Source organism: Mesorhizobium argentiipisi (SeqCode) (assembly GCF_037179585.1).
Lineage (GTDB): Bacteria > Pseudomonadota > Alphaproteobacteria > Rhizobiales > Rhizobiaceae > Mesorhizobium > Mesorhizobium argentiipisi.
On record NZ_JAPYKO010000002.1, the window covers coordinates 54,682 to 112,352 of the forward strand.

Annotated in this window: 48 protein-coding genes, 2 tRNA genes and 1 pseudogene (2 of these 51 only partly in view); 26 read left to right on the forward strand and 25 right to left on the reverse strand. The window is 64.3% G+C overall.

Features of this window, described 5'->3' with window-relative positions; translation table 11 throughout:
- From ilvD to O7A05_RS03250, 8 genes are all read right to left on the reverse strand, one after another.
- Nucleotides 1–874: the 5' portion of a dihydroxy-acid dehydratase gene (gene ilvD / locus O7A05_RS03215; RefSeq protein WP_337091509.1), read on the reverse strand. 851 nt of this gene lie to the left of the window's left edge; the window shows 874 of its 1,725 coding nt (coding positions 1–874); its start codon is at nt 872–874; its stop codon lies off the left edge, out of view.
- 290 nt (nt 875–1,164) lie between these two features.
- Entirely contained in the window at nt 1,165–2,406 is a 1,242-nt protein-coding gene (locus O7A05_RS03220; protein WP_337091510.1) for an OmpP1/FadL family transporter, read from the reverse strand.
- Nucleotides 2,407–2,768: 362 nt separating this feature from the next.
- On the reverse strand, nt 2,769–5,552 hold the full coding sequence (locus O7A05_RS03225) for a valine--tRNA ligase (RefSeq protein WP_337091511.1): 2,784 nt from the start codon (nt 5,550–5,552) through the stop codon (nt 2,769–2,771).
- 304 nt (nt 5,553–5,856) lie between these two features.
- Nucleotides 5,857–6,684 (reverse strand): PopZ family protein, encoded by an 828-nt coding sequence (locus O7A05_RS03230; protein WP_337091512.1) that lies wholly within the window; start codon nt 6,682–6,684, stop codon nt 5,857–5,859.
- A 262-nt stretch (nt 6,685–6,946) separates the two neighbouring features.
- Nucleotides 6,947–8,326 (reverse strand): TolC family outer membrane protein, encoded by a 1,380-nt coding sequence (locus O7A05_RS03235; RefSeq protein WP_224511235.1) that lies wholly within the window; start codon nt 8,324–8,326, stop codon nt 6,947–6,949.
- Between the two features lie 183 nt (nt 8,327–8,509).
- The gene (locus tag O7A05_RS03240; RefSeq protein WP_337091513.1) at nt 8,510–9,181 is read right to left on the reverse strand and encodes a protein-L-isoaspartate O-methyltransferase family protein; all 672 of its coding nucleotides are present in this window, start codon (nt 9,179–9,181) and stop codon (nt 8,510–8,512) included.
- Nucleotides 9,182–9,273: 92 nt separating this feature from the next.
- Nucleotides 9,274–9,347, reverse strand: a tRNA-Cys gene (locus O7A05_RS03245).
- Nucleotides 9,348–9,511: 164 nt separating this feature from the next.
- Nucleotides 9,512–9,772, reverse strand: a complete 261-nt coding sequence (locus O7A05_RS03250) for a hypothetical protein (protein ID WP_224511231.1) — start codon at nt 9,770–9,772, stop codon at nt 9,512–9,514.
- A gap of 208 nt (nt 9,773–9,980) precedes the next feature.
- On the opposite strand from O7A05_RS03250, the gene O7A05_RS03255 reads away from it, so the two are divergent.
- Nucleotides 9,981–10,055 (forward strand) — tRNA-Asn (locus O7A05_RS03255).
- A 940-nt stretch (nt 10,056–10,995) separates the two neighbouring features.
- Here the strand turns inward: O7A05_RS03255 and O7A05_RS03260 are convergent.
- On the reverse strand, nt 10,996–11,283 hold the full coding sequence (locus tag O7A05_RS03260; protein ID WP_337091515.1) for a hypothetical protein: 288 nt from the start codon (nt 11,281–11,283) through the stop codon (nt 10,996–10,998).
- A 404-nt stretch (nt 11,284–11,687) separates the two neighbouring features.
- Here O7A05_RS03260 and O7A05_RS03265 point away from each other — a divergent pair, with 404 nt between their 5' ends.
- The 3 genes from O7A05_RS03265 to O7A05_RS03275 all read left to right on the forward strand — a co-directional run bounded on the left by O7A05_RS03265 (nt 11,688) and on the right by O7A05_RS03275 (nt 14,668).
- Nucleotides 11,688–12,458 carry a hypothetical protein gene (locus tag O7A05_RS03265; RefSeq protein WP_337091517.1) on the forward strand — a complete coding sequence of 257 codons (771 nt, stop codon included), beginning with the start codon at nt 11,688–11,690 and terminating at the stop codon, nt 12,456–12,458.
- Between the two features lie 195 nt (nt 12,459–12,653).
- Nucleotides 12,654–13,730 (forward strand): pyridoxal phosphate-dependent aminotransferase, encoded by a 1,077-nt coding sequence (locus O7A05_RS03270; RefSeq protein ID WP_337091519.1) that lies wholly within the window; start codon nt 12,654–12,656, stop codon nt 13,728–13,730.
- Between the two features lie 20 nt (nt 13,731–13,750).
- Nucleotides 13,751–14,668 carry an allantoinase PuuE gene (locus tag O7A05_RS03275; RefSeq protein ID WP_337091520.1) on the forward strand — a complete coding sequence of 306 codons (918 nt, stop codon included), beginning with the start codon at nt 13,751–13,753 and terminating at the stop codon, nt 14,666–14,668.
- A 27-nt stretch (nt 14,669–14,695) separates the two neighbouring features.
- Here the strand turns inward: O7A05_RS03275 and O7A05_RS03280 are convergent, their stop codons facing one another.
- From O7A05_RS03280 to O7A05_RS03295, 4 genes are all read right to left on the reverse strand, one after another.
- Nucleotides 14,696–15,598, reverse strand: a complete 903-nt coding sequence (locus tag O7A05_RS03280) for an SMP-30/gluconolactonase/LRE family protein (protein ID WP_337091521.1) — start codon at nt 15,596–15,598, stop codon at nt 14,696–14,698.
- Nucleotides 15,599–15,673: 75 nt separating this feature from the next.
- Complete coding sequence (locus O7A05_RS03285; protein WP_337091522.1) at nt 15,674–18,091, reverse strand: GcvT family protein; 2,418 nt, start codon at nt 18,089–18,091, stop codon at nt 15,674–15,676.
- 149 nt (nt 18,092–18,240) lie between these two features.
- Complete coding sequence (locus tag O7A05_RS03290; protein ID WP_337091523.1) at nt 18,241–19,896, reverse strand: ABC transporter substrate-binding protein; 1,656 nt, start codon at nt 19,894–19,896, stop codon at nt 18,241–18,243.
- Between the two features lie 177 nt (nt 19,897–20,073).
- On the reverse strand, nt 20,074–20,967 hold the full coding sequence (locus O7A05_RS03295) for a LysR substrate-binding domain-containing protein (RefSeq protein ID WP_127234324.1): 894 nt from the start codon (nt 20,965–20,967) through the stop codon (nt 20,074–20,076).
- A gap of 170 nt (nt 20,968–21,137) precedes the next feature.
- On the opposite strand from O7A05_RS03295, the gene O7A05_RS03300 reads away from it, so the two are divergent.
- The 9 genes from O7A05_RS03300 to O7A05_RS03340 all read left to right on the forward strand — a co-directional run bounded on the left by O7A05_RS03300 (nt 21,138) and on the right by O7A05_RS03340 (nt 32,506).
- Entirely contained in the window at nt 21,138–22,535 is a 1,398-nt protein-coding gene (locus tag O7A05_RS03300; protein WP_337091524.1) for an MmgE/PrpD family protein, read from the forward strand.
- A 7-nt stretch (nt 22,536–22,542) separates the two neighbouring features.
- Nucleotides 22,543–23,784: an FAD-dependent oxidoreductase gene (locus O7A05_RS03305; RefSeq protein WP_337091525.1), complete on the forward strand. Its 1,242-nt coding sequence runs from the start codon at nt 22,543–22,545 to the stop codon at nt 23,782–23,784.
- A gap of 20 nt (nt 23,785–23,804) precedes the next feature.
- On the forward strand, nt 23,805–24,071 hold the full coding sequence (locus O7A05_RS03310; protein ID WP_337091526.1) for a sarcosine oxidase subunit delta: 267 nt from the start codon (nt 23,805–23,807) through the stop codon (nt 24,069–24,071).
- Nucleotides 24,068–26,923: a 2Fe-2S iron-sulfur cluster-binding protein gene (locus O7A05_RS03315; RefSeq protein ID WP_337091527.1), complete on the forward strand. Its 2,856-nt coding sequence runs from the start codon at nt 24,068–24,070 to the stop codon at nt 26,921–26,923. Before O7A05_RS03310 ends, O7A05_RS03315 begins: the two co-directional genes overlap by 4 nt.
- On the forward strand, nt 26,924–27,505 hold the full coding sequence (locus O7A05_RS03320) for a hypothetical protein (RefSeq protein ID WP_337091528.1): 582 nt from the start codon (nt 26,924–26,926) through the stop codon (nt 27,503–27,505).
- The gene (locus O7A05_RS03325) at nt 27,502–28,410 is read left to right on the forward strand and encodes a dihydrodipicolinate synthase family protein (RefSeq protein WP_337091529.1); all 909 of its coding nucleotides are present in this window, start codon (nt 27,502–27,504) and stop codon (nt 28,408–28,410) included. The genes O7A05_RS03320 and O7A05_RS03325 overlap by 4 nt, the downstream gene beginning before the upstream one ends.
- A gap of 7 nt (nt 28,411–28,417) precedes the next feature.
- Entirely contained in the window at nt 28,418–29,386 is a 969-nt protein-coding gene (locus O7A05_RS03330; RefSeq protein WP_337091530.1) for a D-2-hydroxyacid dehydrogenase, read from the forward strand.
- A gap of 75 nt (nt 29,387–29,461) precedes the next feature.
- Nucleotides 29,462–31,003, forward strand: coding sequence for a trimethylamine methyltransferase family protein (locus O7A05_RS03335; RefSeq protein WP_337091531.1), 1,542 nt, complete (start codon nt 29,462–29,464; stop codon nt 31,001–31,003).
- Nucleotides 31,004–31,015: 12 nt separating this feature from the next.
- Nucleotides 31,016–32,506, forward strand: a complete 1,491-nt coding sequence (locus O7A05_RS03340) for an N-acyl-D-amino-acid deacylase family protein (protein WP_337091532.1) — start codon at nt 31,016–31,018, stop codon at nt 32,504–32,506.
- Here O7A05_RS03340 and O7A05_RS03345 read toward each other — a convergent pair.
- From O7A05_RS03345 to O7A05_RS03375, 7 genes are read right to left on the reverse strand one after another with little or no spacing between them, the layout of a single operon-like run.
- Nucleotides 32,491–33,156: a cysteine hydrolase family protein gene (locus O7A05_RS03345; protein ID WP_337091533.1), complete on the reverse strand. Its 666-nt coding sequence runs from the start codon at nt 33,154–33,156 to the stop codon at nt 32,491–32,493. The two genes, O7A05_RS03340 and O7A05_RS03345, sit on opposite strands and share 16 nt — an antisense overlap.
- Nucleotides 33,153–34,430, reverse strand: a complete 1,278-nt coding sequence (locus O7A05_RS03350; RefSeq protein WP_337091534.1) for a Zn-dependent hydrolase — start codon at nt 34,428–34,430, stop codon at nt 33,153–33,155. The genes O7A05_RS03345 and O7A05_RS03350 overlap by 4 nt, the downstream gene beginning before the upstream one ends.
- Nucleotides 34,427–35,587, reverse strand: coding sequence for an NAD(P)/FAD-dependent oxidoreductase (locus O7A05_RS03355; RefSeq protein WP_337091535.1), 1,161 nt, complete (start codon nt 35,585–35,587; stop codon nt 34,427–34,429). Before O7A05_RS03355 ends, O7A05_RS03350 begins: the two co-directional genes overlap by 4 nt.
- Nucleotides 35,584–36,897 (reverse strand): Coenzyme F420 hydrogenase/dehydrogenase, beta subunit C-terminal domain, encoded by a 1,314-nt coding sequence (locus tag O7A05_RS03360; RefSeq protein ID WP_337091536.1) that lies wholly within the window; start codon nt 36,895–36,897, stop codon nt 35,584–35,586. Before O7A05_RS03360 ends, O7A05_RS03355 begins: the two co-directional genes overlap by 4 nt.
- A gap of 6 nt (nt 36,898–36,903) precedes the next feature.
- A complete protein-coding gene (locus tag O7A05_RS03365) occupies nt 36,904–37,818 on the reverse strand; it encodes a nitrilase-related carbon-nitrogen hydrolase (RefSeq protein ID WP_337091537.1) in 915 nt (304 codons plus the stop codon).
- Complete coding sequence (hydA, locus tag O7A05_RS03370; RefSeq protein WP_337091539.1) at nt 37,803–39,233, reverse strand: dihydropyrimidinase; 1,431 nt, start codon at nt 39,231–39,233, stop codon at nt 37,803–37,805. Before hydA ends, O7A05_RS03365 begins: the two co-directional genes overlap by 16 nt.
- A gap of 22 nt (nt 39,234–39,255) precedes the next feature.
- Nucleotides 39,256–39,606, reverse strand: coding sequence for a RidA family protein (locus tag O7A05_RS03375; protein ID WP_337091540.1), 351 nt, complete (start codon nt 39,604–39,606; stop codon nt 39,256–39,258).
- 294 nt (nt 39,607–39,900) lie between these two features.
- On the opposite strand from O7A05_RS03375, the gene O7A05_RS03380 reads away from it, so the two are divergent.
- The 9 genes from O7A05_RS03380 to O7A05_RS03420 all read left to right on the forward strand — a co-directional run bounded on the left by O7A05_RS03380 (nt 39,901) and on the right by O7A05_RS03420 (nt 49,412).
- Complete coding sequence (locus tag O7A05_RS03380; RefSeq protein ID WP_337091541.1) at nt 39,901–41,088, forward strand: MFS transporter; 1,188 nt, start codon at nt 39,901–39,903, stop codon at nt 41,086–41,088.
- On the forward strand, nt 41,088–41,852 hold the full coding sequence (locus O7A05_RS03385; RefSeq protein WP_337091543.1) for an SDR family NAD(P)-dependent oxidoreductase: 765 nt from the start codon (nt 41,088–41,090) through the stop codon (nt 41,850–41,852). Before O7A05_RS03380 ends, O7A05_RS03385 begins: the two co-directional genes overlap by 1 nt.
- A gap of 30 nt (nt 41,853–41,882) precedes the next feature.
- The gene (locus tag O7A05_RS03390; protein WP_337091544.1) at nt 41,883–42,905 is read left to right on the forward strand and encodes an NAD-dependent epimerase/dehydratase family protein; all 1,023 of its coding nucleotides are present in this window, start codon (nt 41,883–41,885) and stop codon (nt 42,903–42,905) included.
- Between the two features lie 34 nt (nt 42,906–42,939).
- Nucleotides 42,940–43,866, forward strand: coding sequence for a polysaccharide deacetylase family protein (locus O7A05_RS03395; RefSeq protein ID WP_337091963.1), 927 nt, complete (start codon nt 42,940–42,942; stop codon nt 43,864–43,866).
- A gap of 3 nt (nt 43,867–43,869) precedes the next feature.
- Nucleotides 43,870–45,204, forward strand: coding sequence for a dihydroorotase (locus O7A05_RS03400; protein ID WP_337091546.1), 1,335 nt, complete (start codon nt 43,870–43,872; stop codon nt 45,202–45,204).
- Nucleotides 45,205–45,209: 5 nt separating this feature from the next.
- A complete protein-coding gene (locus O7A05_RS03405; RefSeq protein WP_337091964.1) occupies nt 45,210–45,983 on the forward strand; it encodes an SDR family NAD(P)-dependent oxidoreductase in 774 nt (257 codons plus the stop codon).
- A gap of 105 nt (nt 45,984–46,088) precedes the next feature.
- The gene (locus tag O7A05_RS03410; RefSeq protein ID WP_337091547.1) at nt 46,089–47,294 is read left to right on the forward strand and encodes an HlyD family secretion protein; all 1,206 of its coding nucleotides are present in this window, start codon (nt 46,089–46,091) and stop codon (nt 47,292–47,294) included.
- On the forward strand, nt 47,291–48,907 hold the full coding sequence (locus O7A05_RS03415) for a DHA2 family efflux MFS transporter permease subunit (RefSeq protein ID WP_337091548.1): 1,617 nt from the start codon (nt 47,291–47,293) through the stop codon (nt 48,905–48,907). Before O7A05_RS03410 ends, O7A05_RS03415 begins: the two co-directional genes overlap by 4 nt.
- 73 nt (nt 48,908–48,980) lie before the next feature.
- The gene (locus O7A05_RS03420; protein WP_337091549.1) at nt 48,981–49,412 is read left to right on the forward strand and encodes a cupin domain-containing protein; all 432 of its coding nucleotides are present in this window, start codon (nt 48,981–48,983) and stop codon (nt 49,410–49,412) included.
- A 46-nt stretch (nt 49,413–49,458) separates the two neighbouring features.
- Here the strand turns inward: O7A05_RS03420 and O7A05_RS03425 are convergent.
- Nucleotides 49,459–49,908, reverse strand: a pseudogene (locus O7A05_RS03425) (carboxymuconolactone decarboxylase family protein); the annotation flags it as partial.
- 188 nt (nt 49,909–50,096) lie between these two features.
- On the opposite strand from O7A05_RS03425, the gene O7A05_RS03430 reads away from it, so the two are divergent.
- The 3 genes from O7A05_RS03430 (at nt 50,097) to O7A05_RS03440 (ending at nt 51,921) form a co-directional block, all read left to right on the forward strand.
- On the forward strand, nt 50,097–50,852 hold the full coding sequence (locus O7A05_RS03430) for a copper homeostasis protein CutC (protein WP_337091550.1): 756 nt from the start codon (nt 50,097–50,099) through the stop codon (nt 50,850–50,852).
- Nucleotides 50,852–51,361, forward strand: coding sequence for a GNAT family N-acetyltransferase (locus O7A05_RS03435; protein ID WP_337091551.1), 510 nt, complete (start codon nt 50,852–50,854; stop codon nt 51,359–51,361). Before O7A05_RS03430 ends, O7A05_RS03435 begins: the two co-directional genes overlap by 1 nt.
- A gap of 71 nt (nt 51,362–51,432) precedes the next feature.
- Nucleotides 51,433–51,921 carry an SRPBCC family protein gene (locus O7A05_RS03440; RefSeq protein WP_337091552.1) on the forward strand — a complete coding sequence of 163 codons (489 nt, stop codon included), beginning with the start codon at nt 51,433–51,435 and terminating at the stop codon, nt 51,919–51,921.
- Here the strand turns inward: O7A05_RS03440 and O7A05_RS03445 are convergent, their stop codons facing one another.
- From O7A05_RS03445 to O7A05_RS03460, 4 genes are all read right to left on the reverse strand, one after another.
- Nucleotides 51,922–52,944, reverse strand: coding sequence for an acyltransferase family protein (locus O7A05_RS03445; protein WP_337091553.1), 1,023 nt, complete (start codon nt 52,942–52,944; stop codon nt 51,922–51,924). It abuts the gene before it with no gap.
- A gap of 206 nt (nt 52,945–53,150) precedes the next feature.
- On the reverse strand, nt 53,151–53,948 hold the full coding sequence (locus O7A05_RS03450; RefSeq protein ID WP_337091554.1) for an FAD binding domain-containing protein: 798 nt from the start codon (nt 53,946–53,948) through the stop codon (nt 53,151–53,153).
- A 12-nt stretch (nt 53,949–53,960) separates the two neighbouring features.
- Nucleotides 53,961–56,309 (reverse strand): xanthine dehydrogenase family protein molybdopterin-binding subunit, encoded by a 2,349-nt coding sequence (locus O7A05_RS03455; protein ID WP_337091555.1) that lies wholly within the window; start codon nt 56,307–56,309, stop codon nt 53,961–53,963.
- A gap of 129 nt (nt 56,310–56,438) precedes the next feature.
- The gene (locus O7A05_RS03460) at nt 56,439–56,939 is read right to left on the reverse strand and encodes a (2Fe-2S)-binding protein (RefSeq protein ID WP_337091556.1); all 501 of its coding nucleotides are present in this window, start codon (nt 56,937–56,939) and stop codon (nt 56,439–56,441) included.
- 207 nt (nt 56,940–57,146) lie between these two features.
- Between O7A05_RS03460 and O7A05_RS03465 the strand changes: the two genes are divergently transcribed.
- Nucleotides 57,147–57,671, forward strand: the start of a protein-coding gene (locus O7A05_RS03465; RefSeq protein ID WP_415926948.1) for an FIST N-terminal domain-containing protein. The gene runs 702 nt beyond the window's last position; 525 of the gene's 1,227 nt are visible here — the first part of the coding sequence; its start codon is at nt 57,147–57,149; its stop codon lies beyond the right edge, outside the window.

The window sequence follows — 57,671 nt, forward strand, 5'->3', positions numbered from 1 at the left end:
CGGCCTCATGCGCGATCGCCGGCAAATGCAGTGCCGCGTTGGTCGAGCCGCCGGTGGCCGATACGACCGTCGCGGCGTTCTCCAGCGCCTTGCGCGTGACGATGTCCCGCGGCCGGATATTCTTGGCGATCAACTCCATGACCTTTTCGCCCGAGGCGAAATTGAAGCGGTCGCGCATTTCGTAGGGCGCCGGCGCACCGCAGGAATAGGGCAGCGCCAGGCCGATCGCTTCGGCGACGGTGGCCATGGTATTGGCGGTAAACTGCGCGCCGCAGGAACCGGCCGAAGGACAGGCCGCCTGCTCGATCTCGAGCAGTTCGGCGTCACTGATCGACCCTACCGAATGCTGGCCGACCGCCTCGAACACATCCTGCACGGTGATCTCCCGGCCGCGATAGCTGCCGGGCAGGATCGAGCCGCCATAGATGAAGACCGACGGCACGTTGAGGCGCACCATCGCCATCATCATGCCGGGCAGCGACTTGTCGCAACCGGCAAGCCCGACAAGGGCGTCGTAGCAATGGCCGCGCATGGTGAGCTCGACCGAATCGGCGATGACCTCGCGCGACACCAGCGAGGACTTCATGCCCTGGTGGCCCATGGCGATGCCGTCGGTGACGGTGATGGTGCAGAACTCGCGCGGCGTGCCGTTGGCGGCCGCAACGCCCTTCTTGACCACCTGCGCCTGCCGCATCAGCGAAATATTGCAGGGGGCAGCCTCGTTCCAGCAGCTGGCGACGCCGACCAGAGGCTGCGCGATCTCGGCCGCCGACAGGCCCATGGCATAGAGATACGAACGATGCGGCGCCCGCGTCGGACCTTCGGTCACGTGGCGGCTGGGCAGCTTGGCCTTGGAGATTGCCTTGGCGTTCATCATCGTCCTTGCCGCACACCCCGCGGCCGGTCCCATCGCCGGGCCAACCTGGCACGCGTCCCGAGACCTATCTCGGGTGCTCCGGGTTTATGGCGGGAAATGGGCAGTTCCCTCTCTCTGACTTCTACAGCAGGGGTTGTTCATAAACTGTTGCTGAAAGGTCACAATCGTATCGCGGGCCGGTGGTGCAGCGAATTTGCAACAGCGGGCGGAAAGGCGAAGCCAAAGTGGCATTCACGCAACGACAAAGGCCGGGCATTGCCCGGCCTTTTCGTTTAATTTTCAGAACCTTAGAACTTGATCTTAAGTCCGCCCGAAACTGCGGTGACCAGATCGTTGCCGAAGTCGTAGCTGGCATCGGTACCGGCCACATAGCCACTCTTGTCAGTCAGGGTGCCGGAATGGCCACTCGTCAACACGCCGATCGCGCCGGCCACGCGAAATTCGATGTTCGGGCGCGGTGTGTAGGCGACCCCGCCACCGAGCGTCCATGTGTCGCTCTGCGAGCCGTAACCGTGCGAGGTGCCACGATCCCAGGTGAGCTGGCCAGCAGCACTCCACTGATCGTTGAACTTGTGGCCAATACCGCCGCTGACCGTCCAGCCGTCCTGATACATCAGATCCAAGGAGGTCCACCGGATCGGTATCGGAGAGGTCGTTGTACAAGCGGCAACGCCTTTCGAGGCCTGCGAGCAGATCGGAATGCTCTGCAGAATGCTCCAGTTGACCCACTTTACTGAGCCGAACGCAAGCCAGCCGGGAGCTATGCCCGACTGGACCTTCAATTCGACAGAATCCGGCATCGAAGCTTCACCATAGATCGGAATAACCGGACCGCCGACATGGGTTAAGTCAAGGGTACCCGCAATGTTGTCCAGCTTCACTTGGGAATTGTAGACGAGGCTGGCCCGCAATGCGATCTCAGGAATTTCATAGGCCAGCCCAGCGCGCCAGCCCCAACCACTGCTCGACAAATCTACGCGGCCAGTGCCGGAGAAATTCGGGAAGAGCGGTGACACAAGGTCTTCCTTGAAGCCATAGACTTCCTGATAAAACACGCCGCCAATGAAGCGAACCTGGCCCTTGCCAGCATCCATCTTATAGGAACAGGTAGTTGCGTAGTTGTCGCTGTTGATTTTAGTTTCCATGTTGGATTGCGCGCCAACCCACTGGCCAGGGGCCGTATGCGCGCCCCAAGGCTGCGAGTAGTCGAACATACAATCGATCCCAGGCACGACCTGGGCCTTAACGCCGATGCGCGGCACCCAGTAATTCTCGCTGTCTTTGGCACTAGTAGAGCCTACGACGGTGCCGTTGAATGGATCCGTATCCTTCGCGTTCTTGAGTTTGCGGTCCGGCATCACATACGTCGCTTCCGCTTCCGTGGCGAATGGAGCCGGATCAAACAGCAGATCGATGTCGTAGCCGCCGCGCTCGATGCCGCCGGCATGTGCGGGATGCATCGCCGCGCCGATCAGAGCAATCGAAAAGCACCCTGCCCCCAGCAGCGCTTTAAGACGCAAAATGTTCATGGAAATCCCTTCCCGAAATACAAGTGGCTCAAGCTAGAACCAATTCGGGTTAACGACGCAACAACGTTTTCAAGAGCTGTACATGTACACCTTGACAGCACGTATTTTGCCATGGTGACTGGCGCCGCAATTGGCGCCTAAATCGCGCGAACCGGGGCCCAAGCGATCGAAAAATTCCGAAGAAACTGCCCAAAACAGGGCAAAAACGGCCTTTTTTGGGGCTCGCAGGCCCCATTGTTACATTATGGCAACAATGGGGCGCAAAGTTTCCGTTTACGTCAAAATTAACGTAGCGGCACGCTCGTTTTCGAGGCAGCTAACGTATCGGAAAGCGCCTCCTCCGTGGGGACGAATCTTGCCGCTCAGCCGGCGTCGCGCACTCTGGTCAAAGCCACCGAAAGCTTCTCCTGCGCCTCGCGATATTCGGCGAGTTTCTCGCGCTCGGCCTCGACCACTTCTTCCGGCGCGTTGGCGACGAACTTTTCGTTCGAGAGCTTCTTGTGCAGGCGGGCTATCTCCTCGGTCACCTTGGCCAGTTCCTTCTGCAGCCGTGCAGCCTCGGCCTGCAGGTCGATCAGGCTGCCGAGCGGCAGGCTCACCGTCGCCTCGTTGAGCACGATCTGGGCCGAGCCCTTGGGCGGTGCATCGGCAAGCGCAATATCGCCGACGCGCGCCAGCCGCTTGATCGCCTGGGCGTGGCGCTCCAGCCGCTCCTGCGTCAGCGTGTTGGCACCGATCACCATGAGCGGCGCGATCGCCGCCGGCGGCACATTCATTTCCGAACGCACCGAGCGGATACCCGAGACAAGGTCGACAAGCCAGTTGACGTCTGCGGCGGCCTCCTGGTCCTCGAAGTCGGGCGACGGCCAGGCGGCATGGCAAAGCAGCGAGGAGCGCTCCTTGCCCTCGCCCGCGGTCTGCGCCCACAACTCCTCGGTCATGAATGGCATCATCGGATGCAGGAGCTTGTAGATCTCGTCCAGCACGAAGGCGACGCAGGCCCGGCTCTCGGCCTTGGCGGCCTCGTCCGAGCCCATGAACACCGGCTTCAACAGTTCCAGATACCAGTCGCAGAACAGGTTCCAGACGAAGCGGTAGGCCGCGCCCGCAGCCTCGTTGAACCGATAGCTGGTGATGCCTTCGGTGACCGCACGCGCCGCCCGCGTCAGCTCGGTCAGGATCCAGCGGTTGACCGGCAGCTTAGCGTCGTTCAGCCAGAAGGCGTCGTCGCGCGCGACCTCGTTCATCTCGGCGAAGCGCGTCGCGTTCCACAGCTTGGTGCCGAAATTGCGGTAGCCGGCGATGCGCGCCGGATCGAGCTTCACGTCGCGCCCCTGCGCCGCCATGACGGTCAGTGTGAAGCGTAGCGCGTCGGCGCCGTACTCGTCGATCAGGTCGAGCGGATCGATGACGTTGCCTTTCGACTTCGACATCTTCTGCCCGTTCTTGTCGCGCACCAGCGCATGCACATAGACGGTGTGGAACGGCTCCTCGTCCATGAAGTGAAGGCCCATCATCATCATGCGGGCTACCCAGAAGAAGATGATGTCGAATCCGGTCACCAGCACATCGGTCTGGTAATAGGTCTTGAGCTCGGGCGTTTGATCGGGCCAGCCGAGCGTCGAGAACGGCCACAGCGCGGACGAGAACCAGGTGTCGAGCACGTCCTCGTCGCGGGTCAGGATCTCGCCGGGCTGGAAGTTCTCGAGCTTGTCCTCGACCCAGGCCTTCCACGGCCCTTCCAGAGCGAGGTAATATTCGACCGCCGCCGCTAAGGCCTCTTCCTCGGTCTTCTCGACGAAGACATGCCCGTCCGGCCCGTACCAGGCCGGGATCTGGTGACCCCACCAGAGCTGGCGCGAGATGCACCAGGGCTGGATGTTCTCCATCCAGTCGAAATAGGTCTTTTCCCAGTTCTTCGGCACGAAGTTGGTGCGGCCCTCGCGCACCGAGGCGATCGCCGGCTTGGCGAGCACGGCGGCGTTGACGTACCACTGGTCGGTCAGGAACGGTTCGATCGGCACGCCGCCGCGGTCGCCATGCGGCACGGTGTGGCGATGCGGCTCGACCTTTTCCAGAAAGCCGCCCGCTTCCATCAGCTCGACGATCTTCTTGCGCGCCGCGAAGCGGTCGAGTCCATCGAGCTCGTCCCACACCGCCTGGCGCTCCGGCGTGACGTCGAGACCGGCGAGGAAATCCTCATTGTCCTTCAGCTTGATGGCCGCTTCGACGGTCAGGATGTTGATTGCCGGCAACTTGTGGCGCTTGCCGACCTCAAAGTCGTTGAAGTCGTGCGCCGGCGTGATCTTGACCGCGCCGGAGCCTTTCTCCGGATCGGAATACTCGTCGGCAACGATCGGAATTTTGCGACCAACGATCGGCAGCACGACGTTGCGGCCGACCAGATCGGTGAAGCGCTCGTCATCCGGGTGCACAGCCACGGCCGTATCGCCGAGCATCGTCTCTGGGCGCGTCGTGGCGACCGTGATAAAGGTCTTGGGGTTCTCAGGGTCGAACGCCTCGCCTTCAATCGGATAGCGGAAATGCCAGAGATTGCCGTTCACCTCGTGCTGCTCGACCTCTAAGTCGGAAATGGCGGTGAGCAGCTTCGGGTCCCAGTTCACAAGGCGCTTGTCCTTGTAGATGAGGCCTTCCTTGTAGAGCGTGACGAAGACCTCCAGCACGGCCTCGGACAGTCCCTCGTCCATAGTAAAGCGTTCGCGCGACCAGTCGGCCGAGGCGCCGAGCCGCTTCAATTGGTTGAAGATCGCGCCGCCGGATTCGGCTTTCCACTCCCAGACTTTCTCGATGAACTCCTCACGCGTCAGATCGCGGCGGTGGATCTGCTTTTCCATGAGCCGGCGCTCGACCACCATCTGCGTGGCGATGCCGGCGTGATCCATGCCAGGCTGCCAAAGCACGTTCTTGCCGCGCATGCGCTCGAAGCGCACCAGAATGTCCTGCAGCGTGTTGTTGAGGGCATGGCCCATATGCAGCGAGCCGGTGACGTTCGGCGGCGGGATGACGATGGTGAAGGCCTCCGCCCCTTCCTCCGCGCCGGCGCCGGCCCGGAAGGCGTCGGCCTCTTCCCAGATTTTGGCGATCTTCGGCTCGACGGCTTTGGCGTCGTATGTCTTTTCAAGCATGGAGGAAGTCCGAACTGTCGGGAACAAGCGTCCGGTGTAAATCGGAAGGTCTTGGCCGAGTCAACCGCGAGAGCTGCGATCGCTCTCACAGATAGGCCTGCCGCGGCCGGGGGCAATGCCGCCGGTTCTGCGATGGCGTGCGCGCCTGACAAGTCGCAGGCAAGTGCGCAGCGGCGCTGGGACAGCGACATGCATCAAAACAGAAGCTTAAGCGCGTCGGTTGAATCCGTTTCAAGCGACGCTTCAGGCTGCCTTAAACAAAGCGCCGCCTCAAGGCAGCGCTCGGACTGCGTGTTCCGGCACCTTACTGCGCCCCGCGCGCCACGCGCTCGATCTCCTCGCGCACCAGCCTTTCGACCAGTGTCGGCAAATTGTTGTCGAGCCAATCCTGCAGCATCGGCCGCAGCATCTCCTCGGCCATCTCGTCGAAACTCTTCTTGCCGCGGCTGGCAAAAGCGTCGGAAAGCTCGCCGAAGGCCGCGGCGACCTGCCGGCCTGTATGTTCCGAAAGGATCGCGGGCCGAGCCGGCTGCGCCTCCGGTTCGGATGCCCCGGAGCCGCTGGCTTGCGCGGAAGCTTCAGTCGCCGGTCGAACTTCTTCCTTCTCGATCTCGACCCGCGGCGCGGCTTCCGGCGCCCTTGCGGTCGGCTTCGCGGTGACCGTGCTGCCGCCCGCCGCTGCGATTTCCCGCCGCCAATCGGTGACAATGGTCTCGGCGGTCTGCGGTGCGTTCGCCGGCGCAGGCTTGCTCGCTGCCGGCGACGCGCTCGATTGAGCGGCGCTCCTGGCCCCGACCTCCAAGTTCGTCGGCGCGGGCGCCGCCCTGACCGGCTCGTGGCGAGCCTCGGCGCGCGTCAGCGCAGGATCGGTCGCGGCAAGCTGTGCTTGGACCTCCGCCAGCGTCACCGGCTTGCGGGCGTCGGCATGCAATTCGGAGCGAAAGGCGTCAACCTCGACATTCGGCGCAGCCGCGGGGGACACGGCAGCGGCGGCCGGTTCCAGATCCTGGCGCAGCTCGCCGGCCTCGGCCGGCTGCTTGCGCCCGGTGTCGCTGTCTTCAATGATCCTCCGGATGGAAGCCAGTATCTCTTCCATGGAAGGTTCGCGCTGCGCGCTGCTTGCCGTCGCCATCGTCACATCCGCCGCCCAAGTGACATGTTCAAGAACTGCCTGTTCAAGAACTTGACCCGTTCAGGAATTCCGTTCCTGCCCGGGTCGGAATTCGAATCAATGGAGACAGCGTAACCGACCGATCGTCATCCGAGAATCCCCAATCTGGGGACTCCTTGGATTTCAACAGATTAGGCGATGCGCAGCCCGACGACCCATTCGCAAAAGACAAACGCCGCGCATCCATTGGACGCGCGGCGTTTGCCAGAGCTTGAATCGGAAATCAGCGCCCGTCAGGCGTGCGCAGTCCGTACCATTTGTCCTTGACGGCGTTGTAATGCTCTTCCGGCCTGTATTTGGTGACCGCCAGGCCCAGCCGATCGACCGACAGCCGGCCCATCGCCGACAGGATGGCGTAGCTCGCCACGACCACGTCGCGCTCCGAGCTGGCCTGATTGATCTTGGCGGTGATGACGGCGTTCTGCGCGTTCAACACGTCCAGCGTCGTGCGCTGGCCGACATTGCGCTCTTCGATGACGCCGTTGAGCGCCAGCTGCGCGGCTTCGATGACCTGCCTGTTGGCATCCACGCTTTCGCGCGCCGCGATATATTGCGTCCAGGCCGAGACCACGGCTTGGCGCACCTGGTCGCGGCTGACGTCGACCTGGATGCGCGCTTGGCTGAGCGATTCCTTGTTTTGCCGCACCAGCGCCGAGGTCCGCCCGCCCGAATAGATCGGAATGGTCAGCGTGGCGCCGATATTGGCCGAGGTGGAGGTGCCGTTGGTGCCCCTGATGTCGGGAACGGCGTGGCTGTAATTGTCCGAAATGCCGGCCGAAGCCGTCACCTGCGGCAGCAGCGCGCCTTCCGATGATTTCACCGAAAACGCCGCCGCATCGACGAGGTGTTGGGTGGCGAGGATGGCCGGATGCTCGGCGGAAGCGACGGCCAAGGCTGAATCGAGGTTGCTCGGCAACAGCTTGCCGAGCGGCGAGGCCGCCTTCAGCTTGCCCGGCTCGTCCCCGACGATCTGGTGGTAAGTGGCGGCGCTCGCCAGTGCCGTCGCCCGGGCGGCGCTGAGCTGCGCCACGGCGGTGGCGCGCGAGGCATCGGCCTGGGCGACGTCGGTGCGGGTGCCCTCGCCGACCTCGAAGCGCGAGCGGGCGGCGCGCGCCTGCTCGCTCAGGAATTGCAGGTTCTGCTCGGTCAATGCCGCGACCTGGCGGTCGCGAATCACGTCCATATAGGCGCTCGCCGCGTTGAACAGGATGTTCTCTTCGGTGTTGCGCAGGCTTTCGACCGAAGCCTTCACCTGCGATTCGGCGGCGGCGACGTTGTTCTTGGTCTGAAACCCGTCGAACAGGGTCTGGTTGATCTGCACGCCGAAGCTGCCCGTGGTGATGTTCTGGGTGGCGCCTTGGGCGTGGGTGCTGGTGTAGTCGATGCTGCCCGAACCGGTGACGGTCGGGCGCCAGCCCGACTTGGCGATGGCAACGCCCTCATCGGTGACGCGCACGCCGGCGCGAGCGGCGTTGAGCTGCGAATTGTATTGGTAGGCTTTGGCGAGGGCGCCCGTAATGGTCTCGGCGGAGGCGGCCAGCGGCGAAAGCGCCGTGGCCGAAACAAGGATAGTTATTAAAATGCTCTTGCGTAGAGACGGCACGTTATTTCCCTCATTCGTTTTGCATGGGAACCACGCCACGTCAGCCTACCCTTACAGATCGACCAGCGCCGCGTTGTTTATCGTTCCCCCGCTGACAGCCTCCCGAAACGCCCGGTTAACGATCAGCAACGATTGTTAGGCGCAAGCGATCATGACAGCGCCTTCGCTGCAAGGCAAAAACGCTCAGAATTCAAACGCGTGGGCACGTTCGAAGCCCGGTAGTGGCTTAATTGCCGCATTAAAGGCCCGTCTCCCGGTTACAACCCCCCCTGCTTTAAAAAACAGCCGCGCCACGCCAGAGTTGCCCCGTCCTTCGACTGCAACCAGGCGTCCACCTTCCGCAAGCTGGTCGAGCAATGCCTGCGGCACTTCCTCGACGCTGCCGCCGATAAAGATAACATTGTAAGGCGCTTTAGCGGCATACCCCTGCGGTAGCGGCCCGTTGACCACCGTGACGTTCTGGCAGCCGAGGTTGGAAAGCGTGGATTTGGCGGCCTCCGCCAGCGCGGGATCGCTCTCCATCGCCACCACGGACCGCGCCAGCCTAGAGAGCAATGCGGCGGAATAGCCGGTGCCGCAACCGACATCGAGCACCGAATCACTCGCGTCGATCTCGGCCAGCTGCAAAAGCTTGGCGAGCGGCGACGGCTCCATCAGGTAGCGCGCGCTGCCATTGGCGCCATCGGAAATGCGGATATCCTCGTCGATATAGGCCAGATCCTGCTGTCCGGCGCCGACAAAGGCCTCGCGCGGGACGGTCAGCATCGCCTCGATGATCGACGCGCTGGTTACATCGGTGGTGCGGATCTGGCCGTCGACCATCTTCACGCGGCGTTCGGAGAAATCAGCGTTCATGTCCCAACAATTCGCTCCCCGCGCCAGACACGCGGCTAAAACTTCGACTGGAACCCCGCTCCGGCGCGATTGCGCTGGAGCCCGCAAGCATCTGGAGGCCTCGCCCGGAATCGAACCGGGGTGCAAGGATTTGCAGTCCTCTGCGTAACCACTCCGCCACGAGGCCTCGCAATGCTCCCGGCGTTCCGAGCGAACTCATTATGTTGGCGCTCAAAGGTCGTCAAGCGCTCGCGCGTCATTCCCGACGCTTTCACGCGGAGCGGCCAAAGTGGTGATTACCAATCGGTTGTCAGGGGTCAGGCATCGCTGTGGCGCAGTCGTCGCGGCCTCTCAGTCGGGCCGGCGCCGGCGTCCCCACCAGACGACGAAACGCCGCCGGTGGCGTCGGATCATGGCGAATTCATAGGACAGAACCAGGAGACCGAGCGGAACCATCCAGAAACCGAGAATCGGCAGAAAGCCCAGAAGCCCGCCCAGGGTAAGCAGCATGCCGATCGCGATTCGCCAGCCGCGCGAGCGCGGCATGGTGAACTCGCGGCCGAAGATCGAAATCTTCCGCGCCGGGGCGTTGTCATCATCCGCTGCGGTCATTCAAGCCAAATCCCATCTGCTGCCTAAGCCATGTCAAGGCGATAACCGGCCGCTTTGTTCCGTGCCGGTGTGAAGCCCTTCATATGTGGGCGCGCCGAACGATGGCACAAATAGCCGCATCAAAATCTGGAGAAAAATTGCGAAATGCTTCTTTGCAAAGCCGAAAGGTGTTTGCTATAGGCTGCGCCACTCACGTCAGAGCCTCCGTTCCCCGGTAGCTCAGTGGTAGAGCAACCGGCTGTTAACCGGTTGGTCGCTGGTTCGAATCCGGCCCGGGGAGCCAAACACTCACAGATTTTCAGGAACAGCCGTCGGGACTTATGGCAAGACGGGCCTTGGCTCGCACTGGCCGGCTAGGCATCCTCCATTTTGTATGGCGAGAATCTTGGGGCGGGTTGATAGGCTCGATCTCAGTTGGGCGTTGCGAGCTTTGCTGGTCAGGCCCAACCTGACTGGTTCTTACCCGCCAGCCTTGCCGGGCCGCTTGTCTCCGTGTGACGTCCGCTGTCGTCGCCGGCTAGGCCTCGCCATCTTCGATCCCAATGCTGTCCCCATCTCCGGACCTTCGAGCGCGGCGGTTCACCCGTCACTGCTCGTCGTCGCCTTCATTCAACGGTTCCAGCAGCGCCGTACAATCGATCAGATCGTGAAATTGAGCGCTTGTATCAAGCCGAAGACAGGAGCCGTAAGATCGCAGGCTTCGCAGCCCTTGCATTTTTTGTAGCCTGGCCCGACGTTCCGCTTCCCCCGGCAATGGTCGAGCTGAGCTTTTGTACTTTTCTAGCGGAGACTGCATGAGCAGCCCCTCCCTGAGGTTCTGTCGTAGCGACGATCCTGTAGCTCGCGCAGCGACGAGCCATCATCTATTTGCAGGCGAATGCTTCCGGCGGGAACTGAGGGAAGTACGGTGACAGTGCGCACTTGACGCGGGGCCTGTCTATGTTGGTGGTCCTTCCTCATAGAACCAGGAAGACAGTTTCGGAACTGTTCTCCGTTAAAGGGCAAGAACTAAAGCAGTGAATTGCAACGCCTCTGTCGCAACAGTCCTGGCAACTGAAGAACTAAGGCAGGCGCCCCGCCAAAAAGCCCGCCGCCCAATGGGAAACGTAGCGGGCTTAAAACGGGCGGCTGCATCCCTTCGGAATCGGCCGCCTCAACCCGTCACCCGAGTGAGGATAGCCCCATAGCGGGATAACGGTGTGATGGGCTCATAGAGGGAGGCTTCAGCCCCCCATCTTCTTGGCCATCGCGCAGAAGTCTGCGTGCGACTTGCTAATGGTCGTGTCGCCGCAGTCTTTCAAAACCGCTGCACGCTCATCCGGCTTCATGGCCATCCAGGCAGTCTTGAAATCCGCCTCGGATCTCAATGTTTTCATGCCGGCGTCGGTGAAGAACGGCGACATCTTGGCCGGATCATCGAGCGCGGACGTCCCGGTACTACTACCGGCTATCGCGGCACTACCCATCATTGCGAGCGCAACTGCGCTCATGCAGAGTACCTTCATTTTCATTTGAATATCCTCCGGTTAGGTCCTCAATGAAATGTGACCGTAACGGAAGAACGCGTAGTCATTCGAGACGTTCCCACGCGTTGAAGGCAAACAAGGCAGGGAACGACGTTAGGCCCAACGGAATGGGCATTCAGTCCAAATTGCTGGTTTTCACGGCGCCAAATAACCTCCCAAAGGAAAGGGAGGGGCAAATGGCGGGGAAACGAGCGATTGCTGTCAAAGATTGGTCTTGCGCCATGAGTGACGAGATCGGCCGCGTGGTCTTGGCCATAAACTCGACCGAAGGTGAAACGACCTACGTTCTTATGACAATCTTCCAGGCGGCAAAAATGGCTCAGGAGCTGCGGTCGCCGAAGCTGGTCCCTCGATACGATATATAGCCAAGTCAGCAGGGTTCCTAACGTATGATTGTTGAATTCGTAGGTCCAGCTGGGTCAGGCAAAACGACATTTGCGCATGCGCTCTATGAACAGTTGCGGGCTCATGGGCACCCTGCGAGGATTGTTCTCACCGACCGGCGCGCTGATCATCGATCCATGCTGGACCCCGGCGGCATTGTCACTGCGTTGGGTCGAGTCGCCCGCGCGGCCGCACGCTCGATCGGCATGGCCTGTCGCCCATCCGCAAATGCCGTCGACTTCAGAATTCGCGCAAACCTGGTTCAGACACTGCCCCCCAGAAACGTGATCTGGCGCATCAGGCTAAGTCAATACGTTCTCCGCCTTGCCCGCGCATGGCGCCAATCTGTCACCAGCGAGGAAATTCTTATTTTCGACGAAGCCTTCGTTCAGGCGGTTTCGATGCTCGCCTGCTTCAGCGGAACAGCAGATGAAACGCACCTTGCTCACGCGCTGGATTTCATACCCGAGTCGGACGTGGTGGTTAGAATCGACGCCTGCGAGCAACTTCTCATCGAGCGGCTTGACCGGAGACAGAAGAGCCATACCTTTGCCGAGCGTTTGTTCGAAACCGGTTTGGACATAAGGCTTCAGTCGGCCGCAGTAGTCGCGCACGTATGCGACTTGCTGACGGCGCGCGGGCGGTTGATCATTGACGTCGACGCCAACAATCAACGTTCACTAACGCTGGCGATCGACGAAATCGAAGAGGAAATCCTGGCGAGGTACAAACGCAGCTTGCACCCAGTCGCCTATCCGCCAACCCCGTTGCATTGATTGGCGGCCTGCAACGGACTTCCAGAAGACGGCTGCTGCCGCCAAACATCACCGCTTCCGGCGGGCTGCCTCCATCCCACATGGGCCAAATTCCCATAGCCATTGTGCCGGCGAATTTTGCTTTGCGGTCCGGCCGCGCTGCCTTAGCCTGATTGCGGAAACCTTGCCGACGAGCCGATAGCCGGACTTTATGCAGTGCCCCTGAAAGCCGCCGCTCACGTCGAGGCCATGTCCGCGTTCGCGCTGGCGAATTTCGGCGGCTATGACCGGCCGACGCTGGCCCAGAACGAGAGCGCCTTCCCGCCCAGCCCCAAGGCAATCGAGGCCGGCCGCGACGCCGTGGCGCGCAGCCAGCTTTATCCGGACCCGGACTGGACCTTACTGCGCGATGCGATCGCCAGGGTCTATGGGGTCGAGCGCGACCTTATCCTGTGCGGCGCGGGCTCGATGGAACTGATCGCCTGCACCATCGCGGCCTTCGCCGGCCCCGGCGCGGACGTGCTAGGCACGGACTATGCCTATAATTTCGCGGCCTCGGCGGCCGCGCGCGTCGGGGCGACCTATGTCAAAGCACAGGAGCGCGGCTTCGAGGTCTCGATCGACGCCGTCCTGGCGGCGGTGACGCCAGCAACGCGCATCGTGTTCGTCTGCAATCCTGGCAACCCGACCGGCACGTGCATCCATAATGCGGAGCTGCTGCGCCTGCGCGCGGCCCTTCCCGGCGACGTTCTCCTGATGATCGACCAGGCCTATGGCGAATTCGACGATCAGGATCCGCAAGCCGTCTTCGCGCTTGCCGGGCGCGGCGACACCGTTGTCCTGCGCAGTCTGTCCAAGGCATACGGACTGGCCGGCGCGCGCATCGGTTGGGGCTTATTCGCGCCCCGGATCGCCGCCGAGGTGCGCAAGATGCAGAACTCCAACCAGGTCTCGACGGTGAGCCTCGCCATGGCTGTCGCGGCCATCGAGGACCAGGTCTATACGCGCGCAACGGTGGTGCACACGTCGGACATTCGCGACCGCTTCGCGCAAGGCTTGCGAGCCGCCGGATACGAGGTCCCGGAGAGCCGGACGAATTTCGTCCTGATCCGCTTTGCCGACGCGGCGGCAACGGCCGCCGCCGACAGTGCCCTGCGCGGCGCTGACATCGTCGTGCGCGGCCTTTCCGGTTACGGTCTTACCGACTGCCTGCGCATCACGATCGGGCCGCAGGAGGTCATGGACAGCGCACTGCGCATCCTGGCCGCCATGCGCGGCAGGCAATGCTGGTGACGGCTTCACGAGGAGATTTCATGACGTCAGACACGCCGTATCTGCCCGCCCGCGATTTTGTCGGCTATGGCGAGCGGCCTCCGCGGGCCGAGTGGCCCGGCGGCGCGAAGCTGGCGCTCAACATCGTCGTCAATTACGAGGAAGGTGCGGAATACTCCATCGGTGAAGGCGACGGCGTTTCCGAAACGATCCTGTCGGATCTTGCCGCGTCGCCGGCCAGGCCTGGCTTGCGCAACCGCAACATGGAATCGCTTTATGAATACGGTTCGCGCGTCGGCGTTTGGCGGCTCATCTCGCTGTTCCGGGACAAGGGCGTCATTCCGACCTTCTACATTGTCGGGCGCGCGCTCGAGATCAACCCGGCCGCGGGCAAGGCGATTGCCGCGCTCGGCAGCGACATCGTCTGCCATGGCTGGCGCTGGATCGACTACGCGCCGCTTAGCGAAGAGGAAGAGCGCCAGCATATCGCCATGACGGTGGACACGGTGCGCAAGTTCACCGGCATCGAGCCGCTCGGCTGGTACACCGGCCGGCCGAGCCTCAACACACGCAGGCTCGTGGTCGAGCATGGCGGCTTCCTGTTCGATTGCGACGATTACAATGACGACCTGCCCTATTTCGTCGATGTCGGCGCCAAGCGGCACCTGATCGTGCCGCACAGCTTCGACAACAATGACAGCCGTTTTTCGCGCGGTTCAGGACTGGAGACCGGCAGCCAGTTCTTCGAATATGTCAGCGACGGCGTCGACTGGCTTTTGAAGGAAGGCCAGAAGACCCCGCGCATGATGACGGTGTCGCTGCATTGTCGGCTGGCGGCGCGGCCGGGGCGAATGATCGGGCTGGAACGCTTCCTCGACAAGGCCACGTCCAATCCCAACATCTGGCTCTGCCGGCGCTCCGATCTCGCCCGCCACTGGTTGGAAAGGTTCGGCGGCTAAGCCACCGTACCGTAACCGGCGAAGTCTCTACTTGTTCGGCACCTCATAGACCTTGCCGTGCCAGGGCGCGGCGTCAATCTGGTCGAGCGCCATCACGTAGAGCATCTTCTCATCCGGCCCGAAGGCGAAGTTCGGCATCGACGGCGACGGCACCGAAAGCGTGCGCAGAAGCTTGCCGTCCTTGTCGACGACGATGATCTTGCCTGGCGCATCGAGCGAGCGCGGGCTCTGGCCGATATACATCTCGCCTTCCTTGTCCATCTTGATGCCGTCGGGCCAGATATGCGGCTGGTTCGGGAAGAGATCGTCGAGCCGCAGGAAGACGCGGCGATTGCTCAGGCTGTGATCGGGCTGGACGTCGAACTCGATGATCCTGTTGTCCTCGGTTTCGACCAGATAGAGGATCTTTCCATCATTCGACATGACGAGACCATTGGGATTGTGCAGGTCGCCGGCGACCTTTTCAACGCTGCCGTCCTTGCCGATGTAATAGGCCGAAGCATCGATCAGCGGGCCGCCCTTGCCGGAGCCGGTGAAATAGACGCCGCCGTCCTTGTCGGGCGCAAAATCGTTCGGCCCGCTGAACGGCTTGCCGTCCGTGTCCTTGTCATAGGCCGGCAGCGTCTTGCCGTCGGCCGAGATGCGGCCGATCGTGTTGTTGTCGTAGCAGGTGACGAGGAACTCGCCGGTGGTGGTCGGTAGCACGGCCGACGGGCCGCAGCCGTCCATCTTCCAGAAAATGTCGTTCTTCTTTCCGTCCCAGACGGTGACCGTGCCGCGGCCATATTCGACGTAGAACAGCTTGTCCTGATACCAGATAGGACCTTCGGCGAACCAGGCGTCGTCGTTGACGACCTTGATGTCGGCCGCCTGTGCGGCGGACGTCAGGACCAGGGCGAGCATCGCGCCCAGCAAATGCCGTTTGATCATGCGATTCTCTTTGTTTTTAGTTGTCTGAAGTCCTCTTCTAAACTGGTGTGCTCGCGGTGGCCGGCTGTTCGCGCCTTACGACCGCAGCCGCTTGCCTTCCGGGTCGAAGGGCGGATGCGCGAGCAGCACCGCGTCATGCGGCCGGCCTAGAATGGCGACGGTCACCTTGTCGCCGGCCTTGGCGGTTCCCGCCTTGACGTAGCCCATCGCCAGCGACTGAGCGACGAAATAGCCATAGGCGCCCGACGACACCTGGCCGATCGGCGTGCCGTCCGGCAGGAAGATCGGCTCGCCGCCGGTGGCGTCCGCGTCCTTGGCCGACACGGAAAGCATGATGAGTTCATCCCGCGCCGGCTTGTCGGCGACGGCGAGATAGGCGTCGCGGTTGAGGAATTGCTTGTCCGTTTTGATCAGGCGATCGAGCTTGACCTCCTGCGGCCAGTATTCGGGCGAGTATTCGCGGCTCCAGCTGCCATAGCCCTTTTCGACGCGCAACGACATCAGCGCCCGTGAGCCGACCGGCCCGGCGCCGACTTCCGCGCCCGCCTTGAGCAACGCGCGGTAGAGCTCGACCTGGTCGGCCGCCTTGCAGTGCAGCTCCCAGCCAAGATCGCCGGTGAAGGAGACCCTCAACGCCACGACGTCGACGCCGGCGACGGTGATCTGCCGCGAGCGCATGAACGGGAAGGCCTCGTTCGACAGATCATCGTTGGTGAGCCGCTGCAGGAGCTCGCGCGATTTCGGGCCGGCGACGTTGAAGCCGCCGAGATCCTCGGTGCGCGAGCGGAAGGTCGTGCCTGCCGGCAGCGGCACGGATTTGAAGAAGCGCTGGTGGAAACGCTCGGCCATGCCCGAGCCGATCACCATGAACCCGTCTTCTGCCAGCCTCGTCACGGTGAAGTCGCCGGCAATGCCGCCGCGCTTGCCGATCAGCGGCGTCAGGCAGGAGTTGCCGACCTTGATCGGCATGCGGTTGGCGAAGAGCGCGTTCAGCCAGGCCTCCGCGTCCGGACCCTTCACCTCGTATTTGGCGAAATTGGAGATGTCGATGATGCCGGCATGCTCGCGCAGCATACGCGCCTCGCGGCCGACCGGCGCCCACCAATTCTGGCGCGTGAAGCCGATCGTCTCCTCGCGCGGCTCGCCCTCGGCCGCGAACCACAGCGGGTGCTCCCAGCCGAAATTGAGGCCGAACACGGCGCCCATCTCCTTCTGCATCTCGTAAACCGGCCGTGTCCGCACCGGACGCCCGGCGGCGCGCTCCTCGTTCGGGAAATGGATCTTGAAACGGTGGCTGTACTGGTCCTGCACGCGCGCCCTGGTGAAGGCCTTTCCGGCCCATTGGCCGAAGCGCGCCATGTCCCAGCCGAACATGTCGAGCGAAGGCTCGCCCTCGATCATCCACTCGGCCGCGAGCTTGCCCATGCCGCCCGATTGCGAGAAGCCGGGGATGATGCCGTTGCAGCAGAAATAATTGCTGAGCTCCGGCACGGGCCCGAACAGCACCGCGCTGTCGGGCGACCAGATCATCGGACCGTTTATCACCTTCTTGACACCGGCGGCGGCCGCCGCCGGAACGCGCTGGATGGCGCGCATCATGTTTTCCTCGATGCGGTCGAGATCGTCGGGAAATAGCTCGTGGCCGAAATCCATCGGCGTGCCGTCCTCGGCCCAGAATTTCATGTTGTGTTCGTAAGCGCCGATCAGCAGCCCCAAACCTTCCTGGCGCAGATAATATTCGCCGTCGCGATCGGCGACCGATGGCAGGCGTCGGCCCATCGAGGCGATTTCCGGAATGGTTTCGGTGACGAAATACTGGTGCTCGGTCGGGATCAACGGCAGTTGCAGCCCGGCCATGGCGGCGACCTCCCTGCCCCACAGGCCGGCTGCGTTGACCACCCATTGCGTGCGGATATCGCCCTTCGGCGTGCGCACGATCCAGCTGCCGTCCGCTTGCGCCTCGGTCGCCGTGGCCGGGGTGAAGCGATGGATCTCCGCGCCGCGCTGGCGCGCGCCCGCGGCATAGGCCGCCGTCACGCCCGACGGGTCGACATTGCCGCCCTCCGGCTCATACATGATGCAGCGAATGCCGTCGAAATCGACCAGCGGATGCAGGCGCTCCGCCTCGTCGCGGCCGACTTCGTAGAAATTCATCTTGTAGCGTCGCGCCTTGGCTTCCTGCAGCCGCAGCTGATGCTCGCGCGCCTCGGTCTGGGCGAGATAGAGCGAGCCCGGCTGGAAGATGCCGCAGCCCTGGCCGGTCTCAGCTTCAAGCTCCTTGTAAAGCGCCATCGTGTAGTGCTGCAGCCGGCTGATATTGGTGGAATCATGCAGGCCATGGATGTTGGCCGCCGCGTGCCAGGTCGAACCGGAGGTCAGCTCGCTGCGCTCCAGAAGGACGACATCCGTCCAGCCGAACTTAGCGAGATGATAGAGGATCGAGCAGCCGATCAGACCACCGCCAATGACAACGGCTTGTGCATGAGTACGCATAGTGAGCTTTCTTCCCTTTGTTCGGCGACTTTTGCTTCGCGCTCTTTGGCAGCGCTTTGGGATTTCAATTAGCTGACCGATCGATCGCAGTCGCCGGCGAATTCAGGGGCGCAAACCGCGCCCCTGAATTGATGCTTGAGCTGCCGGTTCTAGGCCTTGTCCAGCCAGACCTTGTCCAATTGCAGCTCGAATGTCTGGTGCATGCCGAGGTTCTTCACATAGGTGGCATGATGGCGGTAAAGCGAGCGCCAGAACGCCTGGACGAGAATGCCGGAGTCCTGCAGGATGAACTCGACGTCCTTCATCAGCTCCTTGCGCTTGGCCGGGTCGGCAATGGCCATCGCCTCGTTCAGCTTCTTGTCGAACTCCGGATTGGCGTAGCCGGACTCGTTCCACGCTTCGCCGCTGCGATAGGCGATCGCCAGCACCTGGACGCCGAGCGGCCGCATGCCCCAGTCGGTGGTCGACCACGGATATTTCGTCCAGTCGTTCCAGAACGAGGAGCCCGGGATGATGGTGCGCTTGACCTTGAATCCGGCGTCGCGCATCTGCGCGGCGACGACGTCGGCCGGGTCCTTCACATAGTCGGCGTCGTAGGAGATCAGCTCGAATTCGTGATCCGTCTGGCCGGCCTCGGCCATCAACGCCTTTGCCTTGGCCAGGTCGCGCGGGACTTTGGGCAGTTCGTAATATTCCGGATGGATCGGGCAGACATGATGGTTTTCGGCGATCTGCCCCAGGCCGCTATAGCCGAGTTTCAGCACCGTCTCGTTGTCGACCGCAAGCTGGATAGCGTTGCGCACGCGTTTGTCGTCGTAGGGCTTGTTGGTCACGTTGGTGCGCAGCACGATCGTGCCGGCGGTGACAACCTGCTCCTTGACCAGGCCCATGCTGTCATAGAGATCGACCGTGCCGCCGACCGTTTGGTAGTTGCAGTCGATCTCGCCGGCCTCGAAGGCGCTGCCGATGGCGGGGTTGGATGCGTCCGATCCGTAGTCGATCCAGTCGACGCCGTCGAGATAGGGCTCGCCGCCGAACCAGGTGAAATCCTTGCGCCGCCGCACCGAGGCGGACTCGCCGACCTTGTAGGAGATCAACTCATACGGGCCGGTGCCGGGCGTCTTCAGCATATTGGCGCCGTTCTTGTCGAAGTCGCGATGGACGATGACCGCCGGATAGTCGGAGAAGCCCGGGATGATGGTGACGTCGGACTGATTGCATTTCAGCTTCACCGTATGGTCGTCGAGCTTGGTGATGGCGCCTTTGGTAGCTTTTTTCGTGGCGGCGTCGATCAGCGAGCCCATGCGCCCGGCCATCGAGTTGCCCTCGGCCGCCTTATCGCACCAGCGCTCGATGTTGTAGACGATGTCGTCGGCGTTGAAGTCGTCGCCGTTCGACCATTTCACGCCCTTGCGCAGATGCAGCGTATATTCGGTGGCGTCGTCGCTCACCTCCCAGCTCTCGACCAGATGGCCCTCGAAGGTGAAGTCGGTGGTGTAGCGGATCATGTAGTCGTTGCATTGGCGCATGACATTTGCGATTTCCGACCAGTCCCAGGCGCGCGGATCCTTCATGTCCTTGATGATCATCTGCATCTTAAGGATGCCGCCCTTCTTGCCGGGCACGGCTGCCGCGGCCTTGGCCGGCTCCATCCCTGCCATCGAATAGGCGAGCGCCGTCGAAGCGCCCATCACGCTAGCCATGGCCAGGAATTCGCGGCGGTCCATCCTGCCGCCTTTGACTTCAGCTGCGTAGCTTTCGATGACCGCCGGGACGCGGTCACCGTTGCTCTTGAACATCGTCATCGTTGTTCTCCGGTTCAGGGCTTTCCGCCCGTTACATTCCCCTTGCGGCTGCGCATGTTAGGGGCGATGCAAAAATCCCGGAAGGGCTCGACCCTTCACAAACCGCAGAAAACCGGCCTTTGAGACCTAAAAAAACAATGCCATTGGCTCGCCAAATTTTTGAAGGGGCGGGTAGCCCTATGGTCGCGCGGCGTCTTCCCTGGCCCTGGACAAGATCCATTCCCTGACCGTTCGTGCGATGTTTCCCTTCGAAAGCTGGCTCTCGGTCAGATAGTAATTCCAGGGGCTTGGCGGCCGCACCGGAAACGGCTCGACGAGCAGCCCGCGTCGCATATAGGCATGCGCGAGCGAGCGCTGCGTAGCGACGAGGCCCGCGCCCATCGCGGCGAGCTCGAGCGCGATGTTGGAGGCGTTGGTCGACAGGCCCTTGTCGTGGTCCTCCAGGTCGACGCCAAGTGCCTCGGTCACCACCTGCCAGTATTCCTGGCGGCCATGCACGAAGATCCAGTCCACCTTGAGCATGTCCTGAGGCGTCTTCAGCGCATGCTCGCCCTCGAGCATGCCGGGGGCGCAGAGCAGCACCAGTTCGTCATTCCAGAGCGGCGTAGCCGAAGGCGGCCTATCGTCGAAACGCCGCGTCGAGATGGTGATGTCGGCGATCTGCTCGCTCAAGTCTTCCCAGATCGTGCCGTGCAGCACGATCTCGATTTCGGGATGCTTCTTGCGGAACGCCGCCATGCACCCCGCCAGCCAGTTCTCCGCAAGGCTCATCGGACATGAAACGACCACCGTCCGGTTGCGGGAGGACGCCACGATCGCTTCGGTCGCCTGGTCGATCTGGTCGAGCGCCTGGCGCAAGGTTGGCAGGAATGCCTCCCCCATCTCCGTCAGCTTCAGGCTGCGCGGATAGCGGATGAACAGCTGCCGGCCGATATAATGTTCGAGCGCGCGTACATGCGTGCTGACCGCAGCCTGCGTATAGCCCAGCTCCTTGGCTGCCGTGGTGAAGCTCAAATGGCGGGCCGAGCTCTCGAACGAGCGGATATAGTTCAAGGGCGGCGGCGGCTTCATCCCGGTCTCCTGTTCCACAGTTGCCGTAGCTATCGCATGGGCAATCGGCCCTTTAATCGCAGACAAGCGACATGGCATCAATATTTTTGGTCAAAGCCGCCAAACTAATCACGTGCCTGGGCGATGGACCCAATTTATTGATGTTGTGAAGACACAGGGGAGATAAGTGCGTGGCTGTGCCGTCATACCGGCGTGAGGGGCCTGTCGTCAGTTCCGATACGTTCACGCGCCTGGCCGATTTCGTGCTGCGGCGTCCAGCTCCCGTCTTCCCTCAGCCGGTGCTCGAACAGGCCCGTTACCTCCTGCTTGACACGCTGGGCATCGCCGTCGCGGCAGGACCGATGGAGGCAGGCCGCATCGCCCGTGACGCCGCCGTCCTGCTCTATGGCTCGAGCGATCCGCAATATTCGGCCCGCATGTTGTTCGACGGACGGCGCGCCAGCAATGCCGGCGCGGCCTATGCCGTCGCCACGCAGATCGACAATCTAGATGGCCACGACGGCTACAGCCCCACCAAAGGCCATATCGGCGTCGCGATCATGCCGGCGCTTGCAGCACTCGCCGAGGCGAGGCCCGACCTTACCGGGCCGGAGGCGCTGGCGTCCCTGGTCGTCGGCTACGAAGTCGCCGGCCGGGCCGGCATCGCCTTGCATGCGACGGTGAGCGACTACCACACCTCCGGCGCCTGGAATGCATTGGGCGTGGCGGCCGTGGCGGCACGCTTGCGGCGGCTCGACGAAACGCAATTGCGCGAGGCGCTGGGCATTGCCGAGTATCACGGCCCGCGCAGCCAGATGATGCGCGAGATCGCCACGCCGACGATGCTGCATGACGGCTCCGGCCTCGGCGCTCTCGTAGGCCTCTCCGCGGCTGTGCTTGCCGAACGTGGCTTCACCGGCGCGCCGGCGATCACGGTGGAAGCGCCGGAGGTCGCGGCGCATTGGAAGGATCTCGGCGTCTTCTGGCAGTCGCTCCATCAATATGTAAAGCCCTACCCGATCTGCCGTTGGGCACATGCGGCCATTGACGCCGTGCGTGGACTTTGCCTGGCGCACAACCTTGCCCCGTCCGACATCAGCCATGTCCAGGTGAACAGCTTCCACTATGCCGCAACGCTCTTCGACGGCATGCCGGACACGACCTCGAAGGCGCAATACAGCCTGCGCTTCGCCGTGGCGACCTTCATCATTCATGAGCGGATCGGGCTCGAGCATATTTCCGGCGCCGGGCTCGCCGACGCCGCTGTCGCGGACATGCTGACGCGCATCGCGGTGAGCGAAACCGAGCGCCATAGCGCCCGCTTCCCGGCCGGCCGCTGGGCCGATGTCGTCATCACCACGACGGACGGGCGGGTGCTGGCATCCGGCGACGTGCATGCGCGCGGCGGCCCCGAAGCGCCAATGACCAAGCAGGACGTCGAGGCCAAATACATGGAGTTCGCAGCACCCGTGCTTGGATCCAAGCGCGCCGCGGGGATCCGCGACGCGGTGCTTGGCCTCAACGACCGCGATAGCCGCTTCTCCGACCTCTCGGCGCTGCTTTACGATCCTCCCAAGATTTCGAGCTGAGCGCGCAATGCCCCTCAGGCTCCTGAAATACGGTCTCAGCAGGGACTATCCGGTCAGCGGCGACATCCCCGCCACGCCCGAGCTGAAGCCGACCTACGACGTCGTCATCATCGGCGGCGGCGGGCATGGACTGTCCTGCGCGCACCATCTTGCCAAGTATCACGGCATAAGCAGCGTGGCGGTGCTGGAGAAAGGCTATCTCGCCGGCGGCAACACGGCGCGCAACACCACCACCATCCGCTCCAATTACATCACGCCGGAAGGCATCGCCTTCTACAAGGAGGGCGTCGAGCTGTTCGAGCGGCTGTCGCAAGAGCTCGATTTCAACGTCATGTTCTCGCAGCGCGGCCAGCTCACGCTGGCGCATAGCGAGGCGACGATGCGCAGCTTCCATATGCGCGCCGAAATGGGCAAGCATATGGGCACACGCACCGAGGTCGTCGACCAGAAGGGCGTCGAGGAGCTCTGCCCGCTTCTGAATATGGACTATGGCGGCCCGCTCGAAATCCTAGGCGGGCTCTGGCATGCCGACGGCGGAACGGCGCGCCACGACGCCGTCGCCTGGGGCTACGCCGCCCAGGCCTCGCGGCGTGGCGTCGAGATCCACCAGCGCACCGAAGTGCAAGGCTTCGAGGTCGTCGGCGACCGGGTCCAGGCCGTCAAAACGAACAGGGGCCGCGTCGCCTGCGGTCAGGTGCTGATCGCCACCGGCGGCATGAATTACGACGTGGCCCTGATGGCAGGAGTTGAGCTTCCTATCCGCTGCTATCCGCTGCAGGCAATGGTGACCCAGCCTTTGAAACCCTGGCTGCACACGCTGGTCTCGTCCGTTTCGCTGCACACCTATCTCGTGCAATCCTCGCGCGGCGAGGTCGTCATCGGCGGCGGCTCCGATCCCTACCAGCTCTATTCGACGCGCTCGACGCTCGACATGAAGGAGCACCTCGCCGAGGGCGCCGTCCACCTCTTCCCCTTTCTGCAGGGTGTGCGCCTGCTCCGGCAGTGGGCCGGCATCACCGACATGACGCCGGACTACAGCCCGATCATGGGCGCCAGCCCGCTCGCCAATCTCTGGCTCGATTGCGGCTGGGGCACCTGGGGCTTCAAGGCGACGCCTGTCGCCGGCAAGCGCATGGCACAGACGATCGCCGATGGCCGCGTGCCCGATATCCTGAAGCCATTTGCATTGGAGCGGTTCGAAACTTTTCGGCTGCTCAATGAAATGGGCGCGACCGCCGCCAGCCATTAGCCATGAAACCACACTGACCGATGAAACTGCTTACCTGCCCCATGAACGGCCTGCGCAACATCGACGAGTTCCAGTCCTTCGGCCCGGTCCGTGCGAGGCCCGATCCGGACGCAGCCGCCGACAGGGAATGGTCGCGTCACCTGTTTCGTGCCGAGAATCGCAAAGGCGTCGTGACCGAGTGGTGGCGGCACGTTCCGAGCAACTATTTCTTCCTGGCCGAGCGCGATCTCGTCAGCAACGAGATCATCCGCACCTTCGACGCTTCCGAATTGCGGGACCGCGCATGAACCGGCTGCCCGCCCCTTTCGGAAGCCGAATCGATCGAAGTCGGCCTATCCGCTTCACCTTCGAGGGCAAGCCCTTCGAAGGCCTTGAAGGCGACAGCATCGCCAGCGCGCTCGCCGCTTGCGGCCAATGGGCGTTGTCGCGCTCATTCAAATATCATCGACCGCGCGGCATCCTGTCGATGACCGGGGCCGACGCCAACGCGCTGGTGCAATTGCCATCCGAACCGAACGCCGCCGCGGAGTGCACGCCGATCAGCGAAGGGCTGCGGGTCAGCGCGCAGAACGTCAACGGCTCGCTCGAGCGCGACCGCGATGCCGTCATGGACAGGTTCGGCCGCTTCCTGCCGGTCGGCTTCTACTACCGCACCTTCATGGGTCCGCGCAGCAACAGCTGGCTGAAATTCTGGGAGCCGATGATCCGCCGCAAGGCGGGCCTGGGTGTGGTCGACACCAAGGCACCGCACCGGCATTTCGACAAGACGCATCTGCATTGCGATGTGCTCGTCGTCGGCGCCGGGCCGGCGGGATTAAGCGCCGCGATCGCCGCTGCCGAAGCTGGCGCCGATGTGGTGCTGTGCGACGAGAACCCTGAGATCGGCGGCTCGCTGAGCTATGGCCGCCACGATCCGGCGATCCTCCCCGGTCTGTCGTCGCGGCTCGAGGCGCTGCCCAATCTCAAGCTGCTGACCGGCACCATCTCCAATGGCTGGTACGAAGACAACTGGCTGCCGCTGATCCAGGGTAACCGCCTCCACCGCACACGCGCCCGCGACCTGATCCTGGCGACCGGAGCCATCGAGCAGCCAGCCGTCTTCCGCAACAACGACCTGCCGGGGATCATGCTCGGCGGCGCCGCCCAGCGGCTGATCCGCCACTATGGCGTGCGGCCCGGCCAGAGTGCGGTGGTGCTGGCCGCCAATGACGACGGCTACCGGACGGCGCTCGATCTGCTGGACGCCGGCGTGTCGGTCGTCGAGCTTGTCGATCCGAGACCTGCCAATGAGGCCGGTCCGTTGGAGGCCGAACTCCGCGGCAGAGGTGTCGCCATCCGCAAAGGTGCAACCGTCGAGGCGGCGGAAGGCACGGCCGGAAATCGTCACCTTACCCGCGTCCGTGTCGACGGGGGCTGGATCGCCTGCGACCTGCTGACGGTTTCGATCGGCCAGGCGCCGGCATGGCAACTGCCGTGCCAGGCCGGCGGCAAGGTCGGCTATGATGCCGCGGCGGGAGCCATGACGATTACGCTTCCGCAAGGTCCCGTCCATCTCGCCGGCGCCGTTGCCGGATCGGATGATCTTGAGGATGCGATCGCCAGCGGCCGGCGCGCGGCGGCAGCCGCTCTTTCCCGGCTCGGCCATACAGTGGCGGCAGAATCTCCGCTCCCCCGTAAGAGCGTTCGGCCGCGCTATGTGCAGCCTATCATCGCCGACCCCAAGGGACGTGACTTCGTCGACTTCGACGAGGACCTGCAAGTCAAGGATCTGCAGAACGCGACCAAGGACGGCTATCGCGAGATCGAGCTGGTCAAGCGCTTCACCACGGTCGGCATGGGCCCGAGTCAGGGTCGCCATTCGGCCTTGGCGACCGCCCGCATCGTCGCCGAGGCAACCGGTAGGACGGTAGGCGAGATCGGCATCACCACGGCGCGTCCTCCGGTAGGGCCGGAAACCCTCGGCGTGCTCGCCGGCCACCACGAGGCGCTGGAGCGCCGCACGGCGCTGCATGCGCGGCACATCGCGCTGAACGCCGCGATGAAGCCGGTCGGCGCATGGTGGCGGCCTTATTACTATGGTGACGCAAGCAGCGCCGAGGAGTCTGTTCGCGAGGAAATCCTCGCCGTGCGCGAAGGCGTCGGCCTGCTCGACGTCTCGACGCTGGGCAAGCTGGAGATCCGCGGGCCGGACGCCGGCGAGTTCCTCGACCGGCTCTACACGATGGCGCATGCCAATCAGCCGGTGGGTCGTGTCCGCTATTGCCTGATGCTCAACGAGATGGGCTCGGTGATCGATGATGGCGTCGCCTACCGGATGGCGCAGGACCAGTTCTATGTGACGGCCACCACCGGCGCCGTCGCGCGCGTCTATGCCGACATGCTGTTCTGGAACGCCGAGTGGCGCCTGAAGGTCGACGTGCTCAACCTCACCGGCGCGTTCTCAGGCCTGAACGTCACCGGACCCAAGGCGCGTTTGGTGCTGGAGGCGCTGGAGAGCGACATCGATTTCAGCCCGGACGCCTTCCCCTATCTCAGCGGCCGCGAAGGCATGGTCGCCGGTGTTCCGGTGCGGGTGATGCGCATCGGCTTCACGGGCGAGCTCAGCTACGAATTGCATTGCGCTTCGAGCCTGGCGCCCAGCCTCTGGGACGCGGTGATGGCCGCCGGCAAGCCGCACGGCTTGCGTCCCTACGGGCTGGAAGCGTCCCGCATATTGCGCCTGGAGAAAGGCCATATCCTGATCGGCCAGGACACGGATGCGATCACCACGCCGGACGAATTGGGGTTCGGCTGGGCGGTCTCGAAGAAGAAGCCGTTCTTCGTCGGCAAGCGCTCCATCGAGATGCGCGCAAGGCTCGGCCAGACCCGCAAGCTGGTCGGCCTGGAGGTCCCCGCCGGTGCCGGGGACATTCCCGGTGAAAGCTGCCTGGTGCTGCGCGGCGGCGTCCCTGTCGGCCAGATCACGTCGGTCGGGTATTCCCCGTCACTCGGGCGCCACATCGCGCTCGCCTATGTCCATGTCGACGACCAGGCGGAAGGCAGCCGCGTGACGGTGAAGTGCCGGAATGGTGAACTGGTCGAGGTGCCGGTCGTCGTCCACGCCTTCTTTGACCCGACCAACGCGCGGCAGGAGATCTAGATGGCCGCCGGCACCGCGATGCGCATCTATCCCTTCATGCCCGGCGGCGCGGCCGGCAGCACGAAGCTGATTTCCGACGCGGTCGTGCTGAGCGACCTCACGGGCCGCCCGCGCTTTGGTCTGAAAGGCGGCGGCAGTGCCGCCTGGCTTGCCGCGCAGGGCGTTACGCTGCCGGCCGTCAACCGCATCGGCGACCACCGTGGCATGCGGGTTCTGCGCCTCGGCAACGAGGACATCCTCCTTCTCGCTGAGAGCGCCGGCGAGACGCTCGCCGAAGTCAAAGCCGCCTGGCAGGCGGCGGCGGCGCCAAAAGGTTTTTCGTCATGGCGCGAGGAAGGCTGGGCATGGATGCGCCTTTCCGGTCCTGGCCTTGCCGAAGCGATGAGCAGCCTTTGCGCGCTGGACCTGCGACTCCAAAAATTCGGCGCCGACGATATCGCGCAGACCCGCGTCGGCAATATCGAAGCCGTGACGTTCCGTTCGCCGACGGGTTTCGACATACTCTTCGACATCACCGCGTCGGCCTATTTCGCCCGCGCCGTCGCTGCGGTGGCCGGCCACCAGCATAGAGGACATTCATGACCCGCCCGCAAGGAACCATCGCCCCGATCCTGACGCCATTCGAAGATGACGGCCGCATCGCGCGCGATCTCTGGATCTCCCACGCCAAATGGGTGCTGGACCAGGGCGCGCATTTCCTATCGCCCTTCGGCACGACGGGCGAAGCGCTGTCGTTGTCCTTGCGCGAGCGCATGCAGGCGCTGGAATGGCTGGTCGAGGCCGGCATTGCGCCCGACCGGCTGATGCCCGGCACCGGCGTCACCGCGCTCCCTGAAACGGTCGAGTTGTCGGCCCATGCCGTCGGTCTCGGCTGTGCTGCGGTGATGGTGCTGCCGTCCTTCTTCTACACTGGCGCCGGCGACAACGGCCAGGCGCGCTATTACAGCGAGCTGATCGAGAAGGTGGCAAAACCTTCGATGCGCGTGATCCTCTATCACATCCCGCAGAACTCCGGCGTGCAGGTCAGCCCTGCCCTGACGGCGAGGCTGAGCAAGGCCTTTCCGGACATGGTCGTCGCCTATAAGGACAGCGCCGGCGACTGGAACAACACGGCCGCCGTCATCGCCGCCGCGCCCGATATCTCCGTGTTCCCAAGCTCCGAGGCGCAGCTCACCAAGGGTCTGGCGAACGGCGCGGCCGGCTGCATTTCGGCCACCGTCAATTTGAACGCTGCCGCCATTCGCCGCCTCTATGACGCGGCCCGAAAGGGCGAGGGCGTCGCCGAAGCCGATGCCGCCATCCAGGCTTTCCGAAAGGTGATCCAGGATGCCGGGCTGATCCCGGCGATGAAGGCGGTGCTTGCGGTCAAGTCCGGCGACCGGCGCTGGCTGAACCTGCGCGCGCCGCATGAGAATGTGACGCTGGAGAGCGGCCAGGCGCTGCTTACCGCTCTCGGCAGCGCCGCCGATCATATCGGCCGCGATTGAGGTCGCAATGTCGGCGCGCCCAACCGTCATCCTGCACACCGACAAGCCTGCCGGCGCGCTTGCGGTGCTCGCCGAGACGCATCCGGACCTCGATGTCCATGCCTGCGACACCTATGCCGGCCTGCCTGCTTTGATCGAGCGGACAGGCGCGGAAGTGGTCTATTCGATCCGCTTCGACGGCACGCCGCGCTACCCCCGCCAGGCCCTCGTCGAGAGCTCGACGGTGAAATGGGTGTCGATCGGCGGCTCCGGCACCGATCATCTCGGGCGCTGGGATCCCGCGCATGTGACGGTCACGAACTCCGCCGGCGTCGCCGCCGGCATGCTGGCCGAATATGCCCTCGGCGCCATGCTCTCCTTCTCGCTCGACCTGCGCGGTTTCGAGCGCCGGCAGCAGGCCCGCCAATGGGGCGGCGGCCGCGTCGAGCCGATCGAGGGCAAGACCGTCCTCATTGTCGGCCTCGGCAAGACCGGCGAAGCCGTCGCGCGCCGCGCGCAGGCGATGGGCATGCACACCCTCGGCATCCGGGCGCGACCGAAACCGATGCCGTCGCTCGACGAAGTGCGCGGCCCCGACGCGCTGCTGGCACTGATTGGCCGCGCCGATTTCATCGTTTGCTGCGTGCCATTGCTGCCCACCACGCGCGGCCTGCTTGGCGAGGCCGCCTTCGCCGCCATGAAGCCGTCCGCCGTCCTCATCGACATTTCGCGCGGCGGCGTCGTCGAGGAAGCTGCACTGTTGAGCGCGCTCGACAACGGGCGGATCAAGGGCGCGGCGCTCGATGTCTTCGCCACCGAACCGCTGCCGGCCGAACATCCGCTCTGGGTCTACGACAACGTCGCCGTCACCCCGCATTGCGCGGCGGTCTATGACGGCTGGAACATCAAGTCGGTGCGCATGTTCGCCGACAATTTGGCGCGCTACCGCAAAGGCGAGCCGCTGGAGAACGTGGTCAATCCGGAACGCGGGTACTGAAAGCAATTCCAGGAAAAGTGCGCAGCGGTTTTCCGTCCGGAATTGCGAGAACAAGAATCGAAGGGGAGTAGTCTGATGTCACAGGACAGGCGCGGCGGCGGCCGCAGATCGAAGCTCGGCCGCAGCGGCGGCGGCATCGCGCAACTGCCGTGGCAGAGTGTGAAAAACCCCTATCCACCCATGCGGCTCCTCGACGACGAGCGCATGGAACAGCTGCACAAGACATCGATGCGCATCCTGTCCGAGCTCGGCATCCGCGTTATGAGCGAAAGGGTGATGGACCTGTTCGCCAAGGCCGGCGCCATCGTCGATCGCGAGGAGCGGATCATCCGTATCGACGAGAGCCTCGTCACGGAGGCCCTGCGCAAGGTGCCCTCGTCCTTCACGCTGACCAGCCGCAATCCGCAAAAGCAGGTTCATCTCGGCGGCAATTCGCTGGTCTTTGGACTGGTCGCCGGTCCGCCCAACGTGCATGACCGCATCAACGGCCGTCGCCAGGGCAATCTCCCCGACTACCAGAACTTCATCCGGCTGGCGCATCACTTCAACGCCATTCACATCATCGGCAACCAGGTGGTGGCGCCGATGGAACTGCCGGCCAATGCGCGTCACCTCGACACCTATCACGCCAATCTGACGCTCAGCGACCTCTCCTTCCATTGCACGGCGATCGGCCGCGCCAGGGCCATGGATGGCATCAACATGATGGCGATCGCGCGCGGCATCTCCGTCGAGGAGATGCGCGCCTCGCCCGGCGTGACGACGATCATCTCGATCAACTCGCCGCGCCTGTTCGACGACGCGATGGCCGAAGGCCTGATCGCCATGGCCGAGCACGGCCAGCCGGTGACGGTGACGCCCTTCACGCTGATGGGCGCGATGACGCCGGTGACGCTTGCCGCCGCGCTCTGCCAGCAGAATGCCGAGGCGCTGTTCGGCGTAACGCTGACGCAGCTCGTCAATCCCGGCACGCCGGTGATGTACGGCGCCTTCACCTCCAATGTCGACATGAAGTCGGGCGCGCCGGCTTTCGGCACGCCCGAAAACGCCAAGGCCAACATCATCGCCGGTCAATTGGCGCGGCGCTACAACCTGCCCTACCGCACCTCCAACGCGAACGCCTCCAATGTCGTCGACCTGCAGGCCGCTTACGAGACCGAAATGGCGACCTGGGGCGCGGTGCTCGGCGGCGCCAATCTGATCTACCATGCCGCCGGGTGGCTGGAGGGCGGGCTGACCGCGTCCTACGAGAAGCTCGTGCTGGACGTCGAGATCCTGCAGAACATGATTGAGTTCCTGCGGCCGCTGCCATTCCAGGAGGACGACCTCGGCTTCGACGCCATCAAGTCTGTGCCGGCCGGCGGCCATTTCTTCGGCGCCGAGCACACCATGTCGCGCTACACCACCGCCTTCTACCAGCCGATGCTGTCCAACTGGCAGAATCATGGCGCCTGGCAGGAAGCCGGCGGCAAGGACGCGCTGGAGCGCGCGAGCGAGCTCTGGCAGCAGGCGCTGCACGACTATGAGGAGCCGGTGATGGATCCCGCGATCCGCGAGGAGCTCGACGCCTATGTCGCGCGCCGCCGCGAGGAGATCGCCGCCAATCCGGAAGCTTAGGAAAGCAGCCCGGTGCGTTATGATCTCGTCATCCGCCAGGCGACGCTGATCGCCGGCGACGGCTGCAAACCATTCCAGGCAGACATCGCCGTCACCGGCGACAGGATCATGGCGATCGGCCGGTTGGACGATGCGCAGGCCATCGAAGAGATCGATGCCAAGGGCAAGATCGTCGCGCCTGGCTTTATCGATGTGCACACGCATGACGACGGCGCTCTGCTCGCCCCGCGCGGCATGGACCCGAAGATCAGCCAGGGCGTGGCGACGGTGATCGCCGGCAATTGCGGCGTCAGCCTGGCGCCGCTGCAGCTCGACAGGACCCCGCCGCCGCCCTTCACGCTGGTCGGCGGCCGCGAGAATTTCCGCTTCGACCGCTTTGCCGATTATGTTGCGGAGCTGAAGCGCCGCGGCATCGCCACCAACGCGGCCCTGCTCGTCGGCCACACCACCTTGCGCCAGCGCTGCATGCCGGTGACCGACCGACCGGCCAATGAAGCCGAAACGGCGCGGATGAAGGAGGCGGTCGCCGAGGCCATGGCGGAAGGCGCGTTCGGCCTCAGCACCGGGCTCGACTACCCGCCGGCCGTCAACTCATCGACCGACGAGGTCAAGGCTCTCGCCGCCACAGCGGCAGGCCTGGGCGGTCCGTATGTCACCCACACGCGCAACTATTTCGAGGCGATGGACGAGGCGATCGAGGAAGCGATCGACATTGCCGGTCATGCTGGCGGCAAGTTGTTCATCTCGCATCACCAGTGCACCGGCCGCGCCAATTTCGGCAAGAGCCTGCCCTCTCTCGCGCGCATCGACCGGGCGCGCGAGACGATGGACATCGGCATGGATGTCTATCCCTATGCCGCGAGTTCGACGGTGCTTCGGCTGGAGCGCTGCGACACCGGCTTGAAGATCCTGATCACCTGGTCCGATCCGCATCCTGAGATGGCGAGGCGCGAGATCGCCGACATCGCCCGCGAATGGAACTGCACCGAGCGCGAGGCCGGTGAGCGGCTGTTGCCGGCAGGTGCCGTCTATTTCCAGCTCGATGAGGAGGATGTGCGCAACATCATCGCCCATCCGCGCACCATGATCGGCTCGGACGGCCTGCCGCACGACATCCACCCGCATCCGCGCCTCTGGGGCACCTTTCCGCGCGTGCTCGGACATTATGCGCGCGATGTCGGCCTGTTCAGCCTGGAGGAGGCGGTGTTCCGCATGACCGGCCTGCCCGCGCGTGAGTTCGGCATCCAGCAGCGCGGCATTCTCGCGGAAGGCAATTTCGCCGATCTGGTGATCTTCGATCCCGAGACGATCATCGACACCGCCACCTTCGAGGAGCCGCGCCGGCCAGCCGCCGGCATCGAGCACGTCTTCGTCAACGGCGTGTCGGTGTGGCGCCAGGGCAGAGCCACAGGAGCGCTGCCGGGCGCGGTTCTCAAACCCTCAGCTTCAAAGACAATTGTCAAAGGGACGTGCGGCTGCGGCGCCGGTCACAGCCCCTCATAGATCCGGTCGACGCTTTCCAACGTGTAGGCGAACTCCACAGGCCGCGTGCAGCGCCAGCCATCGAAGGGCTGGCCGGCAAGCGCCTTCAGGGCTTCGGCCAGACGCAATATGCCGCCGCCATAGAGCCGGTTCGCCATATCGAGCATGCCGGTGCGGTGCATGGCTTCCGTCATACTGCCGCAGGCTTCCTTGACCAGCCAAACGCGAAAGCCCTGATAGATCGCGTCGAACACGGTCTCGGTCACGCAGCTGTCGGTCAGCACGCCGGCGACGATCAAGTTCTCGGTGCCGAGCGCGGCGAGCCGCTGCGAAAGATCGGTCCGGCGAAAGGCGCTCGGCCAATGCTTGTGGATGACGATGTCGCCGGGCAACGCCGCCACCTCGGCGCAGATCGCGGCGCCTTCACTCTCGGCGACTGCGGAGCGGAACACCTCCGTCAGGATCTCCTCCTGCCGCGCATAGCCGTCGCGTTCCTCCAGCTTCACCCAGGCCTGCGCGTGGATGACGGCTACGCCCGCCGTCCGAGCGGCCTCGATCAATGCTGCTGTGTTGGCAAGCACCGCGTCGTAGCCGACGACCGGCCATGCCGCGCCGGGGCGGTATTCATTCTGCAGGTCGATGACGAGCAAGGCGGCCTTGGCGAGGTTCATGGCTGGTCCAGGTGATTGTCGAAGTCGGTAACGAAGCGGAAGAGCAGACGTATCGCCTGATCGAGATCGGCGATCTCCATCGCTTCATGCGGATTGTGGCTGCCCTTTTCATTGCGCACGAAGAGCATGGCGGTCGGAATGCCCGCGCCGGCGAACATGGCTGCATCGTGTCCTGCTCCGCTCGGCACATGCGGTGCTCGCATCTGCAATTCGGTCGCGGCGCGATCCAGGCCCGCGATCAACGCGGGTGACATAGTCGCCGGCTCCCAGGTGAAGCGCGGCCCGAGCTCGAAGGTGACGCCGCGTTTGCTACCGGCTTCGGCGAGAATGTCATGGAGCCGTTTCTCGATACGGTCCAGGACGGCTGCTTCGGCGCTGCGTGCATCCAGCGTGAAACCGAGCTCGCCCAGAACCCGGCTGCCGCCATGCTGCGCGGGATCGGACTGCACGCGGCCGAAGGTGATCGTTGCTTCACGCCCTTCGCGTTCGAGCGCGTCCCACTCCTTCTCGAGACCCGCAATCAGATCGGCGAAGCCGAGCACACTGTCATGGCGGGCGAAGCGCGGCTCGGCGCCGGAATGGGCATAGGCGCCAAGGCATTTGGCGTCGACATAGCGGAATCCGCCGGCAATCCCGGTAACGATGCCGACCGGCGCTTCGGCTGCGATCAGGCGCGGTCCTTGCTCGATATGCACTTCGATAAAGGCCGCGATCCGGCCGGCATCGATGCCCGGCATGCCCCGCCGCACGGCATCAGGGTCGAACCCTTCCTCGCGCATGTGCTCGGCCAGTGTGCGGCCGCTGTCGGAGCGCCTGGCTTCGAGCGCCTGCGGCTCCAGCAGGCCAAGCACCGCCTGGCTGCCGGGGTAGGACAGCGGAAACCAGACGGCTTCCTCGGCGCGCGTCGCCAGCACGATGAGGTCGCGCGACAACCGGATGCCCTGCCCGACCAGTTCGGCCATGACCGCCAGGCCCGCCGCGATACCGGCCACCCCATCGAAATTGCCGCCATGCGCCACGCTGTCGAGATGCGAGCCGATGACGATCGCCGGCAAATCCGGGTCACAGCCTTTCAGCGTCAAATACAGGTTGCCGGCGGCATCGACGCGCGCGACGGCGCCGAGCCTTTCCGCCTCCTTGCGCACAAGATCATGGGCGAAGTGTTCGCCGGCTCCGTAAGCGACGCGCGTGATTCCCGGCGCGTCCGTCGTAGCTTCGGCGAGCGCGTCCAGGATGCGTCCCGCCAGTTTGCCACCGGCCGTCAGTGAGCTCATGAAGCGACCTGCTGGGCTTCGCCCGCGGCGCCGCGCAGTCGGTGCGGCGTGAGATCGCCCAGCGAAACGCCTTGTCTGGCGACATCGCCCGGCAGGCCGCCGCCGGCGATCAGGCTGGCGCAGACCCGCGACAAGGCCGGCGAAGTCTTGATGCCGTAGCCGCCCTGCCCGACCAGCCAGACGAAATCCGGAAACTCGTCATCCGGCCCGACCACTGGCGACGCGTCGGCGACAAATGTCCGCAAGCCCGCCCAGGAGCGCGACACGCGCTGCACCTCGATCGTCGTTGCCCGTTCGAGACGCTCGGCGCCGATCGCAACATCGATGTCTTCGGCAAAAGCGTCCATCGGCTCCGACGGCGTCGCATCGGCCGGCGAGACGAAGAGTTGCCCGGCATCCGGCTTGAAATAGAACTCCGCGCCGACATCGTTGACCAGCGGCCAGTCGGCGATGTCGAGACCAGCCGGCGCCGGAATGTTGAAGGCGGTGCGACGCTTCGGCTGCAGACCGACCGGCCGCACCCCTGCCATCATCGCGATCTCGTCACCCCAGGCGCCGGCCGCGTTGACGATCATCGGCGCAAGAAATGTCCCCCCTTCCGTCTCGACCCGCCATTGGCCGCCTTGCCGCCCGATGCCCCTGACTCCGGCCTTGGTGACGATGCGCGCGCCGCGCGCCCGGGCGCCGCGCAAAAAACCCTGGTGCAGGCCGTTGACATCGATATCCATCGAATGCGGCTCGATATAAGCGCCGGCGAGATAATCCCGGCGCAGCACCGGAACGCGCGCGATCGCCTCGTCCGGCGTCATCGCGGCGATCGAGGGAACGAGCGCCTGCGCAGCCGCCAGGTCCTCACGCAGCAGGTCGAGCTGGTCGGCGCGCGCCACGGTGATCATGCCGCGCTTGCTGAGCAGCGGATAATCGCAAAAACCCGTCGGCGGCTCGGTGAGAAAGGCCCGGCTTGCCAGCACGATGCGGCGGATGACGCCGTTGCCGTAGTTTTCGGTGAAGCTTGCCGCCGAACGTCCCGTGGTGTGATAGCCGCAATGGCTCTCGCGCTCGAGCAGCACGACATTCCTGGCGCGCGAAATCTCGAATGCTGCGCCGGCGCCGGCCATGCCGCCGCCGACGATGATGACTTCGGTCTGCTCGCTCATGGATCCCCCAAAATTGTTGCGCGCGCCACCGCGGCCGGCTCGCCCAGGCGGCCGCCGCGCGCACGATCGCGGGCGCCCCGCCCTTCGGCCAGATTCTCGGCTAGCGAATTCTGCGAGGCACAATCCCGCAAAGCGAGGTCGCTGACAAAAGGCACCGGCTTGCCGGCGAGGGCCATACCTGTCAGCCGCGCCCAGACGGCGCGCCGCTTGCGCACCTGATGCGACTGCAACTCGCTGATCTCGGCGATCCCGCTCTCCCGCTTGATCTGCAGTACGCCAGCCTCAACGGCCGCGTCGAATAGCTCCAGCCCGCGCTTCGTGCGCACGATGATGCCATTGAGTGGCTCGTCCTCGACGGCCGGTCCGCCGTTCAGCCAGGAATCCGATACCGCGATATCCGCCACCTGCCCGATCGCGTCGGGGCAGATCTTGCAGCGCGGCTGGATCATCCATTTGTCCTCGTCTTCCCAGAGCTGCCGGTAGCTGATCTCGAAGGCGCGCCCGTCTTTGGTTTCGATGCGATTGAGGCCTGGATTGCCGTGCCCCCGGTAGCGGAAGAGCGTTAGTTCCTCTTCGCTTAGCCCGAAGCGTTGCAGCACCTGCTCCGACTTGGTCAGGTCAGAGGCCCCGCCGCAGACGAAGGCGAGCGCATAGCGCATATATTCGTCGACGCGCGGATCGAGCCGCGCCAGGTTTCGCACCGCTGTGATGTCACAGGGCTTGGCCACCAGCGCGAACGGCTCGCCACGATCGAGGATGGCGTTGAAATCCACCAGCGTCGCCGCCGGCCCATAGCGCGAGCCTGCACCCTCGAGCACCGAAGCGGCATCGAAGCTCAACTTGCGTTCCGTGCGCATCGGCATGGAACGCGAGGCCGCGACATGCAGCACGAACTTGACCCGGCCGGAGTCCAGCAGGAACCGCCCGAGCGCCGTCAGTGTCCCGCCGCCTGAGCCGACAAACCGCACCGTGGGGTCAGCCGCGCGGCCGAGCACCAGCCGCTCGACAGGTCCCCAGACAGTGTCCGTCAACGCGGCTACATGCATCTGGACCGGCGGCGGACCGGCGATGCGCGTTCCCGGGCAGACGGCGTTGATCTTCGCCAGTGTCGGCTTATCCAATGCCCGCAACGCAATCGGTCGTTCGCGTCCTTCGGGCGTCATGACCATGTCGACGTCGCCGGCACCGGCGATCGAACGGCAGAGGCCGCAACCGATGCAAAGCCCGTTCTCGACGATCTCGCCGAGCGACAGCGGATCGGCCGCGAGCGGCGCCGTGTCCTGGCTGCATCTGGTCTCGATCAGGCCCATTCGATGTCAGACCGGATCCGAGATGCGCTTGTAATGGTCCGGCCGCCGATAGAGCGCGAAGTTGAAATTCACCTTCCGGCATGTCTCGATCAGGTCGAGGTCGGCGCGATGGACGATGACGTCGTCGTCGAGCGACATCGCCTGCGCGGCGATCTCGCCGGTCGGCGCGATGATGCAGGAGCCGCCGATCAGCGCCTGGCCGTCTTCGAGACCGGCCTTGGCTGCGGCCCCGACCCAGAGCGTGTTCTGATAAGCGCCGGCCTGCATCGGCAGATGGTTGTGGAACATTCTCAGATGCGCCAACGCCGGCGCCTCGTCGAGAAGCAGCGGCGTGTTGTAGCCGAGCAACGCCACCTCGGCGCCGTTGAGGCAGAGCATGCGGTAAGTTTCCGGCCAGCGGCGGTCGTTGCAGATGGCAAGCCCGACGCGCACGCCGCGATAGTCGAACACCGGAAAGCCGAGATTGCCCGGTTCGAAGTAGCGTCGTTCGAGATGCGTGGTCGTGCCCTCCTCCGGCTCGCTCGAGCCCGGCACATGCATCTTGCGGTAACGGCCGATGAAAGCGCCATCCGGTCCGACCAGATCCATCGTGTTGAAATGGCGTGTGCGGCCCTCTTCATGCGCAAGCTCGCAATAGCCGAGCGCGAAGCCGACCTTCAGCCGCGCGGCGGCATCATAGAGCCGCTGCGTTTCCGGCCCGGGCATGGAGGCTTCGAAGAACGCATCGATCTCGGCCGGGTCGTCGATGCGCCAGCGCGGGAAGAAAGTGGTGAGCGCCATTTCCGGAAACACCGCGATCTCGGCGCCGGCGGAAGCGGCTTTCTCAAGCAGATGCACCAGCCGCCCCACCGTCTCGGCGCGGGTGGCGCTGCGCTGGATCGGTCCGGTCTGGCAAACGGCGATGGTCAGGCATCGAGCCATGGTGTCCAATCCTCGACTGGTTTTCCGGAAAGGTCCGGATCGGCGGCGGCGCGTGCCACGAAACGTCCAAAGCCCGGCTCCGCCTGCAGCTTGCCGTCGGCGACCACCGGCGTGCCCCGCACCAGCACTGTGGTCGGCTTGCCGGTGACAACCCTGCCCTCATAGGGCGTGAAATCGACGCGCGAATGCAGCGCCTTGTGTCCGAGCGTCCAGCGCGCCATCGGATCCCACAGCGCCAGGTCCGCATCGAGCCCGACGGCTATGCTGCCCTTGCGATCGGCGAAGCCATAGATCGAGGCCGCATTGCGCGAGGTGAGGTCGAGATAGCGCTCGAGTGTCAGCCGGCCGGTGAGCAGCCCTTCCGAAAACAGCAGCGGCAGGCGGGTCTCGATGCCGGGAATACCGCTCAGCGTCGTGGTGAAGGCTGGCGCTTCGGAACGGCCGATCTTGTCGGCGAAATAATACGGCGAATGGTCGGACGACCATAGATCGATGCCGCCATCGATGAGTTCACGCCACAGATGTTCGTGACTGCGCGGCGAGCGCGGAGGCGGCGAGAAGACGAAGCGCGCCGCGTCGATTGGCGGCCGGTCGAGATCGGCCGCTCCCAGGAAAAGATATTGCGGACAGGTCTCGGCGATGGCGGCCACCCCGCGCGTCTTCGCCCGTGCCACCTCCTCCGCTGACTGCCAGGACGAGACATGCACGATGGTCATCCGCGCGCCGGTCATCTCGGCAAAGGCCAGCGCGCGGTGCGTCGCCTCGCGCTCCATCGTCTCGCTGTGGGCGACGACATGATAGCGGATATCGGTGCGTCCGAGATCGATGAGCCGCTGGCGCGTGCGCCGGATCGCAGCGTCGTTCTCGGCATGGACCATGACGATCCAGCCCAGTCTTCTCGCCTTATCGAGCACTCTGAAGAACAAATCGTCGTCGACGGCAAAACCCTGATAGGTCATGAACAGCTTGACCGAGGCGATGCCGCGCCCGGCAAGCTGGTTGAGCTGGCCATCGACATCCGCGCCGGTGCCCATGGTCACCACGGCATGCAGCCCGTAGTCGATCACGGAACGCCCCGCCGCCCGCTCCAGCGCGCGGTCGATGGCGCCGACAGTCGTCATGTTCTGCCCGGGCATGCCGAACGGCACGATGCAGCTGGTGCCGCCGAAAGCGGCGGAGATCGTGCCGGAATAGAAATCATCGGCATTGCCTGCGCCGCCCCAGACGGGCTGATCGAGATGGCAGTGCGCGTCGATGCCGCCGGGCATCACCCAGCGGCCGAGGGCATCGATCGACTTCTGGCCCAACAGGCCCTTGCCGATAGCAGCGATCCGGCCATCATCGATGCCGATATCGCACTCGGCCCAGCCGTCGTCGAGCGCCACGCGCCCGTCTTTGATCACCAGCTCATGCATTGGCGTACCCCCGCCGGCCGGCTCAGCCGGCGGCCGCCGTCACCATGATCTCGACGCGATACTGGTCGCCGGCAAGCCGGGCTTCCACCGTGGCACGCACCGGCATGGCGCTCCTGTCGATCCAGGCATCCCAGGCCGTATTCATCATCTCGAAATCGGCGATGTCCCTCAGCCAGATCTGCGCGCTCAAGAGCTTCGACTTGTCGCTGCCGGCCTTGGCCAGAAGCGCGTCGATCTTGGCGAGGATTTGCTTGGTCTGGCTGGTGGTGTCGCCGGAAAGATCATCCGCGGTCAGGCCGGCCACATAGACGGTGCTGTTGTAGCGGAGCACCCGGCAGAAGCGCTGTCCGTTTTCCAGGCGTTCGATCGTCATGCTGTTCCCTTCCGCTGGTTCTCAACTTCTTGCTTTTGCCTATGGTAAGGAGGGTGCAAAACCGCTGTAAAGGCCGCCGCGCGCCGAGACGCCGCTTTCCTTAGCCGGCATGGCCAAAAAAATTGAAGCCATAGCCGCGTCAATCTTCGTTTGTGGCAATCACCGCAAAGTGTAGCTTCCGCTCGGGCTGCCGTCGGTCAACGGTGCCGCCAGGGAGCCGCCGTAGCCGCATTCATGAGGTCGATCGCTCAATCCGCGATGAGGCTTTGGCACAATGCAGAGCGCTCCCGCGCCATGCTGCCGATCATGATCGGCATATGCCTCGCTTGTATCGGCAGCGCCATGCTGACCACCGCCGTGTCGCTGCATCTCGGCAAGCCCGGCATTTCTCCTCAAGTCGTGCAGATCGTGTTGACGGCCTATCCCGTGGGCTTCCTCGTCGGATGCCTGGTCACGCGCCCGGCTGTCGCGCAATACGGACACGAGCGAACCTTCGTCGCGATCCTGGTGCTGGCGCTGCTGGCGGCCTCCGGCTTTGTCTTCACCGACTTCCTGCCGAGCTGGATCTACTTCCGCCTGCTCGGCGGCTTGGCGATGGCGTCGTTGTTCGTGGTCTGCGAAAGCTGGATCAACCTCTACGCCGAGCAGCACAATCGCGGCGCGCTGTTTTCGATCTACATGTTGACGACGGCCGTCGCCGTGCTGCTGGGACAAGTCCTGGTCGGCATGGTTGGCCCGCAATCGTCACATCTGTTCCTGGTCGCCGCCGCGACAGTGCTGCTGGCGCTGGTTTCCAAATTCATCGGCGGACGCTGGCCGGCGCTGCCGGCCGCCGATCCGGAACACGCGAGTTCAGCAAGGCCGGTCAAGCGCCTCGGCCCCTTGGCGCTGTTCCGGCTGGCGCCGGTCACGGTCGTGGCGATCTTCCAGGGCGGCATCACCAACATGAACATCTTCGTGCTGACGCCGATCTACGGGACGCAGATAGGCCTGTCGGCGGCAACGACGGTCGGGCTGGTCACGACCGTCAGCATCGCCGGCATGCTGGCGCAAACGCCCGTCGGCTGGCTGTCGGACAGGTTTGAGCGGCGCATCATATTGCTTGTCCAGGGCATCCTGTCGGTCGCGCTCTGCGCTGCGATCGCCTGGCTCGGCAATTTTTCGGTGCCATTGCTCTTCGTGCTGTTCTTCGTCTATGGCTGCACGGCGCTGACCGTCTATCCTGTGGCGATGGCCTTCGGCGCCTCGCAATTGCACAGCCGGCACATGGTCGGCGCTTCCGGCACCCTGCTCCTGCTCTATTCGATCGGCAATGTCGCGACGCCCGGCATTTCGGCCGGCTTGATGCAGCATATGGGCGCGCCGGCCATGTTCCTGCTTCTGGGCGGCGGCGCCGTGCTGGTGACGATAGCTGCCTGCTACAATCTCCTGCGCCGGCCGGTCGTCGCGCCGGCGATGCAGGCAGTCGAGGAGCGCGCCTGATGGCGAATGCAGCAACGAACCGCCTCGAAGGCAACGTCATCCTGATCGCCGGCGCTGCCAGCGGCATCGGCGCGGCAATCGCCCGCCGCTGCATCGCCGAAGGCGCAAGCGTCGTCTGCGCGGATTATGATCTCAAGCCGGCGAGCGAGCTTGCCGAAGCACTCGGCCCTGCCGCCGCCGCGTGCCGATGCGACGTGACGGCGGCTCCCTCCGCCGAAGCGGCCGTCGACTTCGCCCGGCAGGAATTCGGCCGGCTCGACGGGCTGGTGCACAATGCGGCCGCGCCGTCGACCAGCGCCACCGTCGTCGATCTCGACGAGAGCGCCTGGCGGCACGAGATCGATGTCGGCCTGACCGGCGCCTTCCTGATGAGCAAATTCGCCGTGCCGCTGATCGCCGCCGGCGGTGGCGGCTCGATCGTCTTCATCGGCTCGCAATTCGGGCGCGTCGCCACAACCAGGGCCGTCGCCTATTGCGCCGCCAAGGCCGGCCTGATCCACCTCGCCAACGCAATGGCCGTCGACCACGCAGCCGACAAGATCCGCGTCAACAGCCTCTCGCCAGGCGCCGTGGCGACGACGCGCTTGCTGCGCCGGTTTGCCGATTTCGAGGCGGCCAATGCCGGTCTCGGCCCTGCCCATCTGCTCGGCCGCATCGCTGAGCCCGACGAGATCGCCGCAGCGGCGGCTTTCCTGCTTTCCTCCGACGCGTCCTTCGTCACCGGATCCGACATGCTCGTGGATGGCGGCTATGCGACGCGCTGAGCCCGAAACCTCACTTCCGAAGGAGTTCCCATGACCCTGCTCGTCACAGGCGGCACCGGCTTTGTCATGAGCGTGGTCGCGCGCGCATGGCTGGACCGTGCCCCGCAGGCCCGTGCCGTGATCCTCGACCGGTCCGGCCTCGACGCGGCCGCCGAAAAGCATTTCGCTCCGGTGCGCGATCGGCTCACGGTGATCGCCGCCGATGTCCTCGAGCCGAAGGCATGGTCTGCGACGCTCGACAAGCAAGGCATCACGGCAATCGTCCACGGCGCGACGATCACGCCGATCTCGCGCGGCAGCGCCTCGGAGGCAAAGCGCCAGCCGGAAGCCGAGGACCCGGCCCGCATCGTTGACGTCAATCTCATGGGCACGGTGCGGATGCTGGACTGGGCGCGCGCGAGAGCGGGCCTCAAGCGCTTCATCTATGTCAGTTCCGGTTCCGTCTATCGCCACAACGGACCCGACTGGGGCAGCGAGCCGCTGCCGGAAGACGGCTATGTCGCGCCGCTGACGCTCTACGGCATCTCGAAATTCGCCTCCGAGATGGTCACCAACCGCTATGCCGACCTGTTCGGGCTGTCGGCGGTCTCGGTGCGGCTCGCTTCCGTCTACGGCCCGATGGACCGCGCCACCGAGAGCCGCAACTTTCGCCATGTTCCCAACCGCGTCGCGCATATGGCCTTGGCCGGCGAGACGATCAGGCCGAACAGCCTGGAGCCCGTCGGCGACTATGTCTCCTCGACCGACGTTGCCGCCGCGATCCTCGCGCTGATCGATGCGCCGCGCCTCAACTACCGCCACTACAATATCGGCTCCGGCTCCAGCCAGACCATCGGCGAGATCATCGGCTGGGCAAAAGAACGCGTGCCGGGGCTGAAGGCCGAGGTGACATCAGGAGAAGACGCCAACATCGTCCAGGATGTGGCGCTGAAAGGCGGCATGTGGGGCGCCTATGACATCGCCCGCATTATGCGCGACACCGCATGGCGGCCGCGTCCCGGCAAGGAAGCGTTCCACGCCTACATGGACTGGATTGCCGGCAACGAAAGCTGAGCCAAACCAAGCCGAAGGAGGACGAGATATACCGATCGATCCGCAGGAAGCGCAGCAGCCGCGTGACTTTGTCGGCTATGGCCCGCATCCGCCCTTCGTCGTCTGGCCGGGCGGCGTCAGGCTCACCGTCAACCTCGTGCTCAACTACGAGGAAGGGTCGGAGTACAACTGGCTGGAAGACGGCCGCAACGACAATTGGGGCGAGTATAATCTCACCTCGAGCCCGCCCGTGCGCGATCTCGGTACCGAGACGCATTTCGAATATGGCAGCCGCGCCGGCGTCTGGCGGCTGGCAAGGCTGTTCGACCGGTACGACATCCCCGTCACCATCTCGGCCTCCGCCGTGGCGCTGGAGCGCAACCTGCCCTTCGTCGAGTGGATGAAGAGCCGCCGCCACGACCTGCTCGGCCACGGCCTGCGCTGGATCGACTACACGACCATGGAGCGCGGCGAGGAAGAGCGCCAGCTGCACGAGGCGATCGCGCTTTACGAAAAGCTGCTGGGAAAGCGCCCGTTGGGCTGGAACTGCCGTTCGCTGCCGAGCGTCAACACGCGCGACCTTCTCGTCGAGGAGGGCGGTTTCCTCTACCACTCCGATCCCTGCAATGACGACCTGCCCTATTTCCTCGACCACCGGGGCACGGAGATCCTGGTCGTTCCCTACTCCAAGACGCTCAACGACAGCCGCTATCTCGTCGCGCCCGGCTACGGCAATCCGCGCGACTTTGCCGAGGACTGTCGCGCGGCCATCGACTATATGCTCTCCGAAGCCGACGAGACCGGCGGCCGCATGCTGACCATCGGCATTCACGCCCGCTGGACGGGCCAGCCCAACCGGGCGTCTGGCCTGCGCGAGGTGATCGAGCATGTCCAGCAAAGCGACGGCGCCGCCTTCATGCGCCGCGAGGACATCGCCCGCTTCTGGCACGCCAACCACGCCCGCTTCGAGCAGCGCGGCTGAGCGATGTTCGACACGCTGATCCGTGGTGGAACACTGGCGAACGCCGACGGGCTAAGCCGCGGCGATATCGGCATTGCTGCGGGCAAGATCGCCGCAATTATCGCGCCCGGCGAAGCCGCCGAAGCCAGCACGGTCGTCCACGCCTCTGGCAGTTTCGTGCTGCCCGGCCTTGTCGATGCGCATGCGCATCTGCGCGACCCCGGCCTGACCCATAAGGAGGATTTTTCCTCCGGCACCCACGCGGCAGCGCTCGGCGGCGTGACGACGGTGCTCGACATGCCAACCGACGAACCTTGGACCGCGACGGCTGAACAACTCGCGGACAAAATGGCCCTGGCCGGAAACCGCATCCATGTCGATGTCGGGCTCCAGGCCGTCCTCAGCCGCGACCTGTCGCTCATCCCCCACCTGCTTGACCTCGCGCCGGTGTCGTTCGAATTGTTCACCGCCGACGTGCCGGACACCTTCCTATTCGCAACGCTCGATGCCGTTGCGGAGGCGCTGAAAACGTTCGCCGGCGCCGATACGCTGATCGGCATCTCGCCCGGCGACCAGTCGATCCTGACCGGCAGCTCTGAGCGCGATCGCTCGGGCAGCATCGCCGCCTTCCTGGGCAGCCGGCCGCCGCTGGCGGAAGCCAACGGCATCGCGCGCGCCCTTGTCGCCGCCGCCTCGACCGAAGCAAAGATTCATGTCCGCCAGATCAATTCCGAACTGGGCGTCGAGACCTGGAGCCGGCTGCGCGGCATCGCCGACGCCAGTGTCGAGACCACGCCGCAGAATCTGTTCTTCACCGCCGATTATTACGAAACGCAAGGCGCCAACCTGAAAGCCTCGCCGCCCTTGCGCTCGCCGCACGATGTCGATGCGCTGCGCGCCGCGCTGGGCGCGGGCCTGATCGACATCGTCGGCACCGATCACGCCCCGCACGCGCCGGCCGAAAAGGCGGCGACTTATACTGCTTTCGCCGACATCCCGGGCGGCATGCCGGGATTGCAGACGCTGCTTCCCACCATGCTGAGGCTGGTCGACGAGGGGCTCATCGCCTTGCCCGACCTGGTGCGTATGTGCTCCCGCAATCCGGCCGAGCGCTTCGGGCTCGGCCGGCGCAAAGGCCGCATTGCCGCCGGGTACGACGCCGATCTGCTCATCCTCGACCCGCGTCGCTCCAGCATCATCGCCAATGCCGATCAGGTTTCCCGAGCGGGTTACACGCCTTTCGATGGCTGGACGGTGAAAGGGCGGCTGACAAACGTATTCCTGCGCGGTCGCGAAATCGTACTCGACGGGCGGCTGGTCGGCCCAGCGCAAGGGAAGATCGTCACCCGGGAGAGATGAACATCATGGCCCTGCTCGCCAACAAGACCGCCATCGTCACCGGAGCGAGTTCCGGCATCGGCCGCGCCATCGCGCTGAAATTCGCAGCCGAAGGCGCCAACATTGTCGTCGCCGACATGATGGGGCAGCCGATCGAGGGCGGCCAAACCACCGTCGACATGATCCGTTCGGCCGGCGGCACCGCCATTTACGTCAGGACCGACATCTCCGACTGGAATGCCGTCGACGCGCTTGTCGGCGAAACCGTCAATCGCTTCGGGCGGCTAGATGTGATGGTCAACAATGCCGCGATCTACACCAGCACCAACCTAATCGAGACCACGCCGGAACAGTGGAACCGCGTAATCGGCGTCAACCTGACCGGTTTCTTCTACTGCAACAAACGCGCCGTCACGCAGATGCTGACCCAGGCGCCGGGCAACGAGGTGCGCGGCCGCATCATCAACATCTCCTCGCAGCACGGCATGGTCGCCTGTCCCGGCGATTTTCCCTACTCCGTGAGCAAGGGCGGCATCGTGCAGATGACGCGCCAGATCGCCGTCGACCACGCCGACGACCTGATCGTCTGCAACGCCATCGCTCCGGGCAAGATCATCACCGGCAAGCCGGGCGTTGCCAACGACCCAGACGCGCTCGACTATTCGCGCCGCCGCACACCCTGGCCGCGGCTCGGGCATCCTAATGACGTGGCGGGCGCGGCGCTGTTTCTCGCCAGCGACATGGCGAGCTACGTCACCGGCATAAACCTGATGGTGGATGGCGGCTGGATGGCGGGCTGACGACTATCGGCCGGGCCGCCGCCCGGCATTCGGGACAGGAACCTTTGCGGAAACCACCCGTTGACCCTGCTGCCAGGGGGTCGACGATGTCTGGGATCCGTTGCCTTGGATGCGAAAACTGACAGAAAAGAGCGCGAAACCGCTCCCGCCGAAGAAGTGCGGGCCCAGCCCCGGTCCGATCAGCAGCAACGCCCGCCAGGCGACGACAGACCCGTCGAAGACAAGCGCGGCGACGACGAGCGGGCACAAGACACGCAGGCGAATGACAGTCCGCCGGACGACTACAGACCCGGCCTCATCAGACGCCATCCCTACATAACGGTGGTCGTCGCTGTCCTTGTTCTGTTGGTCATCGCGGCCGTGGTCATCTGGTGGATCAACGCGCGGCAGTATGAATGGACCGACGACGCCTATATCGATGCCCGCACGGTGACGGTCGCTGCGGAGATTTCCGGGCGCATCACCGAAGTCGCCGTCACCGACAACCAGCCGGTCGAGGCCGGCGCCGTGCTTCTGCGCATTGACGACAGCGACTATCAGGCCTCGCTCAAACAGGCGGAAGCCGGCGTGGTGGCGGCGCAGGCCGAGATCGCCAACGTCCAGGCCCAGACACAGGCACAGAACGCCAAGATCGATGCCGCCGAAAAGCAGGTGGCGCAGGCACAGGCGGCGCTCGAACTCGCCAAATCCGAGGACCAGCGCAACCGTGAGCTCCTGGCCAAGGGCACGGCGACGCAACAACAGGCGCAGCAGGCCGCTTCGACCTTGCGCCAGGACCAGGCGGCGCTGGACGCGGCCAATGCCAATGCCGAGGCGGCGAAAAGCCAGGTGGCGGTGCTGCAGGCTCAGGGCAAGAGCGCCGAAGCCAAGCTTCAGCAGGCCGGGGCCACCGAGAACCAGGCTAAGACCACCCTCACCCGCACGACCATCCGGGCGCCCCTCGCCGGCCATGCCACCAATATCACGGCGGCAAAAGGCACCTATGCGCAACCCGGCCAGGTGCTGATGATGTTTGTGCCCAACGACGTCTGGGTGAAGGCCAATTTCAAGGAGACGCAGCTCGACCTGATGCGGCCTGGCCAGCCCGTCGACATCGCCATCGACGCCTATCCGGAAAAGACATTCCATGGCCATGTCGACAGCGTCCAGGCCGGCAGCGGCACGGCGTTCAGCCTGCTTCCAGCCGAAAACGCCACCGGCAATTTCGTCAAGGTGGTGCAGCGCGTGCCGGTCAAGATCGTGTTCGACCAGCCGCCCGGCGTCTATCTCGGTCCCGGAATGTCGGTGGTGCCGACGGTCAAGGTACGATGAGCGATGCCGCAACAGCCCAGGGCAGCGAAAGCCGCTCCGCCGCCGGCGGGCGCAACCCCTGGCTGATCGCGATCGTCGTCTCGATCGCAACCTTCATGCTGGTGCTCGACACCTCGATCGCCAATGTCGCGCTGCGCAACATCGCGGGTAGCCTCGCCGCCGGCATGGACGAGAGCACATGGGTGATCACCACCTATCTCGTCGCCAACTCCATCATCATTCCGGTCAGCGGCTGGCTGGCCAGCGTCATCGGCCGCAAGCGCTATTATATGATCTGCGTGGCGACCTTCACGCTGGCATCGTTGCTGTGCGGGCTGGCGCCCAATCTGCCGACGCTGATCGCCTTCCGCATCCTGCAGGGGCTCGGCGGCGGCGGCATGGCCCCGAGCGAACAATCGATCCTTGCCGACACATTTCCGCCTGAGAAACGCTCCCAGGCCTTTGCGCTTTACGGCATTGCCGTGATCGTCGCGCCGACTGTGGGGCCGACCATCGGCGGCTGGCTCACCGACAATTTCTCCTGGCACTGGATCTTCTTCATCAACGTGCCGTTCGGCATCATGTCGCTGGCGCTAGTGCAATGGCTGGTGATCGAGCCCGACATTCTCGAACGCGAGCGCCGGGAACGGTTGAGCAAGGGGCTGAAGGTCGACTGGATCGGCTTCATCCTGGTGGCGATGGCGCTCGGCTGCCTCGAAGTCTTTCTCGACGAAGGCCAGCGCAACGACTGGTTCGCCTCGACCTTCATCACCACTTTCGCCGTGATCTCCGCGGTGTCGTTCCTGCTGCTTGTTCCGTGGGAGTGGACAAGGCGCGAACCGATCGTCGACATCCGCCTGCTTTTCAGCCGGCAGTTCGGCATGTCGTTCCTCGTCATGATGGCGGTGGGGGCGGTGCTCTTCAGCACCACGCAGCTTTTGCCGCAGCTGCAGCAGACGACCTTCGACTACACCGCCACCCTTTCCGGCCTGTCGATGATGCCGGGCGGCATCGCCATGCTCATGCTGATGCCGATTTCGGGCTTTGCCGCCGGTGTCGTTCAGCCGCGCTATCTCATCATGTTAGGCATGTCGGTGGTCGCGGTCGCGCTCTGGCACACGACCTCGCTGACGCCCGACGCCAGCTTCGGTTTCTTCGCCTATGCGCGCGTCTATATGATGATCGGCCTGCCGTTCCTGTTCATCCCGATCTCGACCGCCGCCTATGTCGGCCTGCCGCCGCAGAAGACCGATCAGGCGTCCTCTCTGATCAACGTCGCGCGCAACGTCGGCGGCAGCATCGGCGTGTCTCTGTCCAACACGGTAATTGCCCAGAACGCCCAGTTCCACCAGTCGGTGCTGGTCGGCCACACGGCGCAATCGAGCGACACCTATCAGCAGACGCTTCGCCAGGTGACGGACCATTTCGTCGCCGAAGGCTCGCCGCTGGCCGAGGCCAGGCAACAGGCTGTGGGTTGGATCGGCCAGGAGATCGGCCGCCAGGCTTCGCTGCTCGCTTATATCGATGTCTTCTTCTATTGCGCGATAGCCACGGCAGTGCTCGTGCCGTTCGCCCTGTTGCTCAGGCCGCCGAAGCCCGGGCCAGCCAAACAGCAGGACAGCCCCGCCGTGTGACAGAACCGCTTGCAAAAGGATGCTTGTGCGTCAATGTCGGTCGGGCGATGGTGCGGGAATCTTGGAGGGGACCATGCGCAACATCACGACATCGGCACTGCTGGCGATAGCCACCATCTATGCGACTGCTGCCAACGCCTTGGACAGCAGCAACACGCCGGTCGTCGTCACGCCTCTGGCGTCGAAGACGACCACCGCGTCCGGCCAGCCGATCACGCTGCCGCAGAAGAACGTCGAGGTGCAAGTCTCATCCTATCAGATCGCGCCGGGCGCGACGCTGCCCGTGCACAAGCACCCCTTCCCGCGCTACGCCTATGTCGAGCAAGGCACGCTCAAGGTCACCAATGTCGAGACCGGCGCCAGCAATACCTACAAGACCGGCGACTTCATCATCGAGATGATCGGCCAGTGGCATCAGGCCACCAATATCGGCGCTGATCCGGTCAAGCTTCTGGTGATCGACCAGGTCGAGCAAGGCGCCAAGAACACGATCCTGAAGCAGTAGCGGCAAGACGCGCGCTTCGAAGCGGGCGTCCTCCTCTCGATTCACCCCAGGCGCCCACCGGTTGCCGCGTGGTGGTATTCAGGCGGTTGAACGCATTGATCAGCGCGATCTGGATCACCAGGGCGGCGAGCGCCTTGTCATCATAATGGCGCGCGGCCTCGTCCCAGACGTCGTCCGGCACCGCGTCGGAACGATCGGCCAGGCGCGTCGCGGCTTCCGTCGCCGCGAGCGCGGCGCGTTCGGCTTCGTTGAAGTACGGCGTCTCCCGCCATGCCGACACGGCAAAGATCCGCTCGTCCTTCTCGCCGGCCTTCTTCAGCTCGCGCGCATGCATGTCGACGCAGACGGCGCAGGCGTTGATCTGGCTGGCGCGCAGGTGAATGAGCTTGCGCGTCACGTAAGGCACGTCGCCGGCTTCCGTCGACTTATCGAGCGCCAGCAGCGCCTGCAGCGCGCCGGGAATGAGCATCACCGGGTTCTTCAATCTTGCTTCCATCGTCGGTTTCCTCGGGTTCTTGCGGCCGGCAGGGCGTCAATCAATAACTTTCCAGTTATGAGTAGCTCATAACTTTGCAGTTATGCATTGTCAAGCGGCTTCCATGGCTGGACCGATGGTTGCGGCTTTCGCGGCGGCGCGCCCGGTGCTAGGGCTGCCCATCTCATCGAAAGCACGGATGGAAGCCGGTGGCGGACACGCAAAGACCCCTGATTGAAATCTGCGTCGAAGGCATTGACGGGCTGCTCGCCGCGCAGGCGGCCGGTGCCGACCGGGTCGAGCTCTGCGCCAGCCTGATCGAAGGCGGCATCACACCGAGCATGGGCACGGTGCGCGCCGCGCTCGAAAGCGCGACCATTCCCTTCCATGTCATCGTGCGCCCGCGCGGCGGCGACTTCCTCTACAGCGAGGCCGAATACCGCTCGATGCTCACCGATGTCGAAGCGCTGCGCGAGCTCGGCGTCGCCGGCGTCGTCGTCGGCTGCCTGACCGCCGACGGCGCCATTGACGAGGCGCGCATGAGCGCATTGGTTGAGGCCGCCGGCCCGCTCAACGTCACCTGCCACCGCGCCTTCGACATGACGCGCGATCCGGCCGAGGCGCTCGAAGCCCTGATCCGCTGCAAGGTCGGCCGCGTGCTGACCAGCGGCCAACGCGATACGGCGATTGAAGGCGTGGAGCTCCTGGCTGAGCTGGTTCGCCAGGCCGGCTCGCGCATCATCATTCTCGGCTGCGGTGCGCTCGCGCCCGACACGATCGGCGAGGTGCGCAGGCGCACGGGACTGACCGAGATGCATTTTGCGGCACTTGCCGACGTGCCGAGCGCCATGCGCTACCGCAATCCGAATGTCGGCATGGGCGGCACCGACCTCGACCGCGAATACCGCAACACGGTGACCGATCAAGCCAAGGTGGCGGCGACGATCGCGGCCGCGAGAGCCTGATGGCGCAAACGATGAGGAAGGAATTGCTGCGGATCGAACGCGTCTCGCCCGCCGACGAGCCCGCCATCCTCGCGCTCAACAACGAGCATGCGGCGGAGCTGTCCTGGCTCGAGCCGGAACGGCTTTCATTCCTGCTCGGCGAGGCTTTCTACACCCGCCGCATCGGCGCGCTCGAAGCCTTCATCCTATGCTTCGCCCAGGACGCAAGCTACGACAGCCCGAACTTCCTCTGGTTTCGCCAGCGCTATCCGCGCTTCGTCTATGTCGACCGCGTCGTCGTAGCGGCGGACGCCCGCGGCCGCGGCCATGCCCGACGGCTTTACGAGGATCTGTTCGAGCAGGCCCGGCGCGCCGGCCACACGATCGTTACATGCGAGGTCAACGCCGATCCGCCCAATCCGGCCTCCGACGCCTTCCACACAGCGCTCGGCTTCGCCGAGGTCGGCGATGCGGTGATCCACGGCGGCAAGAAGTCGGTGCGCTATTGGGCGAAGCCCATCGCCGCCTGAGCGGCGGTGCAACGCTGGCCAGGAAAACAAGCTGAAGCTAATATAGCCGCTCCGCTGCTGGGGGCGACATCATGGCGAGCAATGTCTTCCGCTTCGACGAGAGCTGGGACATCCCTGAAGGCACGCCGCAGGAGGTGTGGGACGTGCTCTCGGACGCTCAGCTTCTGCCGCTTTGGTGGGGCGATGCCTATAAAGAGGTCGAACCGCTCGACAAGAAGGGCAAGGGCGTCGTCGGCGCCCGCGCCAGGGCGAGAGCGCGCGGCGCGCTGCCTTATGAGCTGAACTTCATCATAGAGGCCGCCGAGCTCGAGCCAGGCCGGCTGGTGATGGTCAAGACCTTCGGCGACTTCGACGGGCTGTGGCGGGCAGAGCTGTCGCCGTCCGGAACGGGCACCCATGTCGACCTGGTCTGGCAGGTCACGGTCGAGAGGCCGATCCTCAAACTTCTGGCGCCGATTCTGAGACCAGCCTTCGCCTGGAACCATCGCTGGACCACGCCACGCGGCGAAGCCGGGCTCCGCCGCTACCTCGCCGCGCAACGAGCGACGAAACCTGCTTGATCACCAGTTTCGGTTGAGCCAGCCGCGGGCGGGTTTCTCGACGATGTAGTAGCTCGCGAGCGCGCAGGCGAATACGGCCGCCAGCATCGGGGTCGTCGCGCTGCCGCGCTCATCGACGAATTTGTAGAAAGGCTGCTGCCAGAGATAAAGCGAATAGGACCACAGCCCCAGCATCACCATCGGCCGCGATGACAACGGCCCTTTCAGAGTGCCGCCGGCGAAGTCGAGCGTGTTCACCGCCAGGGCCAGAAGCGGCACGGCGAGGGTATAATGCAGAGGCGTCGGTATCGGGTTGCTGAACAGCAGTACGCCGGCACCCGCGGCCGCCAGCGCCACATGGCGGCTCTTCAGCAAAGCCGGCAGGCGCCCATCGGCCTTGAGCAGGCAGATCGCGGCCGATAGCAGGATCGAGGCGATATGCACGTCCGTGCGCCAGTAGGTGGTCTCGTAGCCCATGCCGAGAACCCCGTCCGAAATGGCGCCGTTGGCCATTGCCAGCAGCGCCAGCACGACCAGCAGACGCACGACATTCGCCCTTCCGGGAACCACCACGCTGATCAGCGCCAAAAGGATATAGGAATGCTCCTCGACGCAGAGCGACCAGATATGGTCGAGCGCGCCGGCGCGAGTGATGAAGATGCCGGCGTAATTGTAGGTGAAGGTCAGCGCCGTCAGCGCCGCCTTCCACTTGAACGCGATGTAGGTGCCAGCAAGCCCGATCGAGGCGGCGATCACGAACACAAGCAGCGCAGGATAGATGCGCGAAAAGCGGCGCTTGAAGAATTTCTTCAGCGGAAAACGCTCGATGAACAGGATCTCGCCCATCAGCCGGCCGCTCAGCACGAAGAAGAACTCGACGCCGAGGACGCCGAGATTGATTCCCGGGACCGGAAAGAAATGGCCGATCAGCACCAGGGCGATCGACAGGCCGCGCCAGCCGTCGAGATAGGCAAGTCTTGCCCTGGCTTCCCTGTCGGCTGCGGCCCGCGGCAGGACAACGGACGCTGCGGAGATGTCGGTCATACCGTGCCTTCGCAACTCAAGGTCCGCATGCGAAGCGTCGCCCGCGTCCCGGACCATCTGGTATTCCCGCCGGATTTATTTTGCAGTGCGGGATAACTTTGTGCAAGCGCGAAGCTGCGATTTGGCCGGCGTTTCCGGTCAAAGCTTTGTTATGGCAGAGAAAAAGGGGCCGCTTCGGCCCCTTCTTTGATGCGCGGCGTCGCCGTTCAGGCGTTAGCCGCCGCGACGGCGCGCTTGGCCATCACCGCGATCAGATTGGCGCGGTAGTCGGCGGAGGCGTGGATGTCGCTCATCAGTCCTTCTGCCGGCACTTTGAGGCCGGCGAGCGCTGCGGTATCGAAATTCTTCGCCAGCGCCGCCTCGATTTCCTTGGAGCGGAAAACGCCATCCTCGCCGGCGCCGGTCACCGCCACCCTCACTCCGTCCTTGCTCATGCTCACGAACACGCCGACGACGGCGTAGCGCGAAGCCGGGTTGCGGAATTTCTGGTAGGCAGCCTTAGCCGGAGCGGTAAAGCTCACCGCGGTGACGATCTCGCCTTCCTTCAGCGCTGTCTCGAACAGGCCCTTGAAGAATTTGTCCGCCGCGATCTCGCGCTTGTTGGTGACGATCGTCGCGCCCAGCGCCAGCAATGCCGCCGGATAGTCGGCCGCCGGATCGTTGTTGGCGATCGAGCCGCCGATTGTGCCCTTGTGACGCACCGCCGGGTCGCCGATCAGCGATGCCATATGCGCAAGCGCCGGGCAGGCCTTCCTCAGCTTCTCGTCGCTGGAGACGTCGTAATGGGTCGTCGCGGCACCGATGGTAACCGTCTTGCCGGACACTTTGACGCCTTGCAGGTCCCTCAACCGCGACACGTCGACCAGATCGGAAGGCGACGCAAGCCGCGTCTTCATCGCGGGGATCAGCGTCATCCCGCCGGAGAGCAGCTTGGCCTCGCCGTTCTTCAGCAGCTTGGCGGCGTCGGCGACGGAAGAAGCACGATGGTAGTTGACCGAATACATGCTCGTTCCTCCTCAGTGCTTCGTCGCGCGGATGGTTGCCCACACCGTGGCGGGCGTCGCCGGCATGGCGATGTCTACGACGCCGAGCGCATCGGTGATGGCGTTGATGACCGCCGGCGGCGAACCGATGGCGCCGGCCTCGCCGCAGCCTTTGACGCCGAGCGGATTGCCCGGGCATGGCGTGTTCGAGGTCGAGACCGCGAAGGACGGCAGGTCGTCCGCGCGCGGCATGGTGTAGTCCATGTAGCTTGCCGTCAAAAGCTGGCCGCCGTCGTCGTAATGCGCGCCTTCCAGCAACGCCTGGCCGACGCCTTGGGCGATGCCGCCATGCACCTGCCCTTCGACGATCATCGGATTGATGATGTTGCCGAAATCGTCGGCCGCGACGAACTGGATGATTTCCGTCAGGCCGGTTTCCGGATCGATCTCGACCTCGCAGATGTAGCAGCCGGCCGGGAAGGTGAAGTTGGACGGATCGTAGAAGGCCGTCTCCTTCAGGCCCGGCTCCATGCCGGCGGGCAGATTGTGGGCGGTATAGGAGGCAAGCGCCACCTGGAACCAGGGCAGGCTCTTGTCGGTGCCCGCGACTTTGACCTCGCCATTCTCGATGACGATGTCGCCCTCATCCGCCTCCAGCAGATGCGCGGCGATCTTCTTGGCCTTGGCTTCGACCTTGTCGAGGGCCTTAGCGACGGCCGACATGCCGACGGCGCCGGAACGCGAACCATAGGTGCCCATGCCCATCTGCACCTTGTCGGTGTCGCCATGCACGATCGAGACGGAGTCGATCGGCACGCCGAAGCGCTGGGTGACCAGCTGCGCGAAAGTCGTCTCATGGCCCTGGCCATGGCTGTGCGAGCCGGTGAGCACCTCGATCGTGCCTACGGCATTGACACGTACCTCCGCCGATTCCCAGAGGCCGACGCCGGCGCCGAGCGAGCCGACCGCCGATGACGGCGCCAGGCCGCAGGCCTCGATGTAGCAGCTCATGCCGATGCCGCGCAGCTTGCCCTGCTTGGCGGCGTCGGCGCGGCGCTTGGTGAAGCCGGCATAGTCGGCGGCCTTCATCGCCGCATCGAGCGAAGCGTTATAATCGCCCGCGTCATAGGCCATGATCACGGGCGTCTGATGCGGGAAGGACGTGATGAAGTTGCGGCGTCGAAGTTCCGCCGGCGACACGCCAAGCTCGCGCGCCGCGGTTTCCATCATCCGCTCGAGCACGTAGGTGGCCTCCGGCCGCCCTGCCCCGCGATAGGCGTCGACGGGCGCCGTGTTGGTGTAGACGGTGCGCACATTGGCGTGGATCGCCGGGATGTTGTACTGGCCCGACAGCAGCGTGGCATAGAGATAAGTCGGCACGCAGGACGAGAACAGCGACATATAGGCGCCGAGATTGGCGATGGTATCGACCTTCAGCGCAGTGATGCGATTGTCCTTGTCGAAGGCTATCTCCACCGTCGAGACATGGTCGCGGCCATGCGCGTCCGAAAGGAAGCTTTCGGTGCGGTCGGCGACCCATTTGACCGGAACGCCGGTCTTCTTCGATGCCCACAGGCAGACGATCTCTTCCGGATAGATGTAGATCTTGGAGCCGAAGCCGCCGCCGACATCGGGCGCGATCACGCGCAGCTTGTTTTCCGGCGCGACGTTGTAGAAGGCGCTCATTACCAGTCGCGCGAGATGCGGGTTCTGCGACGTCGTCCAGCAGGTATAATGGTCCTCGGCCTTGTCGTAGTGCCCGAGCGCCGCGCGCGGCTCCATCGCATTCGGCACCAGCCGATTGTTGACGATCTTCATGCGCGTGACATGGGCTGCCGACTTGATCGCCGCGTCGGTTGCCTTGCCGTCGCCGAGCTCCCAGTCGAAGATAAGGTTGTTCTCTGCCTCGGCATGGATCTGCGGCGCGCCGGGTTGGATGGCTTTCGTGGCATCGACCACGGCCTTCAGCTCCTTGTAGGTGATCTCGACCGCTTCCGCCGCGTCGCGCGCCTGGCCCTTGGTGTCGGCGACGACGATGACGACCGCATCGCCGACATAGCGCACCTTGTCGACGGCTAAAGGCGACCACGCGCCCATTTTCATCGGCGTTCCGTCCTTGGAGTGGATCATCCAGCCGCAGATCAAATTGCCGATGCCGTCGGCCTTGAGCTCCTTGCCCGTCAGGACGCCGACGACGCCCGGCATCGCTTGGGCATTTTTCACGTCGATCTTCTTGATCTGCGCATGCGCGTGCGGACTGCGCACGAACACGGCATGCTTCATGCCGGGGACCACCATGTCGTCGACATAGCGGCCGCCGCCGGTGATGAACCTCTTGTCTTCCTTGCGCGCCACGCGGGCGCCGACGCCTTCGATACCCATAGGAATTCCTCCGGAATTTTAGGGGAGTAGTGAGTAGCGAATAGTGAGTAGGAAAGATTGGAGTAGCGGTCGGTCACAGTGACGCCGACCATTCGCTACTCACTATTCGCTACTCACTACTCACTCATCTCACGCAGCCTGCTTCGCCTTGCCCTTGGCGCCCCTCGCCATCGTCTCCGATGCGGCGAGAATCGCCTTCACGATGTTGTGGTAGCCCGTGCAGCGGCAGATGTTGCCATCGAGCTCGGCGCGCACCGTTGCCTCGTCCAGGCCTTCCGGATGGCGCGCGATCATGTCGGTCGCCGTCATGATCATGCCCGGCGTGCAGAAGCCGCATTGCAGTCCGTGATACTCCTTGAACGCGGCCTGCACCGGATGCAGCCCTGCGCCATCCGCCAGTCCCTCGATGGTGACGACGGTCGAACCCGAGGCCTGCGCGGCAAGCATCGTGCAGGATTTCACCGCCCTGCCGTCGACATGCACGACGCAGGCGCCGCATTGCGATGTATCGCAACCGACATGCGTTCCGGTGAGGCCCAGATGCTCTCGCAGGAAATGCACCAGCAACGTTCGGTCCTCGGCGCTCCCGCTGACCCGCCTCCCGTTCACAGTCAACGACACGTCCGACATGCAACCTCCCTGGGTATCAACCTTGGTCATTGCCGAATGCCGCGCTTGTGCTTCGGCAGTGCGTTGTTCGCGCACCGTACAATGCGCAAAACAGCGCTGCCAGCGTCGGTTGCATTGTACTTTCGGTCATAGCAAAGCACCACGCGCCCCAGCGACCGGCCCATTGCCAAAACCGGGATTGAAGGCAAAGATGCCTTCGACGCGCGCGTGCCCGACATAAAAGACACGCATAAGCCAGCGTTGGGGGAATTGCGGAGAAGGCAGCTGGCCAGTTCGAGCACACGCTATGCATCGGGCCTTTCAGCGCTCACCACGGATGAGCCGGACCCAAATGCCTTTGCCCGGGCCATCGCGGCCGAAGCGGCGATCGTCGATGCCGGCTTCGCGCTTCTGTTCTTCTCCCAAAGCCTGGTCGACGCGGCGGCGCTCGCGCAAGCGCTAAAGGTCCATGCGCCGTCGCTCGCCTATGCCGGCTGCTCGACTGCCGGCGAAATCACGCCGCAGGGACTGGAGGAAGGGCATGCCCTTGCCCTGCTTTTGCCGTCGGCGTCGTTTTCGACCGTCAGCACCATGGTCGAGAACCTCTCCTCCTCCGGCATGGACGGGATTACCGGCAAGGTCGTGGAGCTCAGGCGCCTGCTGCGCGGCCGCGCCGGCCGGGAGCGGGCGAAGAGCGTCTTCGCCCTCTGCTTCATCGACGGGCTTTCCTACGCCGAGGAAGCGGTGACCTCG

What these genes read in the sequence shown, in the direction of transcription:
- O7A05_RS03360 (WP_337091536.1), bottom strand. Translation starts at nt 36,897, where the DNA reads ATGGGCCTGATCGAGACCAGATGCAGCCAGGACACGGCGCCGCTCGCG.
- O7A05_RS03380 (WP_337091541.1), top strand. Translation starts at nt 39,901, where the DNA reads ATGCTGCCGATCATGATCGGCATATGCCTCGCTTGTATCGGCAGCGCC.
- O7A05_RS03240 (WP_337091513.1), bottom strand. Translation starts at nt 9,181, where the DNA reads ATGAACGCTGATTTCTCCGAACGCCGCGTGAAGATGGTCGACGGCCAG.
- O7A05_RS03220 (WP_337091510.1), bottom strand. Translation starts at nt 2,406, where the DNA reads ATGAACATTTTGCGTCTTAAAGCGCTGCTGGGGGCAGGGTGCTTTTCG.
- O7A05_RS03350 (WP_337091534.1), bottom strand. Translation starts at nt 34,430, where the DNA reads ATGAGCTCACTGACGGCCGGTGGCAAACTGGCGGGACGCATCCTGGAC.
- O7A05_RS03305 (WP_337091525.1), top strand. Translation starts at nt 22,543, where the DNA reads ATGCCCCTCAGGCTCCTGAAATACGGTCTCAGCAGGGACTATCCGGTC.
- O7A05_RS03290 (WP_337091523.1), bottom strand. Translation starts at nt 19,896, where the DNA reads ATGACGATGTTCAAGAGCAACGGTGACCGCGTCCCGGCGGTCATCGAA.
- O7A05_RS03335 (WP_337091531.1), top strand. Translation starts at nt 29,462, where the DNA reads ATGTCACAGGACAGGCGCGGCGGCGGCCGCAGATCGAAGCTCGGCCGC.
- O7A05_RS03230 (WP_337091512.1), bottom strand. Translation starts at nt 6,684, where the DNA reads ATGGCGACGGCAAGCAGCGCGCAGCGCGAACCTTCCATGGAAGAGATA.
- O7A05_RS03355 (WP_337091535.1), bottom strand. Translation starts at nt 35,587, where the DNA reads ATGAGCGAGCAGACCGAAGTCATCATCGTCGGCGGCGGCATGGCCGGC.
- O7A05_RS03385 (WP_337091543.1), top strand. Translation starts at nt 41,088, where the DNA reads ATGGCGAATGCAGCAACGAACCGCCTCGAAGGCAACGTCATCCTGATC.
- O7A05_RS03460 (WP_337091556.1), bottom strand. Translation starts at nt 56,939, where the DNA reads ATGTCGGACGTGTCGTTGACTGTGAACGGGAGGCGGGTCAGCGGGAGC.
- O7A05_RS03435 (WP_337091551.1), top strand. Translation starts at nt 50,852, where the DNA reads ATGGCGCAAACGATGAGGAAGGAATTGCTGCGGATCGAACGCGTCTCG.
- O7A05_RS03375 (WP_337091540.1), bottom strand. Translation starts at nt 39,606, where the DNA reads ATGACGATCGAACGCCTGGAAAACGGACAGCGCTTCTGCCGGGTGCTC.
- O7A05_RS03405 (WP_337091964.1), top strand. Translation starts at nt 45,210, where the DNA reads ATGGCCCTGCTCGCCAACAAGACCGCCATCGTCACCGGAGCGAGTTCC.
- O7A05_RS03225 (WP_337091511.1), bottom strand. Translation starts at nt 5,552, where the DNA reads ATGCTTGAAAAGACATACGACGCCAAAGCCGTCGAGCCGAAGATCGCC.
- O7A05_RS03455 (WP_337091555.1), bottom strand. Translation starts at nt 56,309, where the DNA reads ATGGGTATCGAAGGCGTCGGCGCCCGCGTGGCGCGCAAGGAAGACAAG.
- O7A05_RS03330 (WP_337091530.1), top strand. Translation starts at nt 28,418, where the DNA reads ATGTCGGCGCGCCCAACCGTCATCCTGCACACCGACAAGCCTGCCGGC.
- O7A05_RS03365 (WP_337091537.1), bottom strand. Translation starts at nt 37,818, where the DNA reads ATGGCTCGATGCCTGACCATCGCCGTTTGCCAGACCGGACCGATCCAG.
- hydA (WP_337091539.1), bottom strand. Translation starts at nt 39,233, where the DNA reads ATGCATGAGCTGGTGATCAAAGACGGGCGCGTGGCGCTCGACGACGGC.
- O7A05_RS03345 (WP_337091533.1), bottom strand. Translation starts at nt 33,156, where the DNA reads ATGAACCTCGCCAAGGCCGCCTTGCTCGTCATCGACCTGCAGAATGAA.
- O7A05_RS03285 (WP_337091522.1), bottom strand. Translation starts at nt 18,091, where the DNA reads ATGCGTACTCATGCACAAGCCGTTGTCATTGGCGGTGGTCTGATCGGC.
- O7A05_RS03265 (WP_337091517.1), top strand. Translation starts at nt 11,688, where the DNA reads ATGATTGTTGAATTCGTAGGTCCAGCTGGGTCAGGCAAAACGACATTT.
- O7A05_RS03450 (WP_337091554.1), bottom strand. Translation starts at nt 53,948, where the DNA reads ATGTATTCGGTCAACTACCATCGTGCTTCTTCCGTCGCCGACGCCGCC.
- O7A05_RS03445 (WP_337091553.1), bottom strand. Translation starts at nt 52,944, where the DNA reads ATGACCGACATCTCCGCAGCGTCCGTTGTCCTGCCGCGGGCCGCAGCC.
- O7A05_RS03400 (WP_337091546.1), top strand. Translation starts at nt 43,870, where the DNA reads ATGTTCGACACGCTGATCCGTGGTGGAACACTGGCGAACGCCGACGGG.
- O7A05_RS03260 (WP_337091515.1), bottom strand. Translation starts at nt 11,283, where the DNA reads ATGAAAATGAAGGTACTCTGCATGAGCGCAGTTGCGCTCGCAATGATG.
- O7A05_RS03320 (WP_337091528.1), top strand. Translation starts at nt 26,924, where the DNA reads ATGGCCGCCGGCACCGCGATGCGCATCTATCCCTTCATGCCCGGCGGC.
- O7A05_RS03415 (WP_337091548.1), top strand. Translation starts at nt 47,291, where the DNA reads ATGAGCGATGCCGCAACAGCCCAGGGCAGCGAAAGCCGCTCCGCCGCC.
- O7A05_RS03315 (WP_337091527.1), top strand. Translation starts at nt 24,068, where the DNA reads ATGAACCGGCTGCCCGCCCCTTTCGGAAGCCGAATCGATCGAAGTCGG.
- O7A05_RS03250 (WP_224511231.1), bottom strand. Translation starts at nt 9,772, where the DNA reads ATGACCGCAGCGGATGATGACAACGCCCCGGCGCGGAAGATTTCGATC.
- O7A05_RS03295 (WP_127234324.1), bottom strand. Translation starts at nt 20,967, where the DNA reads ATGAAGCCGCCGCCGCCCTTGAACTATATCCGCTCGTTCGAGAGCTCG.
- O7A05_RS03420 (WP_337091549.1), top strand. Translation starts at nt 48,981, where the DNA reads ATGCGCAACATCACGACATCGGCACTGCTGGCGATAGCCACCATCTAT.
- O7A05_RS03325 (WP_337091529.1), top strand. Translation starts at nt 27,502, where the DNA reads ATGACCCGCCCGCAAGGAACCATCGCCCCGATCCTGACGCCATTCGAA.
- O7A05_RS03280 (WP_337091521.1), bottom strand. Translation starts at nt 15,598, where the DNA reads ATGATCAAACGGCATTTGCTGGGCGCGATGCTCGCCCTGGTCCTGACG.
- O7A05_RS03390 (WP_337091544.1), top strand. Translation starts at nt 41,883, where the DNA reads ATGACCCTGCTCGTCACAGGCGGCACCGGCTTTGTCATGAGCGTGGTC.
- O7A05_RS03310 (WP_337091526.1), top strand. Translation starts at nt 23,805, where the DNA reads ATGAAACTGCTTACCTGCCCCATGAACGGCCTGCGCAACATCGACGAG.
- O7A05_RS03275 (WP_337091520.1), top strand. Translation starts at nt 13,751, where the DNA reads ATGACGTCAGACACGCCGTATCTGCCCGCCCGCGATTTTGTCGGCTAT.
- O7A05_RS03440 (WP_337091552.1), top strand. Translation starts at nt 51,433, where the DNA reads ATGGCGAGCAATGTCTTCCGCTTCGACGAGAGCTGGGACATCCCTGAA.